This window comes from Sinorhizobium fredii USDA 205 (genome assembly GCF_001461695.1).
Lineage (GTDB): Bacteria > Pseudomonadota > Alphaproteobacteria > Rhizobiales > Rhizobiaceae > Sinorhizobium > Sinorhizobium fredii.
The window spans coordinates 1-57,671 of record NZ_AUTC01000139.1 but is presented as its reverse complement, the minus strand read 5'-3'; the positions used below and the strand labels follow the sequence as shown (position 1 = coordinate 57,671).

The window sequence follows — 57,671 nt, the reverse complement described above, 5'->3', positions numbered from 1 at the left end:
CGCGGTCTTTCCAGTCGGTTTGGCGACTTTCTTCGCCTTGACCCCGACCGTCGACGCAGCTTCAGCATTCGATGGCGTATTCGCCCCGACGCTTGCGCCATCCAGCCTGGTCGACCGAATCTCCTCGGAGGCCTGCAGCCAATGCTGGAGGCCGTTCCCCTCGGGACGCCCCGCCCGCTCCCATAACTCGTAGGCCCGCTTCCTGATCAGTTCTTCCTGGCTCGTCCTCATGGCACACGCTCCTTGTCGAATGAGGGCTGGGAGAAATGGCGCTGTCGGCTGATCTGGTGTCTGCGGGCGAGTTTAGGTTGGATGAGGCGCACCGGCAACCCACTTCAGACGGTGTGCTGGTCGGCTTCTAACGCGCTTTCGGCTCAACGCTCTCCTGACTTTACGCGCGGAACAAACCCTTTCGCATCCACGTTCCCGATCGTCGAAGGATGTTGCGCCTCTATGCCGCGCAACTTTGTGAGAGTTGAGGCCGCGTCGTGGCACCGAGAGCAAATTGGAAGGGCTATCTGAAGGTCGCAGAGGTAAGCTGCCCGGTGGCGCTTTACACTGCAGCCTCGACCTCGGAACGAATTGCCTTTCACACCATCAACCGTGCGACCGGCAATCGTGTTCACCGGCAATTCGTCGACAGCGAAACGGGAAAGCCGGTCGAAAAGGACGATCAGGTCAGGGGATATGAGGTCGGATCCGGCGATTACGTCGTGCTTGAGCCCGAAGAGATCGCCGCCGCCGTCCCGGAGAGCGACAAGACCCTGTCGGTCTCCGCCTTCATCGCCTGCGGCGATATCGATGACGTTTATTTCGACAAGCCCTACTACCTTGCTCCGACGAAGAGCCACGCCGAAGACGCGTTCGCTCTGATCCGCGAGGGCATGCGAAAGAAGAAGGTCGCCGCCATCGCCCGCGCAGTCCTATTTCGGCGCGTGCGCACGCTTCTGATCCGCGCCTACGAGGACGGACTGATCGCCACGACATTGAATTTCGACTACGAGGTTCGCTCAGCCAAGGAAGCGTTCGACGAAGTGCCGGATCTGAAGATCGAGGGCGAGATGCTCGAGCTTGCGGAGCACATCATCAAGACCAAGCGAGGCAAGTTCGATCCGGCAAACTTCGATGATCGTTACGAGGCGGCACTTGCCGAACTGGTCAAGGCGAAACTCGAGGGCAAGAAGATCGAACCACGCAAGGAGCCGAAGCGCGAAAAGGTCGTGGACCTGATGGAGGCATTGCGGCAGAGCGCTGGCGTAGCCAAGAAAGCGAAGGCGACCACCCAAACCAAGAAGAAAACGACCCGCGCGACGAAGACGAAGGAAGCGTCGCCGCGCCGCAAGGCGAGCTGAGCCATGGCTCTCGAAATCTATCGACAAAAACGCAACTTCGGATCGACTCCTGAACCGAAGGGCCGCAAGGCCCGCCGCTCCGGCAGCAGCTTCGTTGTCCAGAAGCACGACGCCACACGCCTTCACTACGACTTCCGCCTGGAGATGGATGGGGTCTTGAAGAGCTGGGCCGTCACCAAGGGTCCGAGCCTCATCCCCGGCGAGAAACGCCTTGCCGTTCACGTCGAGGATCATCCTCTCGAATATGGAGATTTCGAGGGCACGATCCCAAAGGGAGAATATGGCGGCGGAACCGTGATCCTCTGGGATCGCGGCACCTGGGCGCCGATCGGCGACGCTGATCGGGGCTACGCCAAGGGGCATCTCGACTTCGAACTTAATGGCGAAAAGCTTGGCGGGCGTTGGCATCTGGTCCGGATGGCCGGCAAGCCGCGCGAGAAACGGGAAAACTGGCTGCTGATCAAGGGTGACGACGAAGCGGCCAGATCGGAACAGGACCCCGACATTCTCGAGGAGCGGCCGGAATCGGTTCTGACCGGTCGCGAAATCAAGGATGTGGAGGGCGAAAAACCGGGCTGGTCATCGAAGACCGGCAGAATACGCAAGAAGACCCGCGCCACGACGAAAGCCACTTCGCAACAAGAAGAGCGCCAAGCTGCTACCAACGTTCCCGACGCCGCCAGAATCAAGGGCGCCAAGGCTGCCCTTTTGCCGGACTTCGTCGAGCCCGCATTGGCCACGCTTGTTTCTTCAGCCCCTGCCGGCGAACGCTGGCTCCACGAAATCAAGTTCGACGGCTACAGGCTGCAGGCGCGCATCGAAGCCGGCCGCGTCAAGCTTCTCACCCGCAGCGGTCTCGACTGGACGAAGAAATTCGGAAAGACCCTGGTCTCGGCATTACAGGCGCTGCCGGTCGGAATGGCGCTGATCGATGGTGAAATCGTCGTCGAAACCAGCTCCGGCGCGTCCGACTTCTCGGCCTTGCAAGCGGACTTGAGCGAGGGTCGCAGCGATCGCTTCCGCTTGTATGTGTTCGACCTTCTTCATTTCGATGGCTACGACCTTAGCTCTCTGCCGCTCACCAAACGGAAGGAGCTGCTCGGCCGGCTGATCGCCAAAGACGACGGCATCATCCGATTCAGCAGTCATTTTGAGGAGGAGGGCCGCCTGGTCCTCCGTCACGCCTGCAGACTGAGCCTTGAAGGTGTCGTATCGAAGCTGCGCGACGCGCCCTATCGAAGCGGCCGGAACAAAAGCTGGGTCAAATCCAAGTGCTCGGCGCGTCAGGAATTCGTGGTCGCCGGCTACGTGCCGTCGACCACGTCCAGAAAGGCGATCGGCTCGCTGGTGCTCGGCGTCTACGATGGCGACAAGCTCCATCATGTCGGGCGGGTTGGCACGGGGTTCACTGCCGTGCGCGCCGAGGACCTCTTCAAAAGGCTTGACCGCCTGAGGACCACCGAGATCCCGTTTGCGGCGCGGCTTAGCGCGGAAGACGCGCGGCAGGTCCGATACGTCAAGCCCGAGCTCGTCGCCGAGGTCGAGTTCAGGGCCTGGACCGCCGACGGACATTTGCGCCATGCATCGTTCCGGGGTTTGCGAGAAGACAAGCTTGCCCGCGACATCGTACGGGAGGTGACCAAGTCTGCGACTGCTCTGCCTAAGCCGCCGCGCCGGACCGTCAAGCTCACGCACCCGGACCGGCTCTACTGGCCGGATGAGGGGGTAACGAAAGAGGGGCTCGCCGACTACTACGCCGAAATCTGGCGCTTCATCGCGCCGCATATCGTCGGGCGCCCATTGGCGTTGGTCCGATGCCCAAACGGCATTGCCGGCGAGCAGTTTTTCCAGAAACACGCCTGGAAAGGCCTGAACCCCAATATCGTGCTCGTCAACGATCCGAAGGAACCACCTGACGAACAGCTCTTGAGCATCAGAGACCTCGATGGCCTGACGGCGCTCGTCCAGTCAGCCGTTCTCGAAATCCACCCATGGGGATCGACGGTGGCCGACTGGGAAAGGCCGGACACGATCATCATGGACCTTGATCCGGGCGAGGACGTGCCGTTCGAAGCTGTTATCGGAGCCGCTCTCGAGACGGCAGACCGGCTGAAAGGGGTCGGCCTTGAGCCCTTCGTGAAGACATCCGGCGGCAAAGGGCTTCACGTGGTGGCCCCGTTGAAGCCGAAGGCAGAATGGCCCGCCGTCAAAGCCTTCACCAAGTCGATTGCCGACGCGATGGCCTCCGACAGTCCCGACCACTTCGTGTCGACGATCACCAAATCGAAGCGCCGCGGCAAGATCCTGGTCGACTATCTCAGAAATCAGCGCGGAGCGACTGCGGTCGCAGCTTATTCGACGCGGGCGCGACCGGGAGCTGCCGTATCGATGCCGCTCTCCTGGGATGAACTGGCCCCTGGCATCGGCCCGGCCTACTTCACGGTGGAGAACACGCCGACGCGGCTTGCATCTTTGAGCACCGACCCGTGGCGGGATTTTCACGCCGCTGCCGTTCCACTGCCGGAGCCGAAGAGCAGACGAAGGAAAGTCATCTGATCGTGGAGGCAGGGGCACGAGCGGTCGCCTTGTTCAAATCGGTGAAGCCAATGCCGTCGCATCTGATAAAGAGAGCAGATTACGATGCCGAGACGCGGACGCTATCGGTCTGGCTCCTGACCAACGACAAGCGCTACGATTACGAGGATGTGCCTGTCGAGACCTATGCCGCGTTTAGAAGGGCGTTTTCGAAGGGCCGCTTTTTCAACGCGCATATCCGCGACCGTTTCAGGTATCGCGTCTCGGAGCCCGACGCATCTCCATGATCCGGCCCCTAGGTTTTCGTCTTCTTCTTTTCCGAGCTGATGCTTTTGCGAAGCGCGTCCATGATGTTGACGACGTTGCTGGGGCGCTCCTCTTCTTGTGCCATTGCTTTGGCCGGCCGTTTGCCCCCTTTCTTCTTGGCGGAAATGATATCCAAGAGACGGGCTTGCACGGGGTCGCCCACCATGTCGGGGTCCCACGGCTTGCTGCGCTCTTCGATCAGGGTCGTCACGAGCCGCATCAGTTCGGGATCGTTTTCGCCTTCGTCTATATTGCGGAAGTACTCTTCCGGTTGCCTAACCTCGTCGCCATAGCGCAGCGTCCAAAGAACGATCCCCTTGCCTCTCGGCTCGAGCATCACGGCGCGCTCACGACGATACATGACGAGGCGCGAGATCCCGACTGTACCTGTTGAGGCCATAGCATCGCGGATCACCGAGAAGGCTTCTTCACCGACCGGGTCGTCGGGCACGAGATAGTGCGGCTTGTCGTACCAGATCCAGCGAATGCTGTCGGCTTCCACGAACATGTCGATATCGATGGTACGCGTGCTCTCCAGACCGACCGCATCGAGCTCTTCGTCCTCCAAAAGCACGAAATCGTTCTCGCCGCGTTGATAGCCTTTGACTTCGTCATCTTCGTCAACAGGTTTGCCGCTCACCGCATCGACATACTGGCTGACGACGCGATTGCTGGTCTTGCGGTTGAGCGTGTGGAAGCGAACCTTTTCATTCTCGGTGGTCGCTGGCGTCATCGCCACCGGGCAGGTGACGAGCGACAGTTTCAGGTAGCCTTTCCAGAATGAGCGGGGCGCCATAGTGCGAGGCCTCGTTGAACTTGGTAGCTTCGATCAATCGAAACGGCCCTAATGCGAGTTAGTTCCTAACGCTGCAGGACGAAGTCGCGCCACAGCCGCTGCCAGAGCCAGTGGGCCGCCCGAATCCTTTTGAGAGCCCGGCCGCAATCGGAAGAACGAATACGAGGGAATCGGGCGCTGATGAGATTGGTCCGGCAGGGACTTTGCGCAACGCACTATGCTCAGTGGAGCGGCCAGAGAAGATCGACGCAACGTGGGCGTGGCCATATCGGTACGACGCGACAACAGATGGTGCGTGTATATGCAGCACGAGTACCGAATTCGAACCAGATCTCATTTGGTGCGTTATGAGAGCACCAAAATGCGGAGAGCCAAATGTGAATCACTTTCTTTTTCGAATGGCTGATTTTCTCTCTCGCCCGCCCGGCTTTTATTTCGTGATCGTGGCGATGATTGTCAGCACCGCTCTGGTGCCGTTCGGCCTCACCAACGTCGTCACCTATGCACTGTCGGTCCTAGCGATCTTGATCACCGGCGTCGTGCTGATCCAAGGCTATCGCGACACAGCGGCTATCCATGCCAAGCTCGACGAAATTATCGTGTCGATGCGCGAGACCCGCAATGAAGTGGTCGGTCTGGAGCACGAACAGCCGGAACACATCGCAGCGGCAGTCCAGCGACTTGAGGCGGAAGCTGACGAGCAGGGCAGAGCCAACAGAGAGACCGCTGTATAGCGGAGCTGTGAGTGCGGTTTCCCACCGGCACCAGCCCGGCGAAAAAATCGCATCCTGAACTACGAGAGTCGCGCCACCGCGAGATTTGAGCGGACTGGCGGCCCGAGCTTGCAATTTCCGATCATAAGGCTTCCGTTCTTCGGAGTTCGGCCGCCTCGCCGACCGGCTGCTCCCAACTTGCACCGTCCGGGAACTTTTGGGTTCCTCCTCGATTTGGCGGGTGTCGGCTCTCGGAGGAAGTCCGCCATGAACGTAGGAGATGAAAGAACTGTTTCCCTGTGGGCGTCGGTCACCGTCGCGCCAGACGCCGTTCCACTCACACGCGATGAGCAAGTTGATGTCGTTGTTGTCGGCTCCGGGATTGCCGGCCTGTCGGTGGCCTACGAACTTGCCCTCGCAGGCCAACGGGTGGCCGTTATCGATCGCGGCTCCATCGGCAGCGGTATGACTGCCCGCTCCACCGCGCACCTGACTTCGATATGCGACGATTATTTTTCCGAGCTCATTGCGCTGCGAGGGCGTCAACTGGCGCGGCTTTTTTACGAAAGCCAATCCGCAGCAATCGACCGTATCCAGTCTGTTCAGGAGACGGAAGCAATGGCCTGCGATTTCAGGCGTCTCCACGGGTTTCTGTTTCCATCGTCCGCAGGGCAGGATGGTACGCTTGAGCGCGAGCTGGACGCCGCACGGCAAATCGGCGTCGCGGTCGAAAGAACCGTCGGTCTGCCGTTTGAAGGGTTCTCCACGACACCTGCCCTTCGATATGCCGGTCAGGCGACATTTCATCCTCTCAAGTATTTGCAAGGGCTGGCGGCCGGGATCCAGAGACGCGGCGGCGCCCTTTACTCGGACACCGTCGTTGAAAAGGTCGAGGAAACGGGTGGCGGTGTCCGAATGGCAACATCCTCCGGCTTTGTCGTCACCGGAAAATGGGCGGTCGTAGCAACCAACTCGCCGATCAACGATCGCGTCGCAATTCACACCAAGCAAGCACCTTATCGAACCTATGCGATGTCGTTCGAGATCAGGGCTGGTATGATCGCAGATGGGCTCTACTGGGACACGGAAGACCCATATCACTATGTTCGCCTGCAACCCGGCGGCGGCGAAGGGCATTTTCTCGTTGTCGGCGGGAAGACCATAAGACGGGCGCGGTTGACGACGCCGAAGAGCGCTTCGCGAACCTGACGGCCTGGTCCAGGCGTCTGATCCCCGATCTGGGCGCCGAGACCCATCGATGGTCGGGGCAGGTCATGGAGACGACCGACTACGTGGGCTTTATCGGCCGTAATCCCGGCAACGAACGGGTATTCGTGGTGACAGGCGATTCCGGCGAAGGCATGACCCATGGCGTGGTAGCCGCTCTTCTGATCCGAGACGTCATTGTCAATGGCAGCAGCTCTTGGCAAGAACTTTACGAGCCGTCCCGCAAGACCACACGGGCAATCGGCGACTACCTCAGGGAGAACGCGACGGCGATCAGGAATTTCGCCGAGTACATCGCTCCTGGAGAACTCGATTCCGTTGAAAAGCTGGGACCGGGAGAAGGTGCAATCGTCCGAGAGGGCCTCACCAAAATCGCGGCGTTCCGTGACGAAGACGGCACGCTCTACAAGCGCTCGGCAAGTTGCACACACATCGGCTGTCATGTGCACTGGAATTCCCTCGAACGGTGTTGGGACTGTCCGTGCCATGGATCGCATTTTGCCGTCGATGGCACCGCACTGAACGGTCCGGCTGTGTTTCCCTTGGCTGGCCTAATTTAGTTGCCAAACCAGCGTTTAAAGTATGATGAATCAGAAACCCCTAAAAATTTGTTGTCTCCAATAGACTTTGGGATAATATCCTTTCGCTGACACACCTTTCTTGAATTGCCGTTAGAGATTTTGACATTGGCAAGGGAAGGAGTATTTCCGTGTCGAAGCTTAATATTGCAAATAGACACAGTTTAAACATGCTAAGCCCGGATCGCCTGATCCGGGCTTCCTTGGTCTAGTGAAACGTATTTTCCCTATCTTGTCTCAGCTCCGATCGGGCCTTATCGCTTCTGCAACCTACGCCCGCCGGCGCTGGTTGGAACAAAGCCTCGGTTACGTTGTGCCAGGACATAGTCCCTCGGTCGCGCTTTGTGGCAAGTCACGTGAAGACGATGTGCGAAATTTTGATGATGCATTCGGGCGATAACGCTATGCCATGTGGGCGCTGGCTTTCTGCCCAGGTTCTCGACGCGTGATCCGCGGATTGTTTCGCGACTTCGTTGCTTGCCGCGCTTTCGGAACCAACGAATTCGCTTCGGCGCCCGAACGGTCGGCTTCATGACGCGCAGTTGTTTGAGCCTCTTTGTAAGCGTGGCGTGATGGCCGCCTACCGGCGCTGCCCTGGAGTGGGATAGTGTCCACCAAGTGCTAAATGGACACTATGGCGGTAAATGTTGTCGCGGAACTAATCCCAACCAGGTCGCGAAGTGGCGGCCCGACTTGAAGTCCGTAGGTTCTCTCATCGAGGAAACCAATGCGGTGGCGGTGATGACACGAGCGAAAAGGACGCTAGCAACACTTCGTCTTGGTCAATACCGGGCGAGGCTGGACGCGGCGTGCCTGAGCAGAGCAGCGGTAGCGGAGATCGACTATCACCGGGGAACCTTTATTGAACAACGCTGCGTCTGCGGTGTCAGGCGATGGCGTTTCCCCTGAACGCGCCCGCCTTCAAGCCGCTTGCGGCGGCGCAGGGATGGGCGCGCGGCGAGGCCGTTTCCGGAGAAATGGCCAGGAACAACTGGCCGCTTGATCCGTTCACAGCAGGTTGTTCGATAGGAACACCGACCAGTGAGACGGTGAGTGCGCCACAACCTCATATATGATTGCATCGTTGTGGGTGGAGGCCCTGCGGGCCTCGCGGCAAGCGTCTATCTGGCGCGCCTCAATCGACGTGTGGTCGTCGTCGACAAGGGGAATAGCCGCGCTTCGCTGATCCCGCGCTCCTACAATCACCCAGCCTTCCCGGATGGCGTGCCCGGTCAGGTGTTGCTTGACCGTATGCATGAACAAGCCAGCAGGTTCGGGGTGGAACACATCGCAGGCCGTGCCGATCGGTTGGAGCAGATCGATGACGCCTTTCGGTGCATAGCGGCCGGCCAAAGCCTCCAGAGCCGTGCAATCATCTGCGCGACGGGCTTGGTCGATGTTCTTCCGCCCTGGCCCCATGCAACGGAACTCGTGCGAAATGGCAATCTCAGGGTATGCCCGATCTGCGACGGGTACGAGATCGGTGGCGCTCCTGTCGTCGTCATCGGCAACAGCCGGCGGGCGATGAAGGAAGCCGCGTTTCTACTGTCGTTCACCGATGACGTGACGGTGGCGACGTTGGGCGCCGAACTGGAAGGCCTAAGTCCCGCGGACCTTAAACAGCCCATTCGGCTGGTCACTGCACGGTTGACCCGCCACAGGCCGGTTCCCGAAGATCGCATCGCGTTGGAGTTCCATGATGGGACAATGATGGAGGCGGTGGCGGTCTATTCGGCGCTTGGCTGCAGGCCCCAGTCGCTTCTTGCGCGGGCCCTGGGAGTGAAGCTCGACGAAGAAGGGCGCATACCGACCGATCAACATCAGCGTACCGATATCCGCCGCTTTTACGCGATCGGCGATGTGGTGACGGGTCTGAACCAGATGGGCGTAGCCATGGCTCAGGGGGAGATCGCCGCAGTCGCCGCGCATAATGATCTGACGGAGACTTTCAGCGATCGTTGAGCGGGCTGCGTTTGACGGCGTCGCTGCATTCCAGCTGCGCTTCGATGCATGCTGCGACGAAGGCGTTTTTCGCGGATTTCCTATCGTCCGAATGGCGCAATGCAGCAAGTCTCAATTGCTCGAGCCTGCTGCACTACATAGCTCGGCCACTCGTTCTCCAGGAAATCCAAGGCATCGTCGCAGAACTGGCGCGGCATACCGTTTTGCAGCGCCACCCACGCGACCGCGCAACCAATACCTGCGCCTTGCCGAAGGCAAACCATCAGGAGCCATCGACGGCGTAACGATTTCTTCAGCGCTATCTTCCATGTCGCTGCGCTCGTCAAGGTTATGGAGGGCCAGTTGCACAATTCTCGAGCCCTCGCGAACGAACGCGCGAATGGCCTCGTCTCGCGTCACCTTCAGTTCATCACAGGCGAGAGCGAGCGCCGCCTCAATGTCCTCGTCGAAGGTCATCGGTCGATCGAGTGACGATAGCCCCGCCGCGGAACTAAACTCCGCGTCGCGGGTTTGTGAAGATCATCCCGATCTTCAAACGAGGTAACTCCATGAAAAATATGATTATTGTCGCGGCAGCGTTGATAAGCGCTGCGGCCACGGCGTCGCTCGCGCAGACGACACCTTCGCCGGAAGGAAACACGCCCGCAGTCGCGACGCCTGACTCGCAGAACCCGACGGCCCCGGTCGAAGGTGCAAATAGCTTCACCGAAGCCCAGGCGAAGGAACGGATCGAAGCAGCCGGATACACCGAGGTCAAAGGACTGAAGCTCGATGACAAGGGCGTGTGGCAGGCAACGGCGATGAAGGACGGCAAATCCGTTTCCGTCGCTCTCGACTACCAGGGCAACGTAACGGCGTTGTAGGCCGCCAACGTCCACCAACCCAAAGGGAGAATGAAGATGAGAACCGTGACAGGTCTCTTCGACGACTATGGCGATGCCCGCGACGCCGTGACCGATTTGGAAGCAGCCGGTGTGCCTTCTGACGACATCAGCATTGTCGCAAACAATAGAGGCGATTGGTATTCGACCGATAGCTCCAACGCGGCCGAAGGAGCCGGCACGGGGGCTGGCCTCGGCGCGGCTGGCGGTGGGGTGATCGGACTTCTGACGGGCCTCGGCCTTATGGCCATTCCCGGCGTTGGACCCGTCGTGGCCGCCGGATGGCTCGCCGCCACTGCCGCCGGGGCTGCAGCAGGTGCCGTCGCTGGCGGCGCGGCCGGAGGCATAATCGGCGCGCTGACAGACTCCGGGGTCAATGAAGAGGATGCCCATGTGTATGCGGAGGGAGTTCGCCGCGGAGGCACTCTAGTGACCGCAAGAGTGGACGACAGCCTTGCGCTCCAAGCAGAAGCAATATTGCAGCAACGAGACCGCGTCGATCCTGCCGCCCGCCGGAGCATCTATGCTGAAGAAGGGTGGTCGCACTTTGACGACAATGCGGATCCGTACACGCTGGAACAGGTTCAACGCGAGCGCGAGCGTTATCGCGCTATGATGCCGTAGCGGTATCAAATGATTGGTGACGGCGCCGACCTGGCGCCCTCACCAAAGCATCGCTAGACGCTCCACGGAACTAACCCCTGCGAACGTTGCCGTGGTCAGAGTCCAACCGCAAACCACACCGTCCACCGCAGTTGTGACGACGGGTTCTTTAGGAGGCCCAAAAGGATGTCACGACGCTTCTAATCATTGTCCTCTTAGGTGGCGGCTGGTACGGCCGAGGACGCTGGTACTAAGAGCTTGCCGCAGTGGGAATTTCGCCATGTCCACCTGAGTTTTCAGACGATCCGGAGCTTGCAGAAGCGTCCGCGCAAGATGCCGAGAAAAGCTCACAGGCCACTTACAGGCGGCCCGCGATTGGAGGAACGGCTCCGGGGAAGACCGCTCGGACGACGCACGCCCAGAGTTCGCCAGGGCGATGGCGATAGAGCCCGACTGTTATGAGACGAACTTGTTCTACGCGCTCTTCTGCCGAAGTGTTGGGGACTATGAGACCGCGATCCGGCACTACGTTGACGCCGCCGCCTCAGACCGGAGGACTATACGTCGCCGAACGCTCTGATCGGCCTCCTTCCCAGGAACAGCCCGGACATCAGGGCGAGCCTTTGTGTCGAACGTGCGGAGAGGGGTCGCGGCGATCGATCCCGAAGACCCGGCTCCGCTCTGCCGCGGCGCGGTGGCGATGGTCTATATGGGCAGACGTGAGGACGCCTCGAGATGGATCGGGAGGGCGCTTGCGATCGATCCGGACGATCCCGATCGTCCTGTACAACGCAGCGAGCGTCAGCGTCCTTCTCGGTAAACATTACGGGGCGATGCCATTCCTGGAGCAGGACGCGCGTGTCACCGACCGGAAGACGGCGGCCGGACTGCTGGAACACGACAGAGAATTCGAGAGCCTAAAGCATCTTCCCCGGTTCCGGGCGCTGATCTGACCGGAGCTGACGCGAAGGCGCGCTCCACCGGAAACCCCGTCCGGTCTTTCGTGAGTGCGGGAACTCCAAACCTTCATCTCATTTAGTCGGAACAGACATCCATGAGGAGAATCCATGCGAGGCGACCAGCAGAAGGACGTGGCTACCTGGTTCCGGTCGCTGGCGCTTGTGCAACCCGACGAGATGATTGGCCTGTGGCGAGGCACCGGCATCCCGTCCGGCCATCCTCTCGACGGCGTGCTCGAAAATCTAAACTGGTTCGGTAAGCGCTTCCACCCCGACATGCGGGCAGACGCCCTGCTTTTCCACGGGAGGCCGGGACGTCTCGTGCCGATGGAGCCGGGCTACCTCCCCATAGGGCTGGCGATCAAGTTCGCTCCGTTCGGGCGGACGTTCGTGGCGCGCAGCTGGTTCTCATACCTGCAGAAGGTGATTCGAGCACGCGGAACGACGGCTTCGTTGAGGCTTCACGCGCTCGGCGGCGTCGAAACGGCCGCCATGGTCTACGACGGGCAGCCGATCGTCGACTATTTCCGAAGGATCGACCGAGACGAGATTGCCGGAATGATGTGCGTGCAAGGCGACACCCGCAGGTACTTCTTCAAACTCCGAATGGTAGACGGCCCGACAGTCGGAGTGGCCACCTGACGAAGGGTAACTGATTCCGCGCACCGCCCTGGCTGGGTTTGCGCGTGGGCCTTGAGCAGGCGCAGCGATGCGCAGCACGATCCCCGTCTTGAGGGGATACGAACTGCGGACCCTCGAATGGAGCATTCACAGAGCGCGGTTCCCGTTAATGCATTATGCGATCTTCAAAGCAAAAACCAAGAACGCTCGCCGAGTTCGCGCTTCAACGGCCGCCGGATGACTTCCGCTCAGCGGCGCGCCTTCGACCCAAAGCGTCATGCCGCTACAAAAATGGCGCGAACCCGGCGCTGATAGTAATTTGACCGTGAGCGCGGTCGGCCGAAGGATTAATATGGGTCAGGAGCGACTGCCTTTTCATGAGGGATACGGCACGGGAGGTTTTCCATGTCCACGCGCTATATCGACCATCCGCTACAACCGGGCGACCGGGCCCCGAACATTGTGCTCGATGCGATCTCCCGCGGGGGGAAGATCGCCCTCGATGATTTTCGCGGCCGTAGCCCGTTGTTGATCGGTCTGTTTCGAGGCCTGCATTGCCCGTTCTGCCGGCGCCATGTTGCGGCAATGGCACAGCTCAATCCGGCCCTGCACGAGAAAGGCGTCCAATCTCTGGCGGTGGTAAACACCCCGGTTGAACGCGCCCGACTCTATTTCCGTTACCATCCGATCCCCGGTCTTCTTGCTGCATCCGACCCGGTACGCGCTTCGCACCGCGCCTTCGGCTTGCCCGAAGTCGGGGCGGATGCGGTCATGGCGATATTGATCGATCTTCCGGGCGAACTGCCCGAGCCAATGGGTGTGGTTGAAATGGACGAGTTTCTCAACAAGAAAGAAGGATATGAAATCACGGAAGCCGATCAGCAGATGATGACTTCCGACCAGGAGCAGCTTGTCGGCCAGTTCCTCATCGACCGGGAGGGCATCGTCCGCTGGACTTTCACTGAAGTTCTGGAGAGTGGGCTCCAGACGTTCAAGGCACCTAATCCTGAGGAATTGATGTCAGCAGTTTCCCAGGTTGCACATTAGCAGGCTGCCGAAGAACTCACTTGAAACCACTAACAAGGGGCGGCTCCTTCAGGCGTCTACATCTCCAACCGCCAGGAATTCCACAGACCTGCTTCGCAGACACCATTCCGCGGCGGAGCTTCGCCGCGGATTGAAGCGAGCCGCGCGGCCCTCGATATCCTCCGATATTGGCTCAGGTGGCCGGACCTATCGATGCCGGCTCGTTTGCCAGGACTGGTCGATTGAAGCCTGGCGGAAGTCCGAGGGCTGAAAATAAATCGTGATTCAGGATCGAGGAGATGCCCGCGATGGGGATCGTTGCGCCCGGGACACAGTGGCGGCAGTCATTGATAGAGCTGATGGATTCTTGCCCACTCGCTGAAGAAACTGCAATGGGCTTTTCTCCCAACTGGAGAAACCCGTCGGCATGGAAGCAGCCCACAATATAGCGATGAGACAAGTTGGGGGCGCCAGCCACACAATTCCGCATTGGCCCGGCTTTGCGCTGCGCGAGTTGCACGCCTTGAACCTATTCGGTCCGAAGACCAGCGGATCGCGCTTTATATTCGTTGATTATTCCAAGGATTTACGACGGTAAGTCCTGCCGCTTCAAAGGGGCTTACATCACGCGTCGCTATGATAAATCCCTTGGAGGCGGCAATGGCGGCAATATATCCATCGGGCGTCGGGAAGCCCTTGCCGGCCGCTCGGGCCTTCATGGCTAAGGCGGCATAATGCCGGGCAGCTCCGTTGTCGAACGGCAATACGCGATCGCCAAACAGTTCGAGCACGCCGTCAAGCGTTTCGCTCAGAGCTTTCTTGCGCCGGCCATCCGGCAATGCACCGATTCCAAACATCAGTTCGGCCAACGTCACACTGGACAGATGTAGGGTCTCGGCGACCTGCTCGTTCAGCCAGGAGTGCACGACCGGATTGGGAAACGGTTCCATCGCCTCGGAGACGACCTTCGTATCCAAGACGATCATTCAAACCTCATTGGCTCCGCCGGCGCCTTGTCACGTACCTCATCAAACACTGCGAAATCATCATTGGTCAGTCCCAGCCGCCGGCCGACCTCAGCCAAGGCATCCCCCATGCGAACGCGCTGCTCGGGCTTTACCACACTTTCCAGAATGTCACGGACTTTCGCCTCGGTGCTGCGGCCGTGCATCGCCGCCCGCACGCGTAAAGCACGATGCACCTCATCGGGCACATTCCTCACTGTCAGGATGGCCATAGTCAGATCCTCGAATTTGTCAATATGCAGTCGCATTGCAATTGCTTCAGTGGCTGCCTTTGCGATGTCCGTACAGCGGCAGCCGCTCAGAACAATGCAGCGATGTGCCAATCAGAAAGGGTCAGATCGTGCCTCTGCCACCAAGAGCATGGGAGTAGAGAGCGCCTGAGTGCGAGATTCCCGACGATACATTATGCAATCCTTTATATCCCAGGACGTGAACATCCTCGCAATTAAGCCGTGCACAGGGCTCGAGAAGAACGGCTCCTTTCGACCGCTCGCCGATGCAGCTAAGTTGTCCGTGATCGGGCGCGAAGCGGACGTTCACCTGTCTTGGCAGCGTCATCCTTGGAAAATCTGTCGGTGCCGGTGCTGTGCCAATCGCAACTGGGGAAACTGCAACCCCACATCTGATGCGACTGGCTCGTGCCAATTGTATCTATTTCCGAGACAATTCGGCTCATTTTCATAGCCTATTGTGATCATCCGTTCCCGATTAGGTTTCCACCCACACCAGTTGGCCATCAACGAAACGGTGGACGAAACTTCAACATCGGAGAACTGCCATGCTCACTCGTAGAGGACTCATCAAGAGCGCAGCGGCGCTTTTCGCAGCCGGATCGATATCGGGCGGGTTCAACCCGGTCCTTGCAAAGGCTCCTTTTCGACCTTTCCAGGCTCCCGGCTTTTACAGAATGAAGCTGGGTCGCTTCGAACTGACGGCGCTTTCGGACGGTACAATTCCTTTGCCACTTCCGGAACTTCACACAAATACCGACGCCGACGAAGCCCGGAAAGCGCTGGCCGCGGCATTTATGGGCACGCCGACAGAAACGTCGGTCAACGCCTTCCTCGTCAACACGGGGGACAGGCTGGTGTTGATCGACGCTGGTACGGGCACCTATCTCGATGGTGCGCTCGGCGAGCTCGTCGCCAATCTCGAGGCGGCCGGCTACAAGACGGACCAGGTGGACGAGATCATTCTAACCCATATCCACACCGACCATTCCGGCGGGCTGACGATCGAAGGCAAGCCGGTGTTCGCCAACGCGACTGTCTACGTCAACAAGCGCGAATACGATTTCTGGATGACAACGCCTGTGGAGAGTCGACCGGCCAATGTGCCGCCGAGCCATTTCATCGAGGCGCATGCGAGTCTGAAGCCCTATGCCGAGGCCGGCAGAGTTCGGACCTTTGCCGATAACGCAGGAATCTTGCCGGGCGTCGGCTCGATCCTGCGGGCCGGGCACACGCCGGGACACAGCTCGATCGTCGTCGAAAGCGCAGGCGACAAGATCGTTTTCTGGGGCGACATCACCCATGGAAACGTGATGCAGTTCGACGAGCCGGACGTGGCGATCCAGTTCGATACGGACCAGGCCGAGGCCGTTGGTGCGAGAGTGGCAGCCTTCGAGCATGCCGCCGATGGCAAATACCTGGTGGCCGGCGCTCACATTGCCTTTCCCGGCATCGGCCATGTTCGCCGCGATGCGACAAATTACGACTGGGTTCCTGTCAACTATGCCTCTTGACGGCGACCCATCCTGGCGCAACAGAGCGGAGTCCGTTGCGCTGGTTTCATGTCTGAGCGGCACTAATCGCCAGCATTGACATTAGAGGCCCACAAGAGGCCGCGTGCGGCCACCCGGAACGAAAAGCCCCCTTCGCCATGCCCCTCCAGCAGACGCGACTAGCGCGAAGCGCCCGCATTGTCGCCAGGGATCTCGGTAAGGTTCAGCCGCGGCACCAGAAAGTCGAGGAATGCCCTGACCTTTGGCGGCTGGATACGTCCGCCGGCCCTCATCGCGTAAAGCGTGGGGGCCGGTCCGGACCATTCGGGAAGGACGCGGACGAGACGTCCCGCGGCGACATCCGCCCTGACGCGGACATGATTGGTCATGTGAAGACCCTCGCCGGCCAACAGAAAGCCGTGCAACCCTTCAGGATCGCTGGCCACCGCAACGGGGCGGACCGGGAACTCGTTGCGCTGCCCCTCGCGCGTCAGAGGCCAGGCATGCACCGGCTTGTCGAAATAGAACTGTGTCAGCAGGCAGGCATGATTGATGAGCTCTGCCGGGTCCGAAGGGGCTGCGTGCCGGTCAAGATAGGCAGGAGCCGCATATATGCCCATTGGCAGATCACCAAGCCGGCGGGCACTGAGCGAGGAATCCGGCAAAGGCCCATCCCACAGACGAAGCGCGATATCGATCTCCTTGGTAACGACATCCAGCACCTCATGGGCCAGAAGCAACTGCGGATAGACATCGGGGTAAAACCTTCGGAATTCGCTGAGCACCGGCGCTAGAATGCGCGTCGACAACCAGTACGGAGATGTGATCCTAAGCCAGCCCTTGGGATGTTGTTGAAGCTCGGCCACGGCGCTTTCGGCATCTTCGATATCCTTGACCAGACCCTCGCAATGCTGGAAGTAGATCGTACCAGCCTCGGTGAGCTTGAGGCTGCGCGTTGTCCTGTGGAGAAGCTGGGCCCCTAACCGCGCCTCCAATTCCTGTACCTTGCGGCTGATCCGCGTCTTCGGCGTTCGCAGTGCGCGCGCCGCGCCGGTGAAACTGCCCTCCTGCACGACCTTTACGAATGCCACCGTATCGCTGAAGTCGCGCAGCAAACGCTCTCCTCCCATTGTCCTTGAATTCGGGACAATGAAGACCGATTTCGCCAGATAATCAAGCCAGTTCATTTCTTCTATCTGTCGATTGTCCCAATCGGGATAAAGACAGAAGGAGAAAGAAATGGCAAACTTGAACGGGACCAGTCCCGATTTCAATGCAAGCACTGCCGAGAACCCCTCAAGAGACGGCACCGAGCGGGTGCAGAATGTCGTCCTCGTACACGGGGCCTTCGCCGATGGTTCAGGCTGGCGTGGCGTATACGACGAGCTGACCGCCGGCGGCTACACCGTCGCCATCGTCCAGAACCCGCTGACCTCGTTCGAGGACGATGTGGCCGCCACCCGCCGCGTCATCGCGCGGCAGAATGGCCCCGTCATCCTCGTCGGACATTCCTACGGCGGCACGGTGATTACCGAGGCGGGTGACGACCCCCAGGTCGCCGGACTCGTCTATGTCGCGGCGTTCGCGCCCGAACTCGGCCAGTCCACCCTCGACCAATACGCCGAGGTGCCGCCGCCGCCCACCTTCCAGCCCGACGTCCAGCCGGACGGGTTCGCCTATCTGAAGGCGGAGACGTTTCAGGCGGGCTTTGCCGCCGACACCAGCGAAAGCGACGGCGCATTCCTTCGCGACACCCAGGTCCCGATCGCGATGAAAGCGCTCGAGGCAAAGGTCAGGAAGGTGGCGTGGAAGATCAAGCCGAGCTGGTACGTGGTAGCGACCGAGGACGGGGCAATTGCGCCCAATCTTCTTCGCAGCACGGCCCGGCGCATCGGTGCCGACACGACCGAGGTGGCAGGCAGCCATGTCGTTTTCCTCACCCAGCCCTCGGCGGTCGCCGGCGTCATCGATCGCGCGGCCCGCCGTGCAGCCAAAACCGCCTCAATCGACCCGTCCGCGAGCCCGAAAGCCGCCTGAAGTCCACAGAGCAATCATCCAAACGAAGTCGATCAACACAATTACGAATGAAGGAGCGATGACATGAATAAGGTATTTGCTACGGCGGCTCTGTCCGCATTCGCCTCCACCGCTGCGCTTGCTGCTCCGGTTCTCGAGCCGCACGCCCAGGCTTTTGCCGCTGCGGCCGCCAAGGCCGCGCCACTTTACACCTTGCCTTATGACGAGGCGCGCCAGGTGCTTTCCACCGTGCAGAGTTCGACTGTGGCGAGCCCGGCCACGGTTAGTAGGGACGATGTCTGGCCGATCGGCCCGACGGGCAAGGTGCGCGTGCGCATCGTTCGCCCGGAAAATGCGCGCGGCTCACTGCCCGCCGTCATGTACTTTCACGGGGGCGGCTGGGTCATGGGCGATCGGAACACGCATGATCATCTGATCCGCGAACTGTCGGCCCAGGCCCACGCAGCGGTCGTCTTCGTCGAATACGACAATGCCCCTGATGTTAAGTATCCCGAAAACAACGAGCAGGCCTATGCTGCGCTCGAATATATCGTCAAGCATGCTAATGCGCTCGACCTCGATGCCGACCGCATTGCCGTTGCCGGCGACAGCGCGGGCGGCAACATGGCGGCAGCCGTCACGCTGCTATCCAAGGAGCGGCAAGGCCCCAGGATCATTCATCAGGTGTTGTTCTACCCAGTCACCGACGATGTCTCCGACAACGCGTCCTACCGGGTGTTTGGAGAGGGGCCGTTCCTGACCCGCAAGGCGATGGACTATTTCCTCGAAGCGAACTTCCCCGACGAGTACCGCGACGATGTGCTGGCCTTCCCGCTGAAGGCAACGGTCAAGCAACTCGAGGGGTTGCCGAGCGCCACGGTGATCGTTGCAGAAATCGATCTGCTCCGCGACGAGGGCGAGGCTTATGCCCGCAAGCTGTTGCAGGCCGACGTCGCCGTCACATCGACGCGCTATATCGGCACCATTCATGACTTCGTGATGCTGAACGCCCTTGCCGACAGCGCGCCCGCCAAGGCCGCAATTGCCCAAGCAAGCACCGCGCTGCGTGCCGCTTTCGCGAAATAAAACGTGGGATTGGAAACCCGATCCGGCCGGACGACATCGCTGTCCTCCGGCCGATTTTTTCGCCAGAACCAAATGCTGTGGGGTTGGCAAACGGGAGGCCCTGGTTAAATCCCAGCCTTGAATCCTTCGGCGGGCCGAGCCCGGCGCGCGAACTGCAGCTTCCAGCCGCGGGAGACATCTGGTCCAGTTTCGACCCTGGCTGTGTAGAAACGCGTTTTCACACAGCCTGGACCCACTGCGGACATTGGCCGCTAGCGGCCAGAACTTCTTCAAAAGTTCGACCGGCCGCTTTTGGAGCCGGCGGCCGCATACTGCCAAGATCGATTCTCGGCTCTCGAAAGGGAAGGCATTGTAGAATTCTGCGGTCTAGTCGACCCTAGAGGTGCGGGCTCCAGCCCCGTGGCTGTGCTCCAAGGCGCCTTCAAGCAAGGCACGTGTCGAGTGATTCTTACAACCGCTTCAGAATGGCTTCTGATGCCTTCTCCGCGATCATGATCACCGGCGAGTTCGTGTTGCCGGAGACAATCGTCGGCATGATGGAGGCGTCTACGACGCGCAATCGGCCGATGCCGTGCACGCGTAGCTTCGCGTCCACCACTGCCATAGGGTCACTTCCCATCTTGCAGGTACCGACCGGGTGGAAGATGGTTGTGGCGATGTCGCCGGCGCGCCGGATCAGATCCTCATCGCTGTCGTGCTCGCGGCCGGGAAGCATTTCCTGCGGCCGGAATCGCGCTAGCCCCTTCGTTCCCATGAGGCTGCGGGCGTGGCGGATGGACCTCGCCGCAAGCAATCGATCGCCGGCGGTGGAGAGATAGTTTGGGCGGATTTCAGGTAGCTGTGCCGCATCACGCGCGGTGACATGCACCGTGCCGCGGCTTTCGGGCCGGAGATTGCAGACGGAGACGGTGACGGCCGGATAGCGGTGCAACGGCTCACCGAGCCGGTCCGTGCTAAGCGGCTGGACGTGATACTCGAGATCGGCCGTCGCGACGGCCGGGTCGCTCTTGGCGAAGATCCCGAGCTGGCTCGGCGCCATTGAGAGCGGGCCGGATCGGCTGATGGCATATTGCAGACCCATGCCGGCGCGGCTGAAGAGGTTGTGATAGAGCTGGTTCAGTGTGCGCGCGCCTTTGATCTTGAAGACGGTGCGGATCTGTAGGTGGTCCTGAAGGTTCTCGCCGACGCCCTGAAGGTCGTGGTGGACTGGAATGCCGAGGGCGGACAGCAAGTGCGGTCGACCGACGCCCGACAGCTCCAGGATTTTTGGCGAGTTGATGGCACCCGCAGACAACACCACTTCGCGTGATGCATGAGCGATGCAGAGGCGGCCGCCAAGGCGGAAACGCACGCCGGTGACCATCTTGCCGTCGAATTTCAGCCGTTCGGTCTCGGCCCCAGTCAGGACGCGCAAATTCTTGCGCTTCATTGCCGGTCGCAGGAAGGCTTTTGTTGTGTTCCAGCGCAGGCCGCCGCGCTGGTTGACCTCGAAATAGCCGGAACCCTCGTTGTCGCCACAGTTGAAGTCGTCGGTCTTCGGGATGCCGAGCTCTTCCGCCGCATCGCGGAATGCGTCAAGGATCGGCCAGGAGACGCGCTGGCGCTCGACTCGCCATTCGCCGCCGGCGCCGTGCATCGCCGACTTGCCGCGGTAATTGTCCTCCGACTTCAAGAAATAGGGCAGCACGTCGTCCCAACCCCAGCCGGCATTGCCCGCCTGCCGCCAGCCGTCATAGTCGGCTGCCTGGCCGCGCATGTAGATCATGCCGTTGATCGAGGAACAGCCGCCGAGCACCTTGCCGCGCGGATAGTTCAACGCACGGCCGTTGAGGCCGGCTTCGGGTGCCGTCTTCATCAGCCAGTCGGTGCGCGGATTACCCATGCAGTAGAGATAGCCGATCGGCACATGCACCCAGTGGTAGCGGTCCGAGCCCCCCGCTTCGAGCAGCAGAACCCGGCTCTTCGGATCAGCCGAGAGCCGGTTCGCCAGGACGCAACCTGCCGAGCCGGCGCCGACAATAATGAAATCGTAGGTGCCTTCATCTACCGCAGTTTCAATTGTGGGCATGGTCACGCCGCAACTCCCGTTCCCTTGTTTTCCGGCGCCGAAAGCCGCCGCCAGATCGGCATCATGGCGTCGGTAATGTCCTTGTAGAGGGCGTAGCGCCGGTTATAGTGGGCGGCGAGAGCGCCTTTCGGCCTGTATTCGCGGTCGACACGCACCATGGCGGCCGCGCCATGGGTGAAATCGGCGAAGAGACCGACGCCCGTTCCCGCGGCGATCGCGGCACCCAGCGCTCCCGTTTCCCGCGAGGCGGCGACGGAGACCGGAACGCCGAGCACATCGGCAAAGATCTGCGGCCAGAGGCGGCTGCGCGAGCCGCCACCGGACAGTACGGTTTCGTCGAAGCTGGCCCCCGCCTTACGGATCGTCTCGATATGCTGGCGGTGGCCGAAGGCGACGCCTTCGAGGAGAGCACGGATCAGATGCGCCTTGCTGTGCCAGCCCGCGATCCCATAGAAGCCTGCCCGCGCGTGGCCGTCCTGCTGGGCGCCGTAGAGATAGGGGTGGTAGAGCGGATCGTCCGCAGCCGGTTCGACGGTAGCCGCCAGCGCGCAGCAAGCATCGAAGGGCGAGAGGTTCCCCGCATGCTCACCATCGAAGAATTCCCGCACTAGCCATTCGAGATTAACAGCCGAGGTGGCACTGTTTTCCATCGCCATGTAGCGGGTGCGGTCGAAGGTCGAGGACATAAAGACGGGTCCATCGAGATCGGGACCGTCTATGATGACCTGGTTGATGCTCCAGGTGCCCGCGATGATCGAGGCGCTGCCGGTGCGCGACACGCCGGAACCGAGCGCAGAGGCGACGACGTCGAAGAGTCCCCCGATCACCGGTGTGCCGGAGGCAAGCCCAGTTTCCTGCGCCACCCTCTCCGTAATCGTGCCGGCGATGTCGGCGCTTTCAATGAGCGGCGGCAGCAGGTCCATGCAATCGGCGAGCCCGTAGGCGTCCATCAGCGTCCTGTCATAGCTGCGGGCGGCTAGATCGAGCAGACCGGCACCGGACATGTCCGACACCTCGCTGACGCGGCGTCCGGTCAGGCGGTTGACGACGAAATCCTTGGAGAAGAACACCGTACCGATGCGCTTGAAGACCTCCGGCCGGTGGCGCTTCAGCCAGGCAAGAAGCGTCGGCGTCTGTGAGGGCCAAGGGCGTTGGCGCGCGATTGGATAGGTCCGGTCGCCGACGCCTTCCGCCGCCCATTCATCGACGAGGCTGGTCGCCCGCGTGTCGAGTGACTGTATGCCGAGGAACGGTTCGCCGTCGCGGTCGAGTGCATAGAGCCCGTTGCCATGGCCGGCACAGCCGATCGCGGCGATGTCGCTCGCCGCGACTCCCGCCTTGTCGAGGCAGGTGCGGATGACTTGCTTGGCATTCGTCCAGAGTTCGCCGAGATCGCGCTCGACATGGCCGGGGCATGGCATGCGGCTGTGACCCTCCTCCCCGGCATACGCCAGTTCCCGGCCGGTCCGGTCGAAGATCACCGCCTTGATGACGGTGTTGCCGGCGTCGATCCCCAACAGATAGTCTCCCATTCGGAACCCCTCCCAAGGTTCGTTTACGCCTTTAACCCTGCAGATAGAAAGCGAAGGCGTCCTCGCCGCTTGCATCCTCGTGCACGATCGCCATCAGCCCACGCACCACGGCGCTAGGATTGGCATGCTGGTAGATGTTGCGCCCATAGACCATGCCCATGGCGCCCTGCCGCATCAAGGCGGCTGATTTGTCGAAGACGGCGCGAAGATCCTCCTTGCCGCCGCCGCGCACCAGAACCGGGCAGCGCGCCGCGTCGACGACGCGGTGGAAATCCTCCGCATTGGTCGTCGGGTCCGCCTTGACGATATCGGCACCCATCTCGCGGGCAAGCCGCGTCAACGTGACAATCTTTTCCGCATCGCCGTCGACCATGTAGCCGCCGCGTTCCGCCACGGGCTGCATGACGAGCGGTTCGATCATCAGCGGCATGCCGTATCGTTCGCAGTCTGCCCGCACGCGCGAAATGTTCTGGACGCATTGGCGGAAGAGATCGGGTTCATCCGGCAGCATGAAGAGATTGACCACCACGCAGGCGGCATCCATCTGCAATGCGCCGATCAGCGGCTCGGCCTCGTTCTGCAATACCGCCCACATGTCGCGATGGCGGATGTGGTTATAAGGATTGCCCATGTCGATGCGCATGACGAGCGCCGGCTTGTCCTTACCGGGCATGTCCTGCAACAGGTCGGCCTGGCCGTAGTTCATCTGGATCGCGTCAGGTCTGGCATCGACCAGCGCCCTTACGACGGCTGGCATGTTCACCAGCCCATCGAGGAAGGACGGCTCGTTGCACACGCCGTGGTCGATCGCCACGTCCAGGCAACGGCCGTTGCCGAACAGCCGGTTCATCCTGACCTTTCGGTTGTTTCGCATAATTCACTCCTTTGTTCGTTCCTTGCGGAAAGGGTTGCCTCCGCGACGCCGTGGCGCTCGCGCATGAGGGTGAGAAAATGGCTGCGCTCCTCGGCCTTGCGTGGCGCCGGCCAGCCCTTTTCGGTTGCAAGCAGATCGAGGGCGGCCTCGGCCGTGTCGAGGGAAAGCTCGCCGGTGATAGCCAGCGTCGTGCGCCGCAGCAGCAGGTCGTCCAGATGTTCGACCGCCTCCGTGCGAATGAGATAGAGGAGCTCCCGGGCGCTGTAGCCGGTATGGGGCATGAGGTAGTCCGGCCCCGCGGCGGTGAAGCGGACGACGCCCTCAGCATCTGTCCCGTAGCGCTCGAAAAGCATCGCAACGCGATCGAGCGAAACGCCTGACGATTCCGACAGATCCCGAATCCAACCGCTACGGTCTTTAGGAAACACTCGTCCGCCGCCGAAGGTGCGATCCGCCGTGTCGACACGGCGGCTCCAGTCAAGCCGTTCCAACGCCATGTCGGCGGCGAGTGCGCCGAAGGAGCGGAAGGTCGTCCACTTGCCGCCGATCATGCAGAGCACGGGCGGTCCGCCCTCGCGGTCTTCGAGCACGGTGCAGAAATGGTCGCGCGGGATGCGGCCGGTGAAGCTGTCGTTGCTGGCCGGCAGCGGGCGTACCCCGGCGAATTGGAAGACGATCTCCTCCGGTCGGATGCGCACGCCCGGCAGCACGAAGGCAAGCGATTGCAGGATATAGTCTCGCTCATCGGCCCCGCACCGCACCGTGCCGGGATCGTCGACGCGGATATCCGTCGAGCCAACCAGCACCTTGCCGAGATAGGGAAACAGGATGCAAATGCGGCCGTCCTCGTTCTCGTAGTAGATCATGTGCCCGCCGAGGATGTCGCGGAGCGCGGGATTGTCGATGATCAGATGCGAGCCCTTCGTGCCGCCCATCAGTCGCGCGGGCCGCGTGTCTGCGGGAAGCAGCGCGGCGTTCGCGATATCAATCCAGCCGCCGGTAGCATTGATGACCAGCCGCGGCTGCATCAGAACGTTTCGCCAGAAAGGCAGTCATGCAGCAGGAATTCCCTGGCGCCGGCTCTCTCGATTGTCGCGTAGTTCAGGGCCTGGGCATTCGGCCCGGCGGAGAGACCGTCGCGCAACAGCTCGATGCCGAGGCGTTCGGGATGGCTGACCCAGGCATCGTAGTAGGTCGCGGAGCTGCGGATCGCCGGGTTGAGCGCCGGCCATTTTTCCAGCGTCGCCTTGCGGCCGCGGCACTGGTGGCGAGGCATCAGCGCCCGCTTGCGCGTCAGGAAATCGTAGATGCCGAGGCCCACCTTGATAGCGACGGCACCGCGACGGCTGGGCCGGCGGGTGAGGCCGAGAAAACGCACGATCCCGTTGGCAAGACCAGAGAAGATATCGAAGATCGGCACCGTGGTCGGAAGTGGGGCGACATAGTGGGGGGCGTTGCGCAGCAGCCGGTCGCGCTCGACGAGCGACTCCTGCACCAGGCCGAACTCACCGTTCTCCAGATAGCGCAGACCACCATGAACCATGCGCGAGAGGGCAGCGCTCGCGCCGGAACAATAGTCGCCCTTCTCGACCAGCAGCACGTTTACGCCCTGCAGCGCCAGCTCGCGGAAGACGCTGAGGCCGTTGATGCCGCCGCCGAGGACGCACACGTCCACGTTCGGACTGCGGCGCAGCCCGTCCATTGTCTCTCTCCGGTTCATGATGACAGTCCGTTATCCGTCCATGTTGGCCAGCTTCGCAGAAACGGCCGTTTCGATCGTCGCAAGGTCTTCCGCGGCAAGCCGCAAGGTTCCGGCTCGCGCATTGTCGAGCGCCTGCGCCGGGTTGCGCGCTCCACACAGGGCAAAGGTCACGCCCGGCCGCTTGAGCGTCCAGGCGATTACAGTCTGCGCGATGCTGGCGCCGTGCCGCTCTGCAACGGGCCGGATCGCCTCGGCGAAATCCTTAGCCTTGCGCCGATTGGCAACGGAAAAGCGCGGGTTGTCCTTGCGCTGGTCGTCGCCGGAAAAGACGCGGTCCGGTCCGATCGCGCCGGAGAGCAGGCCGAGCGCCAGCGAGGAATAGCTGAGCGTCGACACGTCGTTGGCAACAGTGAGCGGCAGCAGGTCCGCCTCGATCCCGCGATCGATCATGCTGAACCGCTCCTGGATCGCGTCGAGCGATCCGGTGTTGATGTATTGCTCCAGCTCCGACCGGTTGACGTTGCTGGCGCCGATCGCGCGGATTTTTCCCGCCCGCTTCAGCTCTTCAAGCGCCGCGACCGTCTCCTCGATGGGCGTCGTCGCGTCTTGCCAGTGGGTGATGTAGAGGTCGATATAATCCGTGCCGAGCCGGCGCAGGCTTTGCTCAACCTCATAGATGATCGTGTCCCGGCCGAGATAACGATGGACGGGCCTGCCGTCCTGTTCGAAGAAGTGATTGCCTTTCTGCGTGTGCCAGACGAGGCCGCATTTCGTGACGATCACCGCCTGTTCGCGGCGGCCGGCGATTGCCTTGCCGACGATCTCTTCCGACCGACCGAGACCATAGGCCGGTGCCGTGTCGACGAGGGTGACGCCGGCATCGAGGGAGGCGTGAATGGCGGCAATCGATTCCGCCTCGTCCGTTCCCCCCCACATCCATCCGCCGATCGCCCAGGTGCCGAGGCCGACGGCCGATGCCTTGACGCCGGAGCGCCCGATCTCGCGGGTTAACTGCTCACCGCTCATGCGGAAAATCCTCCCTCGGACGCAATTTCAAGAATACGCGCGCCGGTCGCCTCGTCGGTGACGAGCGTGTCGAGATGGTTGCCGCGCATGACGCTGAGAATCGGGCCCGCCTTATTCGGTCCGCTGGCGACGCCGATCTTGGTCGGGATCGAGGCGAATTCCTCAAGCGTCAGCGACACCAGCGAACGGTTGAGGCTGTAGTCGCAAATCTGACCCCGGTCGTCGAGCAGGTGGGCGAGCAGTTCGCAGGTCGCGCCGGAACGTTCGATCGCCGCCCGGTCGGTGCTGGAAGACGGATGCAGGTCGTAGTAGCTCGAGTCGTCGGTAAGGATCGAGCCGATGCCGACCACCGCCACGTTCGCTTCGCGCGCCCGTTTGAAGACATCGGCGACGGAGCGGATATTGATCAGCATTTCTCGCTGCTCGGCATCGTCGGCGAAGAGGGGCGCGTGGATCTGGTAGGAGCGCCCGCCGAGCCGCTCGGCCATCAGGGTCGAGACATGGTTGACGTCGGTATAGTGCTTGCCCTGCACGCAGCCCGTTGCCGGAATAACCTCGACATCGAAACGGCGCGGCGGCTGCAGGCCGGCGACGACGGCGCTCACTCCTTTGCCGCCAGTTATACAGATTGTGTCTCGGTCGCCGATCTCATCGAGCAGCAGGCGGGCCGCCGCTTCTCCGACCGCCAGGAGCGCGGTCTGCGGATTGTCGGAAATGGTCGGCACCACGACCGCACGGCTGATGCCGCCGAGCGCGAGCAGACGCTCCTCCATGTCGACCAGCGGCTCGACCGGCGACTTGATCTTGATCTCGACGAGGCCGAGCTGGCGCCCCCGCTTGATCAGACGGTTGACGGTGGCTTGCGAAATCCCGAGCTGACCGGCGATCTGTGCCTGCGTCAAACCCTCCATATAGTGCAGGACGAGCGCCTGGTGCATCTGGCGCGCGATGACGATTTCCTCGCGTGGGGCTGTCGTTCTGGGTTTCAGTTTCGCAATTGGCATGTCAGGCAGCCTTCCGCTTATGCAGGAAATGGTCGATGGAAACCGCGGCGAGCAGAATGCACCCCTTGATCATGTCCTGCCAATAGACCGATACGTCGAGCAGGATCAGAGAGCTGGTCACGACAGAGAGAAGCGCGATGCCGAGGATGGCGCCAAGGATCGTGCCCGAGCCGCCGTTCAGCGAAGCGCCGCCGATTACCGCCGCCGCGATTATGTTGAGTTCCATACCGATGCCAAAAGTGGGGGTCGCGGCGCCGAAGCGGGACATGTAGATAACGCCTGCAACACCGGCGAGCGTGGAGCAGAGCACCGTCACCCAGAATTTCACCTGGTTGGTCTTGATGCCGGAATAGAGCGCCGCCTTCTCGTTGCTGCCGGTGTAGAAAACCTTGCGGAAGGCGGTCGCCCGGCGCAGCAGGAAATCGAACAGGATGACGACGGCGACGAAGATCAGGATGACATAGGGAACGCCGTAGAATGTACCCTGCCCCACGGCCTTGAAACCCGCCGGCAGCGTGAAGAGCGAGAGCGGCGTGCCCTTTGTGATGATGAGGCAGAGCCCGCGCACGATCACCATGCCAGCGAGCGACGTGATGAAGTGATTGAGGCCAACGACGGTCACGAAGAAGCCCATCATGGCGCCGATTGCGCTGCTGACAACGATGCCGAAGAGCGAGGCCGTCCAAGGGTCGAGCCCGGCGAGGAAAAGCGAGCCCGAGAGGACCATTGCGAAGCAGACGACCGAGCCGACCGCGAGGTCGATGCCGCCGACGATGAGCAGGATCGTCATGCCGACGACGACGATGCCCTCGACGGAAAAACTCATCAGCATGGCGCGAAAATTGCCGAGTGTCAGGAAGTGCGGCGAGGCAAAGCTCATGATCACGCAGAGCGCAAGGATGATCGCGATCAGCCCCCCCTCGCGCATGGTGCCGATGCGTTTCCAAGACGATGTCTTCGGCGCGCCTGCCACAATCGTGTCGATTGCCATTCCCGTCCCTCCCACTTTCTCATCGCGCGGCATAGTCCGCCGCCTTTGCCGTTGCCACCCCCGAGGCGAGGCGGATCACAGTCTCCTCCGACATCTCGTCGGCGCCGAGCTCACCGGCGAGGCGGCCCTCCCGGACGACGAGCACGCGGTCCGAGAGCCCCAGCAGCTCGGGCATTTCCGACGAGATGACGATGATGCCCATGCCTGAGCGCGCAAGCTCACGCAGCAGCCGATGAATCTCCGTCTTCGCGCCCACGTCGATGCCGCGTGTCGGCTCGTCCATCACGATCACCTTCGGCTTCACCGCGAGCTGCTTGGCAATCGCAACCTTCTGCTGGTTGCCGCCCGAGAGCGATTTTACGGGTGCCTCGATGCCGCCCATGCGCACCCCAAGCCGCCGCGCAAAATCCTCCGCAAGAGCGGCCTCCGCGCGGCCGTTCATGAGGCCGACGGAATTGGTCACCGACTTCAGATCCAGCACGGAGATGTTCTGCGCGATGGACATCTCCAGAAAGACGCCGGACCCCTTGCGATCCTCCGACAGATAAACGATGCCGGCTTTGACTGCATCGGAATAGGAATTGATCTTCTGTGTCTTGCCATGCAGACGTACCGTGCCCGCGACGCGTTGCCGGAGCCCGCAGATAGCCTCGGCGATTTCCGTGCGGCCGGAGCCTATCAGCCCGCCAATGCCGAGGATCTCGCCGTTGCGCAGCGCGAGGCTGACCTCATGGAAACGCTCGCCGTCACCGATGCTGTCCACCTCAAAGATCGTCTCGCCAGGCGCCTCACCCCGCCCGAGCTTTTCCGGGTAGAGCTGCGTGATCTCGCGCCCCACCATGCGGCGTACCACGTCGTCCGGCGTGACGTCGACGATGCGGTCGGTGCAGACGTATCGGCCGTCACGGAACACGGTAACCCGGTCGCACAGGCTGAAAATCTCCGCCATGCGGTGACTTATGTAGATGATCGAGATGCCGTTCGCCTTGAGGTCACGAATGATTGAAAACAGCTGCTGCGCCTCGGCTTCGGTCAGCGCCGCGGTCGGCTCGTCCAGGATCAGCACGCGGCAGTCGAGCGTCAGAGCCTTGGCGATCTCGACGAGCTGCTGGCTGGAAATTGGCAGGTCCGCAACCTTGCGGCGGACGTCGATCGCGGCAAGTCGGTTCATCACCGCCTGCGCGTCGCGTTCGAGCGCCCGGTAGTTCATGAAGGGCGCACGGCGGCGGTTGGTCGCCGCCATGAACATGTTTTCGGCCACCGTCGCATCCGGGCAGAGCGCGATCTCCTGATGCACGAGGCCAATGCCGAGCGACTGCGCGACCGCAGGCGAGGAGATTTTCACGACCTTGCCGTCCACGCGGATCTCGCCCTCGGTCGGCTGCAGCACGCCGGCGATGATGTTCATCAGCGTCGACTTTCCGGCGCCGTTCTCGCCGCAGAGCGCATGAACCTCGCCGCGTTCCAGCGTGAAGTTGACATCCGTCAGCGCCTTCACCGCCCCGAAGTGCTTTGTCACGCCATGAATGCTGAGCACAGCCTCCGCCATCGTCTTCTTCCCCTCCCCTTCTGAGGCCATCCGCGCCATGAGGCGCGGATGGCGCTGATCCGGAACCTACTCCTCGATGCCCTTCGTGCCGCGACGCTTCAGGTACTTGTCCCAATAGAAGTCGTCGGCATTTTCCGCCGTCACGATGGAGAGCCCGTTGTCGACGACCGGGATGCTCATCGGGTTGAAGCCGGAGCGTGTTGCGTCGTTCATCGGGTCGATCAGTTCCGGATGCTTTGCGAGCCAAAGCAACATGAAGCCCATATAGCCCTGCATGCCCTGGTTCGGGTTGATCGAACCGAAGACCTCGCCAGCCTTGATCATGTCGAGGATATTGGCGTTCACGTCCGCGCACATGACGAGGACCTTGCCGCCGCTTTCCTTGTTGGCCTGTGCGGCGCCGATCGCCGAATTCGCTTCCGGCATGAAGACGGCGCCGAGGTTAGGATTGGCCTGGATGATGCTGTTGAGGCCCTGATAGGCCTTGGTCGGATCCTGGTTGGAGGCCGCACGGCCGACCAGCTTCATGTCCGGCCACTTCTCCTCCATGCGCCCGATGAAGGCCGCGATGCGCTTGTCGTGGTTGTCCTGGCCCGGATTTTCCAGAACCGCATATTCCCCTTTGCCGCCCATCTTCTCGGCGATTGCGTCGGCAGCATAGATGCCTTCGCGGGTGTTGTCCGAAGTGATGAAGGACACTCGCTTGGAGAGCGGCGAGTCGGCCGCGAAGGTCACGACCGCCGTGCCCTGGCCGATCGCGCGGTTGATCGGCTCGATGAAGGGGTCGGAGTTCATTGGATGGACGAGAATGCCGGCCGGGCTCTGTGCCAGTGCCTGGTCGAAGGTGGCGATCTGTTTGTTGACATCATATTCGGGCGTGCCGGTATATTCCGTCTCGCAGCCGAACTGCTGGCCGGCCTGCTTGAACATTTCATAGACTGGGAACCAGTATTCGACGCCCGATACCATGACGTTCATGACGTATTTTTCGCCTGGCTTGCAGCGGAACGGATTCTCCGTCTCGGCGGCCGCGGAACCGGCAAAAAGCGTTGCCGCTAGGACCGCCATCGCGGTCGTGCTGAAAAAAGTGCGCAAGTGTCCTCCTCGAGGCCGAAGCCCCTCCCAAAAGCCCGAGGGCGTCGAACCGACGCCGGTGATCTCCAATGAAGACCGGATTTCCTCCTCGAAGTCCGGTATGGGCAGCTAAACGCAAAGCGCGTTGGCTGTCAATATAATTCACGGCGTGAATTATAATTCAACCCCAGAGGCAAGCGACATGACAAGCGTAGTCGGCCCAAGCATACCAGATGGGTCCGGGTCGCTACCAACGTGGGCAGGTAATCCCACGCATCGGCATGGAAGTTGCTGACGGCATTTCTCGACAGTGATCCGGACCGGCCGATCGTCGTGGGTCTCGTGCCAAATCCGAAGGCCAAGGTGCCTTACGAGCTTCCAGCTAACAAAACCAAGAGCGTGTTCCGCGCTGCTGTCGGATTGGAATATTGCCGACGATCTCAAGTCCCGTCGGTTACTGCGCGTCACCTTGGCGGACGCAGAGCCCGAGACGCTCGCGATCTCGGCCGTTTATCCGACGAGCAGGCTCGTTCCCCCGAAGGTTCGAGTTTTTATCGATGAGCTTATGAGTGCACTCTCGGGAATCAAGATTTCCGGCACTTGATCTCTTGGATAAACAACCGTTCGGCTTACTCGCGAATGCCGGTGCAGCGTCAGCTCTGCGGGGGCCGGCGACGCTCAGATGGCCGCCGGCCGCTGAATTTCTTAGGCCTTGATGAACTCGAGCAGATCCGGATTGATCACATCGGCATGGGTCGTCAGCATGCCATGCGAATAGCCCGCATAGACTTTGAGCGTCCCGTTCTTCAGGAGCTTCACGGCCAGACGCGCGGAACTGTCGATCGGCACGATCTGATCGTCGTCTCCGTGCATCACCAGCGTCGGCACCTCGACCTTCTTGAGATCCTCGGTGAAGTCGGTTTCGGAGAATGCCTTGATGCCTTCGTAATGGGCTTTGGCGCTGCCCATCATGCCCTGCCGCCACCAGTTCTGGATCGCACCGGTCGAGACCTGCGCATCGGAGCGGTTGAATCCATAGAAGGGACCGCTCGGCAGATCGAGGAAGAACTGGGCACGGTTCGCCGCGAGCTGGGCGCGTAGGCCATCGAACACTTCGATCGGCAGCCCGCCGGGGTAAGCCTCCGTCTTGAGCATGATCGGCGGCACGGCGCCGACCATCACCAGCTTGGCGACCCGACCGGCGCCATGTCGGGCGACATAGGCCAGCGCCTCGCCGCCGCCCGTCGAATGTCCGATGTGGATCGCGTCCCGCAGGTCGAGTTGCCTGGCAAGTGCCGCGACATCCGCGGCGTAGTGGGCGATATCGTGCCCGTCGCTGACCTGGGTCGAGCGACCGTGGCCGCGGCGGTCATGGGCAATGACGCGATAACCCTTGCTCAGGAAGTACAGCATCTGCGCGTCCCAGTCGTCGGAGGAGAGCGGCCAGCCGTGGTGGAACACGATCGGCTGCCCCGAGCCCCAATCCTTGTAGAAGATCTCGACGCCGTCTTCGGTCTTGATGAAGTGCTGGGTCATGGAACCTTTCCTTTGTTTCGGTTCGAGGTAGAGTTTTTCCCGCCGCGAAGGCGCCGGGCCCATCGCGATCATTGGGGGCAAATACGGAGGTTCGGCCCGCGTGGAAGCGACGCGGCCCCAAAGCCGCGGATCAGAGTGTCCCGCTATAATTCAGGGGAACCCAGTCGAACCTATCGCTGTCCGTGCCGACGTGGCCGATGCCGGGGAACCGCGTGTGGGCGCCAGCAACGAGGTATCCCTCCTTGACGGCCTCTGCGAGGGCAGCATCGCGCGCGGTTGCGGCGGCCGCCTGGTCCTCATCGAAGCCGATCGTCACGTCCGGTTCGTCGAATTGTACGACGTCACCATGGGTGATATCGCCCCAGAACACCAGCTTCTGGCCCTTGCTTTGGACGGCGACTGCGCTGTGGCCGGGGGTGTGACCGGCACGCAAGGTTGACTTGAACCCCGGCACCGGTTCAGCCCCGTCCTCAAAGGTCTTCAGCCGGCCGCATTGCGGTAGGGCACAAGTGCCTTAACGGCAGCAGAGAACAAGTCCTTTTTCGCCTCCGGCGCGGCGTCGCGGTTGGCGGCACTCAGCCAGAAATCGGCATCGCGCTTGTTGACGTGGACCGTTGCATTGGGAAAGACAATCCTATCGCCCGCAACGAGGCCGCCCAGGTGATCTACGTGGGCGTGGGTGAGGATGATGTCGTCGATCTGCTCCGGCTGATAGCCAGCGACGACGAGGTTCGGAATGAGCTTGCCGAGCGTCGGTCCCAAGAAGGTACCGGTGCCGGCATCGATCATCACCAACCGGTCATCTGTGTTGACCAGAAAGGCATTGACCGACAGCTCAACTGGCGAGTCGAGAAAAGCCTTCGTGAGCATGGCGGCGATCTGGTCTTTGGCACCAATATAGAGGGTCTCTGCGGGAAACTTCGCCGTCCCGTCGGAAAGCGCGGTGATCTCGAGGTCGCCCAGCATCATGCGGTAGTAGCCCGGGGCCTCGGTCTTGACTTGCGGCGCCTTCGCCGTCGCGCTGCGCCGCGCCAGCGTCGTTATCGCTGTCGCGGCCAGCATGAGGGACAGCGTCCCCCTGAGTACCGTTCTGCGAGTGGTCATCCTTCTCTCTCCTAAGCCGTTATTCTAAGCGACGCGGGGCAGACCACTGCCGGTAGTGGCTGCTCTGGCCCTCATCCCGTGGCACCACAAAACTTTAAGGACTGCGCCCGCATCAATCTTGTCGGTTCCGTTTGTGTTTTGAATGAAAGCGCCCGCGCCGCGTGTGAATGCTCGTGTTCAGTTACGGCCGAGATGCGGAAGATTTATCGACAACAGATGGTTCACCACCGGCGCCTCCGGACCCTTGTGGAAACCGCGGACTTCCTGCTGAACGTCGGCGTCCGCCTTCGAGACGCGCCGGTGCTGCCGGAGGTGCTCGGCCCAAGATTCGACCATGAACCACTCTACGATTCTCTCCGGATCGGCGGCGTCCTCGGTAACGCCCCAGCCATAGGCACCATCACGGCGACGCTCCCCGGAGAGCCTGGCGAGCGCCGTCAGAAACCCTGTCCGGTCGGTTTTATCGACCCGGTATTCGATCGTAATAAGCACGGGACCGCGATCATGTTCGACGGGAGCAGCCGTCAGGGGTTCCGGCCAGTGGTTGGATGCCACCAGGTCCGCCTCGCCCTTTGGCAGCTTGAGGAAATGGAAGATGAGCCCGGCCACAGCAAGTCCTACGGCGCCGAGGACAAGGGTGGTCGGCACGCCGGCGACCTCGGCGACGGCGCCCCAAGCGAGACTCCCGGCCGTCATCGCACCGTTGAACACCGTGAGATAGACGGCGAGCGAACGTCCCCGAACCCAATTCGGCAGGATCGATTGTGCGGCCCCGTTGAGTGTGGTTAGCGCAGTAATCCAGGCGGCTCCCAGCGCAAGCAGAGCCAGAATGGCGACCCATCGAGGCGGCGCGAACGACAGCCCAGCCATCACGGCAGCCGTAACGAGCACCGAACCGAGCAATAGCGCGTCCGCATCAAGCTTTGCGCGAAGTTTCGGCATCACCAATGCACCGCCGATGGCACCGGCCCCGACCGCACCAAGCAAGACGCCGTAAAAACTGGCGTCGCCGCCGAGAAGATTGCGGGCGACCAGGGGCAGCAGCGCCCAGACCGAACTCGAGAAAGCGAAGAATGCGGCCGCCCGGAGAAGCACAACATGCAGTTCGCGGCTCGCCTTTGCATAGCGCAGACCAGCGCGGAATGCTCCGAAGAAGCGTTCGGACAAGCCGTCGTCGACATCAGGCGCGCGCCTCCACCAGATGAGGGCAGCGATGACGAAAATGTAGCTGATGACGTCAACACCATAGGTAAAAGCAGCGCCGAACCAGGCAAGCAACAGGCCACCGACTGCCGGGCCGATTGCTCGGGAGATGTTGATGCCAAGCGAGTTGAGCGCTACGGCACCTTTGAGATCCTGCTTTGGGACGAGTTCGGGAACTATGGCTTGCCAGGTCGGCGCCATCAGCGCCGCTCCGATACCCCCGACGAAGGTAAGTGCAATCAGGGACGTGACAGTCTGCAACCCCGTCGCAGACAGCAACATGAGGCAAATGCTGGCTCCGGCCAGCAGAAGCTGGATGATGATCAGGAACTTGCGGCGGTCGAGAATATCCGACAGCACACCAGCAGGGATCGCGAGGAGGAAGATCGGGAGCGTCCCCGCAGCCTGCACCGCCGCGACGGCGGCAGGGGCGTTCGAGAGGTCGGTGACAAGCCATGAGCTTGCGACATCGCGGATGAAGCTGCCGGCGTTGCCGACAATGGTCGCCACCCAGAGAATGGCGAAGGTCTTCTGGCGAAGCGGCGCGAACCCGCCGCCAGCCGCCGGGGTTGCAGACATAGAACTCATGAAGTTGGTACCTTTCCGGATGCGCCATGTTCACGCAGGTCGTGCCATGCGACCAGAGTGAACGCGCCAACAAGCCCGATATGTTCGAAGAAGGCGTTCGTGGCCATTGATCGCTCCATTCCATGCGGCAGTTCCCAGAAGCGAAGCGCGATGGAGGTCGCGGCGAGCGTGAAGACGGCAAGCGCAAGCGCGGCAGCCCAGCGGTAGATGCCGGCAAGGATGAGCGCCGACATCGATAGCTCGAAGACGATTACGCCGATGGCGAAAAACGGCGCCGGCTGCAGCCCGAAATGCTCCATTTCGGCGATCGCACCCGGAAAGTCGAATATCTTCGTCAGCGGTCCCTGGATGTAGGCCAAGCAGAGCGCCAGCAGGCCGATGAACAGGATGCGTCTGTCGGCGAGGCCCGGGCGAAAGCGGGCGGTGAGATGCTTCTCGAGGGAAAACAGGCTCATCATCTTGGCTCCTTCTCAAGCGGCCTTTCAACTTTGCTTAGGGCGGTCCGGGATACCCCCTTGTAATAGGCTCCATGCTTCGGCAGTGGATGGTTCACCACGACTTTCGCCCACGGGTGCTGGGTACTACTAGCCGTTGATTGGCCCAGGTCCTGGCCGAGAGCGAAAGTCGAGTTGATTAAGCTTGTGACTACCGTTATCGCGGCTGCGACAGCGATTTTTTTCATTGCGTGATCCTTACCCGGAGCTTTGGCTGATCTTCACACGGCCCAGCACGAGCAGCCGAGCGCGCCGAAGAAGCCCTTGAGATCGGCGACCGGCAGGCGTGACGTCCAGGCTGCGGCATGGTCGTGACCATGCATGCCGCAACTGCTGGAGCAACCGCAGGACGCGATCGCGGTTCGCCGAAGCGAATGCCGGCCGGCCCCTTCCGGCTCGCCCCAGGCGGCGTATCCGCCATAGGTTCTGACCGGCGACCAGTCCGGCATTGCCGGCGGCAACGGATTTTCATCGAGACTGGCGAAATCGTTCGCCGCATAGACGATCCTGCCGCCAACCATCGTAAGGTCGGACGTCAGGAACGAGATCTCGTCCTCGGCGCAGGCGAAGTAGTCCTTGCTGGGAAGGATCAGATCGGCGAGCTGCCCCTTCTCGATGCGCCCCTTCCTGCCCTCCTCATTGGAGAACCACTGCACCTTTTCGGTCCACATGCGGAGCGCGGATTCGCGGTCGAGGCAGTTGGCGCGCGGATAGAGCTGCATGCCGCCGACGGTCTTGCCGGTCACCAGCCAGGAAAGCGACACCCAGGGGTTATAGGACGCGACGCGGGTGGCATCCGTGCCCGCGGAGACATTGACGCCCTTCTCAAGCATGCGCGCGACGGGCGGCGTCGCCTCGGCCGCACCATAACCGTAGCGCTCGACAAAATATTCACCCTGATAGGCCATGCGGTGCTGCACGGCGATACCGCCGCCGAGTGCTGCGATGCGGTCTATGGATTGGTCGGAGATCGTCTCGGCGTGGTCGAAGAACCAGTTGATGCCGGAGAGCGGGATGTCCTGGTTGACCTTTTCGAAGACGTCGAGCGCGCGGCTGATCGTTTCGTCATAGGTGGCGTGCAGGCGCCAGGGCCAGCGGTTCTCGGCAAGGATCCGCACCACTTCTTCGAGTTCGCCTTCCATTTCCGGTGGCAAATCGGGGCGCGGCTCGCGGAAGTCCTCGAAGTCCGCTGCCGAGAAGACCAGCATTTCGCCGGCACCATTGTGGCGGAAGAAATCGTCGCCCTGCTTGTATTTGACCGAGGAGGTCCATTTGAGGAAGTCCTCCTTTTCCTCCTTCGGCTTCTGCGTAAAGAGATTGTAGGCGAGCCTCACAGTCATCTGCCCTTCATCGGCGAGCTTCTGGATGACAGCGTAGTCATCCGGGTAGTTCTGAAAGCCGCCGCCCGCATCGATGACGCTGGTGACCCCGAGGCGATTGAGTTCGCGCATGAAGTGACGCGTCGAATTGACCTGGTACTCGAAGGGAAGCTTCGGCCCCTTGGCAAGCGTCGAATAGAGAATGCCCGCATTCGGCTTGGCGAGCAGGAGACCGGTTGGATTGCCCGCGGCATCGCGTGTGATCTCGCCGCCCGGAGGGTTCGGCGTCTCCTTGTTAAAGCCTACAGCGCGAAGTGCAGCGGCGTTGAGCAGGGCGCGGTCATAAAGGTGCAGGAGGAATACCGGAGTATCGGGGGCGACCGCGTTGATCTCATCGATCGTCGGAAGTCGTTTTTCGGCGAACTGGTGCTCGGTGAAGCCTCCGACGACGCGCACCCACTGCGGCGGCGGTGTGATCGCGACCTGCCGCTTCAGCATGTCCATCGCGTCGGCAAGCGAGCGCACGCCGTCCCAGCGCAGCTCCATATTGAAGTTCAGCCCGCCGCGGACGACGTGGGTGTGGTTGTCATTAAGGCCCGGCAGGACGCGCTTTCTCTTGAGGTCGACGATCCTGGTGTCAGGTCCGGCAAGCGCCATGATCTCCCGGTCCTGTCCGACGGCGAGGAACTTGCCGTCCTTGATGGCGACGGCCGTCGCGTTCGGGTTCGTACGGTCGAGCGTTGTCAGCAAACCGTTGTGCAGGATCAGATCGGCGCTCATTGACTTTTCTCCTGAGGTCGAAACGGGATCGGCGGCGCGCGCCGATGAAAACAGGTTTGGGAGCGCCAGGGCAGACGCCGCTCCCAGAAAACCGCGACGGGTTGGCATTAGATGATCTCCCGCGTCTGTGCCCGGTCGGACACACCAGTATGATTATGATCGGCCCCGGTCGGCAGCTCGCCGAAAACATGCGGGATGCAGCGACTGCTGAACCAGGATGCCGTCACCGGATTGCCTGACATCAGGCGCTTGACGAGCGGCACCGCCTGTTCGCCGACGAGGATCCCCAGGAGCCCCACCAGCGCGATCACCGGCGGAGCCGGGGAGCGAACGTTGAGCAGGCTGTAGATGACACCGACGAGCAGCCCGGCCCCGAGCGAGAGGAGATACATCTTCATCGTCAATTCCTTTGTTGCGCTTGCGGTCGCTGCTCCGACCGCAAACGCGCGGCCGGAGCGATGCCGGACGGATCACCCGGTGGATGTCAGTGGCCTTCGGACGCGCCGAACATGGTCTTGGCATAGATGATGCCGAGGCCGTAGGCGCCGCCGAACTTCTTGGCGATGCCGGTGGTCATGTCGTAGGTCTCGGTGCGTGCCCAATCCCGCTGCAGCTCGAGCATGTACTGGAGCGACGTCATCGGCCGGACGCCGGCCTGTACCATGCGGTCCATGGCTCGCTCGTGCGCCTCGTCCGACACGTCGCCACAGGCATCGGCGACCACATAGACCTCGAAGCCTTGGTCGAGGGCCGACAGGGTCGGACCGACGATGCAGACCGAGGTCCACAGGCCACAGAACACAAGCCGCTTCTTGCCGATACGGTTGACTTCTTCAATCACCGCTGCGTCTTCCCAGGTGTTCATGGAGGTGCGGTCGAGAAGTGGCTGTCCGGGGAAGGCATCGGTGATCTCGGCAAACATGGGGCCGGAGAAGCTCTTTTCCGCGACCGTCGTCAGGATCGTGGGGACCTTGAAACCGGCGGCTGCGTTGGCGACCAGAGCCGCATTGTTGCGCAGTTGCACAGCGTCGATCGACTTTGTCGCAAACGACATTTGCGATTGAAAGTCGATCATGATCAGCGCGTGGTCCTTGGGCGATACGAGAAGGTTGCCGGGGGTCGGTGTTGCGTTCAGCGTCATGGTACTGGCCTCTTTCTGTTTGGTTGCCGATGTTCGCCACTATGCCGGGGACGGAGGCGCGATTCTTGTAGCCAACGACCGACTTTTGTATTTTTTGATCGACCGCCAAGACTGAGGCCGGTGCGCGAGCACAGGCCGGCGTTGAGTAACCGAGACACGCCTCAACCGCCCGGCGGAAGAGGCGCTTTTGCCCTTCCCCGAGGCTCTCGTTTTTCGATCTGCTGTTTGTTGTCGAGCCTTGCTCAGAACTGCCGGCTGCGTCTCCAGGCGCCGGGGGTGTTGCCCATTGCCTTTACGAATGCACGTGTGAAGTGGCTCTGGTCGGAGAAGCCGCAGAGACTGGCGATCTCGCTCAACGGGGTTTGTGAGAACTGCAGCAAGTCAACGGCCTTTTCGATACGCTGCTGCTGCAACCATCGATGCGGCGTCTTCCCCATGGTTTCGCGGAAGGCCCGAAGAAATATCGCTGGCGACAGATTGCAGGCCGAAGCGAGCTGGTCGACGGTCAGGTCACCATTCAACTGGCTCTGGACGAGATCCTTGATCTTGACCTGGCAACGCGAAGAGAGCCGACGTGCGCTGGTGGCCGCACCACCGCGACCGTTCCCGTACTGTTGAACAACATGAACCCCAATCGCGACCGAGAGCTGGTCAACAAACAAGGCGCTCCTGTCTGCGCACCCATCCACCGTTGCAAACAAGGCGCCGAGCATGCCGCCAAGGACAGGATCCGGGTACGCGGCAATGGACCGCAATTCACCGACACCTTTGAAGTCCCCCGCGTCGGCGATCCGCTCTAGGGCATTGTGATTGATTTCAAGCAGCATGAAATCGAAGGAACCGCTGAGGTCAGCGCGATAATCATCGGCAAAATTCCGCAGGTAGACGGCGTTCTGCTCGAAATCATGCAGGTTTGAATGATGCTCCTTGAAGATACGACGCCTGTGCCCGCCCGCTGCGGAAAGACCCACGAGATATCCGCGCCCGGTCGCTGGTGTCGTGACCCTGCCGGGCGGCGCCGCCGCCGACCTCTTGCGATAGAACGTCAGGTCGCGGCCCTCGATCGTCCGGTCGTCCTCGAGCCTGTCCATGGAGCAACCGAGACTGTCATGTCTTTTGGTTGCCGCGATGGAAGAGACGTCCGTCATGTCTTGGGTCCCGTATTTTGAGCTTACCTGTGGCGAAAACCTCTCGACCACAAGCATCGGCATAGAACAGAGGCCCTGCGCGGATCATGGTCCAAGAGGCGGCCTCCACGCAGGTAGCGCGGAGTCCGCCCTGAATCGCCGCATCATCGCCGCGACCAGGTTAACGTTCTTGTACGAAACTTACCCGTTTTGAACAATGTGAGCCGATGGAGGCGATTAGACCCCGAGTGGATCCGAGCCTAGGCCGAATGGCCTATTCTTTCGTCGGAAGCGTGCCGGCGTCTCGCCCGTCAGACCTGTGAAGACCCTGGTCATGTGGCTCTGATCAGCGAAACCGCAATCGATCGCGACCTCCGCAATAGACAGGTCCTGCAACAACAGTTCCTTGGCCCGCGCGACCCGGTAGTCAGTGAGCCATTTTGAAGGGGTACGCCCAAAGCTCTCTTTGAAAGCCTTATTGAAATAGCTGCGCGACAATTCGCAGCGAGAAGCCAGATCTCCCGTCGAGAACGGCTTGTTGAAATGAGCAGCTAGAAATTCGGTAGCGAGTCTTTCCTGCCAAGGCGCCAACGTCCCTTTCTTATCCACCGGGAAGTGCAGACCGCCATAGGTCTGGCTGAGATGCGCCAGCATGGCGAGATTGATCTGCTCCAGGAACAGGGGATTGGCCTCTTCCGGGTTGTCGAGCGACGGCAGCAATGCCTGCGCGAGTCCGTGCATCACCGGATCGATGCGGCCTCCGAAGCAAGAAAGCGCTACGTATTCGCTACGCCCGACCTCCTCCGCGAAGGCGCGCAGGCGGGCAAATGGAATATCGAAGCGGACGTTGTCGAACGGCGAGAGTTGATGACATCGCCATTGATCGCGAAGATCGGTGATCGCCAGTGAGGCCTTGGGACGGCCGCCTTCATACACCAACTCGCCCCCGCGCCAAAGCCTCTGGGAGTCGAAGCCACGCAGTTGAACGGTGACGCCAAACGCTTCCGCGCGCGGAATGGCCGCGGCATCCAGAACAGAGCGTTCGGAATACGTCCTCGTAACGGAGATATCGCCAGAAGCAATTGACTTGACGGTCGGGTCCGTCCCATGTCTCGTGCCACTCAATCCCTCATGCAGGCCCATCGGCGTGGTCCCCCAATATCTGGCTAGGCGCGCCGTTCGACGCACTTTCGCGAATGCTACAATAGTCCAAGCTGGACCGCAGAGCGATTGCTCATTAGTCCCAGGGCTCGCATGCGGAGCGACCCTCACCGCGCCCGTCAATTCAGCCAACGCGCCCGCCAGCCTGCAGGGGTGGTACCCGTCACTCGACGGAAGCCCTTGGTAAAATCATCCTCACCGGTGAAGCCGCACCGGGTGGCGATCTCCGCGAGCGTCATGGAACGCTCGCCGAGATACTGCTTGGCACGTGCTGTTCGATAACGCAGGAGCCACTGTTGCGGCGTCTGGCCCGTCGCGCCCTTGAAGCCTTCGATAAAGCGACGGATGGAAACACCAGCCGCCGAAGCTGCTGCCGCCATCGGGAATTGATCGGCAAAATGGTCGATCATGAAGTCCTTGGCTGCCTTTTCCTGCCACACGGTGAGCTGCGTTGAACTGGAAACCCCCTGACCGCGATGATCGGCATAAGCGTGAAGCAAGTGGGCACAGATGGCGATGGCAATGTGCTGTAGGACCGGAGCGTAGGCGCTCCCACGGCTCTCGAACAACGGCAGTAGAGCCGCTCCGAGATTGCGCATGACATCATCGTCCTCACCCCGCCGGCATTTAAGCCTCGTTGCTTTTGGCGCCGCTGAAAACCCGGCAACTTCCCGAAAGAGTTCTCGCGGTAGCTGGAAGGCGAGAGAATAGAGATCGCTGAAGAGGCGGATGCTGGCGCCGTGGGCAAGATCGACGAGGCAAATGGAACCTTGCCGGAAGCGGCGAGTCTCGCTCTCGGTGCCATCGGGAGCAACGTCGCAATGATGCGCATCCTTGAGGTACAGCATCAGAAAATAGGCTTCGTCCGGCGGCAGGGACACCAGGCGGTTGGCATCCCCGTTGAGCCGGCATTCGAGACGCGTCACGGAAAATCCGGCGTCCCGAACCGGTCGAGCCGGGAGACATGGAGCATGCGGCAGCCCGAAATGTGCGCCGACGTCCTCTTCCGTTCCCGTCCTATGTTTCATCGGCATCTCCAAGTGAATTTTCTCTTCCGCTGCGAGAGGTCGCGTCGCGACCGGGCCGATTGACCGCATTCGCGATTTGGAAGAATGCGCTTTCCCAACCGAAACGATCTCGGCAACAGAAGGCCCCATATAGACCGGTCGTGTCCTATTCAAACTAAGCATGCCCGCGAGCGCGCTCAATTTCTTGTAATAATTGCTCGCCTTTTGCCTGATAGGACACCTTCGACGCGAAATACGCCTCCGCTTCAAAGCGGGCGCGTCTGGGTAACGTACCTTTCGAAGAAGTCCGAGAACCGTGCGACGCGCATCGGCAGCTTCTCGTAGGGTGGATAGTATAATGTCATCCAGAGCTCCGGCGGCTCCCACTCGGCAAGGACCTGCTCCAGAGCGCCCCGCGCCAGCGCGTCGTCGACCATGAATTGAGGCAGCAGGGCTACCCCTTCTCCGTTTTCCGCCAGTCTGGCAATCAGCTCGCCGTTGTTAGCAGCCAGCACCTTGCCGGCCAACGCCTTTCGGGTCCGCCCGCCCTTCGTCAGCTCCCAGCTTTCGGCGATTGCCTCCTCGTCGTAGGCGATGCATGCATGCCGATGCAGGTCATCGGGCGTCTCAGGTGTTCCGAAAGCAGCGAGATAGCCTGGGGAGGCGACAAGGATTCGCCGCACGCGACATACCTTGCGCCATATTGTTGACTTGTCCCGCGGCGTCTCCGAAACCCTCAGTGCGAGATCGAAACTTTCGGACACGATGTCGATGAACCGGTCGGTCAGGGACAGGGAAACACTCACCCGCGGATATTCGGCCCGAAACCCTGAGACGATGTCTGGCAGGATCTGTTGACCGATCGACAGCGGCGCGTTGATGCGGATCAGCCCCGCCACGTCCCCATGCTCTTCGCGCAGCTCCTCCCTCACCTGGTCGAACTGTCTGATTAGCGGCTCTACGCGCGCCGCGTAGACGGCTCCGGCGGACGTCAGGGAAACCTGACGTGTGGTGCGCAGCAGGAGCTGAACTCCCAGGCTCTCCTCCAGCGCACTGACGGCGCGGGTCACGGTCGGCGGTGTCATCGACAACTGTCGCGCCGCCGCAGTGAAGCTGCGCTGCTGCGCCACGGCCAGGAATACTCGGATATCGCTTAGATCGCCCATGCTTTTTATTGCAATATATGCAACAAAATTGTCAATATTATTTCTATTCCCTTTCGTAAAGATTTGACCGATTTTGTCTCAAGATCAGCCGATAAACGCTAGTCCGGAGAGAAACCTGCCATGCTCACACAGATCAAAGGCCTTCATCACGTCACCTCGATGGCCGCCGGCGCCCAGGAGAACAGCGACTTCTTCACCAAAACGCTCGGCTTGCGCCGCGTAAAGAAGACCGTGAATTTCGATGACCCGGAGGTGTATCACCTCTACTACGGTGACGAGATCGGTACGCCCGGCTCGGTGATGACCTATTTCCCGTTTCCCCATATCGCCAGGGGACGTCCCGGTGCTGGCGAAGTAGGCGAGACCTCTTTCGCCGTCGCCGAGGATACGCTCGGCTACTGGAAGGAACGACTCGCCTCGCGTGGTGTCGCCGGACTTTCTGAGCACGAACTCTGGGGCGAGAAGCGCCTTCGCTTCAAAGGCCCGGACGGCGATGGCTTCTCGCTGGTCGAAGTCGTAGACGATCCGCGCCTCGGTTGGGCCAGCGCAGAGGTCGATGCGGACAAGGCGATCAGGGGATTCCGCGGCGCAAGTCTGCGTCTTCGGGATCCGGGCGCGACGCGGGAACTTCTCAGCTTCATGGGTTACCAGGAGGTCGACCGCAAAGGCGAGTGGTCGCGCTTCGCGATCAGCGGCGGCAACGGCGCCGACGCCGTCGACCTGGAAGTCGTCCCCAGTGCCGATCTCGCCCGCCTCGGTGCCGGCTCGGTGCATCACATCGCCTTCGCGGTGGACGATCGCGCGGCCCAGCTTGAGGTCCGCCAGACACTGATCGATACCGGCTATCAGGTCACGCCAGTGATCGATCGCGACTACTTCTGGGCGATCTACTTCCGCACGCCCGGCGGCGTGCTGTTTGAGATCGCCACCAACGAGCCGGGATTTAATCGCGATGAAGACACCGCGCACCTCGGTGAAGCCCTGAAGCTTCCCACGCGCTACGAGCCCTATCGTGACGAGATCTCACGCCGCCTCGAGCCGATCAGAGACTAACCGGCTTCGGGGCCGCGGCAATTCGGATCCAGCCCGACGGAGAAGACCACCATGACGACCTCATCGTATCGGGCGCTCATAAGAGCGCCGCGACGCAACGCGCCCATCGTCTTTACGTTTCACGGCACAGGTGGAGACGAACATCAGTTCGCCGAGCTGGCCAGCCAAATCTTGCCGGATGCCGGGCTGATTTCGCCGCGTGGAGACGTGTCGGAATTTGGCGCGCTACGCTTCTTTCGCCGGACGAGCGAAGGCTCCTACGACATGCAGGACCTGGCGAGACGAACAGATAAGATGGTCGATTTCATTGCCGCCCACAAAGCGGAAAATCCCGGACGGGCAATATACGGATTCGGCTATTCAAACGGGGCAAACATCCTTGCGTCAGTTCTGTTCAGTCAGCCCACGCTTTTCGATCGAGCTGCCCTGCTCCATCCGCTCATTCCTTGGATCCCCGCGGATAATAACCAGTTGAAAGATCGACGAATCCTGATCACCGCCGGCCAACACGATCCGATTTGCCCACTGCCCCTCACAGAGCGGCTCGTCGACTACGTTGCGGCACAGAGGGCCCGCGTAGAGGCACGCTACCATTCCGGGGGACATGAGATCCGACCTGAGGAATTGCAAGCATTGCACACGTTCCTGACCTGAAGGAAACGACTGCGACCAGTCCGCCTAGGCGACAGGCGGACTGTATGGAAGCGTCTTTTACCGAGTCGCCGCAAACATCTATTCATTCATGCATGCCGGAGGGGGTGCTGATCTGACCTTCGAGAGGTCCTTTGTCGACGTCCTCTAATCAGAATCTGGACTCGGACACCCGTAGACCTGGTAATGAATCCCTGGCGGTCTCGCCCGTGCTTAGCGTGCAAGATCCTACTCCCAATAAGGAACAGCCAAAATATCTCGCAGCGCCGCGCCACACATAAGCGACGCTAGGGCTCAGAGTGCGAGCAACGCGGCGAGCGGGCTCATAAGAGCTCATTGTGAACTTCAGGGATTACCGCTCATTCGAAAGAAACTGCCTGAAGCGCTCGGATTTCGGGTTTCGAAAAACTTCGGCAGGATCCCCCTCCTCCTCGACAACGCCCTTGTGCAGAAACACAACCCTACTGGATACGTCGCGTGCAAAAGCCATCTCGTGGGTGACGACGAGCATAGTTCGGCCTTCTTCGGCGAGTGAGCGCATGACCTTCAGCACTTCGCCGACAAGCTCAGGATCGAGTGCGGATGTCGGCTCATCGAAGAGCATGACTTTCGGTCGTTGCGCTAGCGCCCGCGCGATTGCGGCCCGCTGCTGTTGCCCCCCAGACAGGTGCCCAGGGTAGAAATCGCGTTTGTCGCCGATACCGACCCGCTCGAGCAAAGCCTCCGCCTCTTCAATGCATTCGGCGCGATTGCGGTTTTGCACGTGCAAGGGTGCTTCAATGACGTTCTCAAGGATCGTCATATGTGACCACAGGTTAAAGCTCTGGAATACCATTCCAATGTGTTCCCGAAGGCGGTCAACCTGCCGGCGGTCGGCTGGCTCGGTCTTGTATCGTCCCTGTTTCAACCGAAACATTTCGCCGCCAATACGGACTTCACCGCTGTCGGGCACTTCGAGCATATTGATGCATCTCAACATCGTCGACTTTCCGGATCCGGATGAACCGAGAATCGAGATGACGTCACCTTCCTCCGCTTCGAGACAAACTCCCTTCAAGACTTCAAGCGGACCAAAGCGTTTGCGGAGGTCCTTAACCGAGACGGCGGCTGTCTTGTCCTTATTGTCAGCCGTGAGAAACGTTCCCCTGTCAGACATGCGTACTCCCGTTTATGCCAAAGTTGGTGGCCTCATGCGGAGATGGGGCGAGAGCCAGAATTCGATGATCATCATCAACCGCGTGACGAGGAAGGTAACCGCGAGATAGATCGCACCGGCGACGATGAAGACCTCAAAGGCTCGGAAACTGTCAGCGATCAGCTTCCCCGCGAGGCCGGTGACTTCCATGATGGTGATGACGGACGCCAGCGCTGTTGCCTTGAGCATCAAGATGATTTCGTTGCCATAGGCTGGAAGTGCATGCCGGATGGCAATTGGCAAAACGATCCGCCGGAACAGCAGCAGGCCCGACATGCCGCAGGCTCGCGCTGCCTCAACCTGTTGAAGTGAAACTGCCTTTAAGCCTCCGCGGAAGATCTCGCTCGTATAGGCCGCCGTGTTCAGCGTCAGTGCGATCACTGCACACCAATAGGGCTCGCGAAAGATTGCCCAAAGGCCGAGTTCCTGCAGCAACGGTCGGAATTGCCCGAGACCGTAATAAATGAGGAACATCTGCACGAGCAGCGGCGACCCTCGAAAGACAAAGACGTAGCCTCGGGTTAAACCACGGCCGATCGGCCCTCCGGCCACGGCAAAAAGCGAAAGGAAAAGCGCAAGGATGCCGCCGGCAATAATGGACGTCAGTGCAAGCTCCAATGTGAGCGGCAAGCCCGACAGGAGGATGAGAAACGTCTCCCACATAAATGCAACGTCCATTACAGAGAACTCCGGGTGCCGCGCATGGTTCTCGCTTCCAAATGGCGGAAGGCGATCGACGATGCCCAGGTGATGACGAGATAAAGGACGATGGCGGTCAGATAGAACTCGAATGGGCGCCGTGTCGAACCGGCCGCGATTTGAGATTGACGCAGAAGTTCGACCAAGCCGGTGATGGAGATCAGCGCCGACTCCTTCAGCACAAGTTGCCAGGTATTGCCCAATCCGGGGATAGCGTAGCGCAGAACCAGGGGTGCGACGATGCGGCGAAACTTTGGCCAGGGCCGCATCCCGACAGCACTCGCCGCCTCGAGTTCGCCGTTGGCGACTGACTTGAAGGCGCCACGAAACACTTCGGATTGATATGCAGCGGAAACAACGCCGAGAGCCAATGTGCCGGTGAGGAAAGCCGGCATGCCAATGAAGCCCTGATAGCCAAAGAGACCGCCGAGATACCCCAGAAATGCGCTCCCGCCAAAATAGAACAGGTAGATGACAAGGAGATCGGGCACACCGCGGAGCACGGTCGTGTAACCGTCCGCCAGCCAGCGGACCACCATGTACCGCGACAGCTTCATGAAGGTGACGACCGATCCCAGGATCGTACCCGTCAGGAAACCACAGATCGAGACCCCGAGGGTCATGGCCGATGCACTAAGAAGCAATGTGCCCCAACCGGTCTCGCCAAAGCCGACGAGCACCAAGTACCTGTCAATGAGTTCCATGCGTATCCCGGCCCCTCTGCACCCGGCGAGTTAATCCACAGCCCGTCGATGCGCCCAAATGCGCTGCAGTTTCGACATGTTCTTTAGTGAGCTCTGAACATGCGCTCGCGCGGCCGCTTCGGCCGCCTCGGGGTCGCGCGCGCAGATGGCATCAGCAATGGCCCGATGCTCATCCAAATCGGTGTGTTCAAGATCCACCCATAGAACCTCCAGCCAGAGCGCCAGCCGCAGCTGTTGATATACCTGCTCGCTTAACCGAGTGAGCGCATCATTGCGCGCCGCCTCCAGAATTACGCGGTGGATGTAAAGACCGAGATCAAGGTTTCGCGCCGCATCGGAAGGAGTGTCACTGGCGCTATCCTTGAGTTCGACCATCTGCGCGATGACGCCGCGGAGCCTATCGAGGTCTTCTTCCGTCGCCGTGACGCACGCGAGCCGGGCCGCACACACATCGAGCGCCTCCCTGACAACCAAAAGGTTGCAGAATGCGGTGATGTCCAGGTCCGAAACCGTGTAACCGAGGTTTCTTTGGCCGACGACCAAGCCTTCCTCTTCAAGCTTCATCAACGCTTCACGGAGGGGAGTGCGGCTTACTCCGAGCCTCTTTGCGAGAGCGTTTTCGGAGAGTCGCTCGGAGGGTCGCAGCTGTCCGGTGAGGATCAAATCCTTAAGTCGAGCATATGTCGTTTCACGCAGCGTGGCGCGCGGCTCGTTTTTGGTGAGTGTCAAACCAGTCCCCTTTCATAGTCCGCGGCCCCAAAAGCCGGACTACTGCGAAGAAAGATATCGTTTTTCCTCTTGCCAGATCAAGCGGCATACCGATATGTATACAACATTGCCCACAGCATTCAATCGGATTTTGCCGAAAAGCGGAATTCGGCAAGACCCAGGGGGATAGGGCGGATGGAGGACCTTGCATGCCTGAGATCTTGAGCGTTGAGGAACTCCGCGCCCGGTATGGGAACGCGTCCGGGGCTGACATTTTCGATCCGGAGTTTCGCAAGGTCGCGGACCAGGTCTTCGGCGACGGCGATAGCCGGCAGGCCCCCTATTGCGGCGCTCCGACATTGCTGAAAGCCCCTCTCCGGCAAGATGCTGCGCCCCGCTTTACAGATATCGATGTAGCGCTTCTCGGCATCCCATTGGATCTGGGCGTGACGAACCGCCCCGGTGCGCGCTTCGGTCCTCGCGCCGTTCGCAACGTCGAGAGAGTAGGGCCCTATGATCACGTATTGCGTGCGGTCCCCGCTGCGCACGTCCGTGTCGCGGATGTGGGCGACGTCCCCTTTCGCAGCCGATTCGATCTCGTTAGTTCGCACGAGGATATCGAGCGGTATGTTCGCGGCCTGGTCGACGCCGGCGTTGTGCCGCTCTCAGTTGGCGGTGATCACTCGATAGGACTGCCATTGCTTCGCGCCGTCGGTCGCGAACGTCCAGTGGGCATGATCCACATCGATGCCCATTGCGATACGAGCGGCTCGTTTGAGGGCTGCAAGTTTCATCATGGCGGACCGTTTCGGCAAGCCGTACTTGACGGCCTGCTGGATCCCCGCCGGACGATACAGATCGGTATTCGCGGCAATTCCGAATATCTGTGGGAGTTTTCCTACGTCTCTGGAATGACAGTTATTCACGCCGAGGAGGTTGAGGAACTCGGCATCAAACATGTGATCGAAATGGCTCGCGCGGTAGCGGGCGACGGGCCGACCTACGTCAGCTTTGACGTGGATGCCCTGGACCCGGCATTTGCGTCAGGCACTGGTACACCGGAAGTGGGAGGGCTCACCTCCGCGCAGGCACTCGGCATCCTTCGCGGCCTTTCCGGTCTCGACATTGTCGGCGGTGACGTCGTCGAGGTTGCGCCTCAATACGATCCGACAACGAACACAGCGCAGGTCGCTGCTCAGGTTTTATTCGAGATCCTCTGCCTGGCCGCAGAGGCGATAAGGATCCGCGCGTCAAGGCAGATCGAGCCATCACGCTGATCAACAGCAAGTGCCGCTCAATAATGAGCGCCACACCAAGAAAGGGGAATGAAAATGAGGAAAATTGAACTTGCGCTAGCCAGCATGGTTCTGGGCGCCATCGCTACGGGCAGCGCCCACGCCCAGAGCAAGCCAACCGAGATCACCATTGCCACTGAAGGCGCATATGAACCGTGGAATTTCACAGGACCCGACGGGAAGCTTGCCGGCTTTGAAATCGACCTCGCCAATGATCTTTGCGGCCGCATGAAGATCAAATGCAACATTGTCGCGCAGGACTGGGACGGGCTCATCCCGTCGCTGATCGCCAAGAAGTTCGATGTCATCATGGCGTCGATGATCGTCACGGAAAAGCGCCTTGGCGTCATCTCCTTCAGCGAGCCTTACGCTCCAACCGCCGCAGCGTTCATGGTTGAAAAGTCGGGCCCGCTTGCAAATCTCCCTGGCACCGGAGCGACTATCGACCTTGCGGGAGACAAGGCGAAGGTCGAGCAGGAATTGCAGCCACTGAGGGACGCCCTGAACGGCAAGGCCGTTGGCGCGCAGGTCTCCACGGCGAACGTCGCTTTCCTCGATACCTATTTCAAGGATGTCGTCGATCCGCGCGAATACAAGACCGTCGAGCAGCACGACCTCGATCTGCAGGCGGGTCGCATCGACGCTGTCATAGCGCAGAAGACATCGCTGACCGCGACGCTGTCGAAGGAGGACTTCAAAGACTACACCATCGCCGGCCCGACCTTCACCGGCGGGGTATTCGGCCAGGGTATCGCTGCCGGCGTTCGCAAGGACGACACCGAACTCAAGGCCATGCTTGACGAGGCGATCCGCGCGGCGAAGTCCGATGGGACAATCAACAAGCTTGCGCAAAAGTGGATGAAGATTGGCCTCGAATAGATCGACCGGTAGCACCTGACCCACACGACAGACAGCCGTCGGACGCCCGAAAGTTCGGCGGCTGCATGGAACTGTTGCGAATTTTTCAACACGCCTAGATCACCACCGGAGAGCTATCGTGACCATTCTTCTCAATTCCCTGGAAGCGCGCGATGCGGCGTTTGTCCTTCATCCCTATACGAATGCGTCCCAGCATCTGCAGGACGGCCCGCTTGTGATTTCCAGGGGAGAAGGGATCTACATCGTCGACAGCGACGGCAATAAGTATATCGAGGGGCTCGGTGGTCTGTTTTGCGCTTCGCTTGGCTTTAGCGAACAACGGCTCGTCGACGCTGCCATGCGGCAAATGCAGGAATTGCCGTTCTATCACAGCTTTGGTGGCAAGTCGCATGAGACGGCAATCGAACTTGCCGAACGGCTGATCCGCCTTGCTCCGGTCCCGATGTCGAAAGTGTTCTTTGCCAATTCGGGTTCAGAGGCCAACGACACGGCTCTGAAACTCGTCTGGTACTACCACAATGCGATCGGCAAACCGGAAAAGAAGAAAGTCATCTCCCGCTGGCGTGCCTATCATGGGGTGACAATTGCCTCCGCAAGTCTCACGGGATTGCCAAACAACCATCGCGACTTCGACCTGCCGATCGACGGGGTGCTTCATACCGATTGTCCCGAATACTATCGCTATGGCCTTTCTGGCGAGAGCGAAGAGGAATTCGCGACCCGTTGCGCTGTTTCGCTTGAAGATCTGATTCTTGCCGAAGGGCCCGACACGATCGGCGCCTTCTTCGCCGAGCCCTTGATGGCGTCGGGTGGCTGCATCGTTCCCCCGCCGACCTATTACGACAAGATCCAGGCTGTACTCCGGAAGTACGATATTTTGCTGATCGCCGATGAGGTGATCTGCGGCTTCGGCCGGCTCGGCACGATGTTCGGCTCCGAGAGCTTCGGCATGCGGCCCGACATGATTTCCATGGCCAAGCAACTGTCGGCGGCGTACCAGCCGATTTCCGCGCTGATGATCAACGAGAAAGTCCACGCCGCTATCGTCGCCGAGAGCGAAAAAATCGGTACCTTCGGGCACGGCTTTACCTATAGCGGGCATCCGGTCGCCACTGCAGTGGCACTCGAGACCCTGAAAATATACGCGGAACGGGACATTGTAGGGCACGTCCAGAATGTCACGCCGCTTTTTCAAAGAAGACTCCGCGCGCTCGCAGATCATCCGCTTGTCGGAAACGCCCGTGGACGTGGCTTGATCGGTACGCTTGAGCTTGTCCGAAACAAGGAAACCAAGGAACCTTTCAATTCGGCGAACGGCGTCGCAATACATGCCGGCAAGCGAGCACAAGCGCACGGTGTCGTCACGCGTGCCATGGGTGACAACTATTCTCTCTGCCCGCCCCTGATCATCACGGAAGCGCAGATCAACGACATGTTCGACCGCTCGGCCAAGGCGCTCGATGACACATATGCATGGGCGCGCGCCAACAATCTCTATTCGTAGGACGATAGCATGCGGAACTTCGAACATCCCGGGCGCTCGGTTGCCGTTGGCCGCAGCGGCATGGCTGCAACTTCGCATCCAATGGCAACGTTGACCGCCATCGACATCCTCAAGAGCGGTGGCAACGCCATCGATGCCGCGGTGGCGGCCTGTGCGGTCCAGTGCGTGGTCGAGGCCGGCTCCACAGGTATTGGCGGCGATTGCTTCGCGTTGCTGGCACCCAACGGAAGCGACCAGGTGATCGCCTATAACGGGTCGGGCCGCACACCCTCAGCCGCTGACTTCAAGTGGTTCAAGGACCAAGGAATCTCGGAGATCGCGCGGTCCTCGCCTCACGCGGTAACCATTCCTGGCGCCGTCGATGCCTGGACGCGGTTGGTCGCAGATCACGGGCGCATGTCCATGGTCGACATCCTAGCGCCTGCGATCGCGCTTGCGCGCGACGGCTACGCCATCACACCGCGCGTTGCCGCCGACATCTCCCATCAGCGCGCGTTGCTCGCAGTCAATTCGTCGACGCGCCGCATATTCCTCGACAACGATGAAGCTCCCGCAGTGGGGTCCATTCAGCATCAGCCGGAGCTCGCGGAGACTTTGTCGGCGATAGGCAAGCACGGGCGAGACGCCTTTTATCGGGGCGACGTTGCCGAAGACATGGTCTCCTATCTCCAGGCGCTCGGCGGTCTGCACACCATCGGGGATTTCGCCTCCGCTGAAGGAGAATACGTTACTCCGATCAGCGCAACCTATCGTGGGTGGACCGTTCATGAATGCCCTCCCAATGGACAAGGCATCATTGCTCTGATGATCCTCAAGATCCTGGAACGTTTTACGCCGTCGGGTCATCCTCTGAATGCCGACAACTTGCACATCGAAGTCGAGGCGACCCGACTCGCCTATGCTGCGCGCGAACGCTGGCTCGCGGATGCGGCAACATCAAACGTGCCGGTCGATTTTCTTTTGTCGGACGAGTTCGCCGACGAACTTGCCTCAAAGATCAAGTCGGACCAGATTTCCGACGCCAGCGGTATCATCGATGGTGTCGAGCACTCGGACACGGTCTACATCTCGGTGGTGGACAAAGATCGCAATGCCGTCAGCTTCATCAATTCCATTTTCCACCCTTACGGCAGTGGCCTCATGGCCCCGATATCGGGCGTGTTGTTCCACAACCGCGGCCAGAGTTTCGTGCTGACGGAGGGGCATCCAAACGCGATTGGCCCGCGCAAGAGGCCGATGCATACGATCATACCAGGAATGGTCACGCGAAACGGCAAGACAGCCCTCTCATTCGGCGTGATGGGCGGTCACTATCAAGCCATGGGACATGCGCACTTTCTGTCGAAGCTGTTCGACTATGCCATGGATATGCAATCGGCGATCGAGCTTCCTCGTCTGTTCCCCCTCCCCGGCACCACGACGATCGAAGCCGAGGAAGCAATTCGAAATGCGATCGGCGAAAAGCTCCAGGGCCGAGGCTTCAAGGTGATCCCACCGAAATGGGCCATCGGCGGAGCACAGGCGGTCTGGATTGATCATCAACACGGAACCCTGCTCGGCGCGTCTGATCATCGCAAGGATGGTTGCGCGCTGGGGTACTGATTTCAGAACATCGGAGAACCGTGATGTCCGACTATCCGCAGACTCAACTCTATATCGGCGGCATCTGGCGCGACGGATCGAAAGAGCGCCTTTCGATCGTCAATCCTGCCTCCGGTGAGATCATTGGAACCGTGGCAAATGCCGGGCGGGATGACCTTGACGAAGCTCTTGCAGCAGCCGCAACCGGGTTCACGGCCTGGACTCAGTTTAGCGCATTGGAGCGCGCTAAGCTGCTGCACCAGGCTGCCCAGCTACTGCGCGAACGGGTTGAGAAGATCGCGACGATCATGACTCTCGAACAGGGAAAGCCGCTCGCGGAGTCGACAGCGGAGACTTTGGCGGCGGCTGACACGATCGACTGGTTTGCCGAGGAGGCGCGGCGGGCATACGGTCGTGTTGTCCCTTCCCGCTCCGTCAATGTTCGGCAGGTCGTCGTCAAGGAGCCCGTCGGCCCGGTCGCCGCCTTCAGTCCCTGGAATTTTCCGTTGAACCAGGCCATGCGCAAGGTAGCGGCCGGTCTTGCGGCCGGTTGTTCCGTCATCCTGAAGGGGCCGGAGGAGACGCCGGCGAGTTGTGCAGAACTTGTTCGCGCATTCGCGGAAGCCGATTTGCCGGCCGGCGCACTCAATCTGGTTTTCGGAATTCCCGCCGACATCTCCAACCACCTCATTCCGCATCCGATCATCCGAAAGGTCTCCTTCACCGGATCGACCTCCGTTGGCAAGCAGCTTGCGGCTCTTGCCGGTGCCCATATGAAGCGGGTGACGATGGAACTTGGCGGTCACGCGCCGGCGATTGTGTTCGACGATGCCGACGTCGATCTCGCAATCAGGATCTTGGCCGGAGCGAAATTCCGCAATGCGGGCCAAGTCTGCGTTGCCCCGACCCGCTTCCTCATACAAGAGAACATCTACGCGAGGTTTCTCGAGTCCTTCGTCAAGGCCGCAGAGGCCGTCAAGGTGGGCAATGGACTGGATTCGGGCACGACCATGGGCCCGCTTGCAAATGGCAGACGCCTCGAAGCCATGGAATCACTGACTGCGGATGCCGTCTCACGGGGCGGAAGGATTGCGATCGGCGGCGAGCGCATCGGCAACCGCGGAAATTTTTACAAACCCACGGTTCTGACAGATGTGCCGCTGAGCGCCCGGATATTGAACGAGGAGCCTTTCGGCCCGGTCGCTGTGGTGAGCCCGTTTTCGACCTATGAAGCCGCCATTACGGAAGCGAACCGCCTCCCCTACGGCTTGGCAGCCTATGCTTATACGACATCCGGGAAAACGAGCGCCGCACTGAGCCGCGATATACAGAGCGGAATGATCTCAATCAATCACCATGGGCTGGCGCTGCCGGAGCTTCCCTTTGGCGGCATAAAGGACTCGGGCTACGGGTCCGAAGGCGGAACCGAGGCGATGGACAACTTCTTCAACATCAAGCTGGTTACAGAGGCGATTTGACTTTGGGGAGCACCTTGCGCCGCTTTTTTCCTGACACTTTCACGACCCTGCTCGTCTGTAGCGTCGCCCTTGCCTCGCTGCTTCCGGCAAGCGGCGGTTCTGCGGATTATTTCGGCGTTGCCACAAGTTTCGCCATTGCGCTTCTCTTCTTCCTGCATGGCGCGCGATTGTCCACCGATGTTGTCATTGCCGGCATGCTGCACTGGCGCCTGCACCTCGTCATTCTGCTGACGACATTCGCCGTTTTCCCACTGCTCGGGATGACGTTGGGCCTCGTTCCGGATTCGATCCTGCCACCGCCGCTTTATCTCGGCATCCTCTTCCTGTGCGTCCTGCCGTCCACCGTGCAGTCATCCATTGCTTTCACCTCAATGGCGGGAGGAAATGTTCCCGCTGCCATCTGCTCGGCTTCCGCCTCTAACATACTCGGCATGTTCCTGACGCCTCTTCTTGTCGGCCTGCTGTTTTCCGTCGGCGGCCATGGCGGGTTCTCCTGGGATGTCATGGAGAAGATACTGCTGCAGTTGCTCGCACCATTTGTCGTCGGCCAGATCCTACAGCCGTGGATTGGAAAATGGGTACGCGCGAAGAAGAAGATTCTCACTCCTGTCGATAGAGGTTCCATCCTGATGGTTGTATACCTCGCCTTCAGCAAGGCCGTCGTCGAGGGACTGTGGCAAACTTTCTCGCTGCGAGACATCGCAATCGTTATCGGGCTTGACATGCTACTGCTCGCCCTTGTGCTGACCTTCACCATGCGCGGCAGCCGCCTCATGGGCTTCAATAAGCCAGACCAGATCACCATCACCTTTTGTGGATCGAAGAAGAGCCTCGCCAGTGGTGTACCGATGGCAGGCGTCATCTTCGGCGGGCAGTCGATCGGGGCGATCGTTCTGCCTTTGATGCTTTTCCACCAGATCCAGTTGATGGTCTGCGCAATGATTGCACAGAGGTATTCTGCTGCCACTGCGACGGCATAACGGACAAAGCCTAAAGCCACGACAGGGCCCCCGCCCGCACCGTGACGGCCATGATCTGACGCGGCCAGGAAAGAGTTACTGGTACCAGAGGAGCGCTGAGGCGCAAAACCGCGTTTTTGAGCGCACGGCACGCGAGCAGGACGGCGATCTCGCCGGACCCGTCCGTATCGACGTGCCGGAACCTCTTGGGCAACAGGTTCTGCTGCCTGGCCTCGCTGACCTCCTGGAGAACCATCCGAATATCCGGATCGAGATGCACTCCAGTGTCCACCCGCGGCGACCAATCGGCGAAGAGGCGGATATCGCTCCTGCGCCTGAGCCGGACCTGAACGGGCAGCTACCGGGGTTACGCTTAAGGACCATCACTACGGCACAATCCAGCTACGCGTGTGAACCATATCGAACTGTCAGATTCTTGCGCGCATTGCGATGGATGGCCGCCGATGCGACCTCCGTCCTCGGGAGCCGACGTGCATCCGTCGCCTTGAACCGAAACGAACCGTCGACACGCAATTGACAATGGCCGAGATAGCCTCTTGCCTAGAAGAGGTTCGAGCTGAAGCTGTGATCAGCGACCGGATTAAATAAGCGATCTCGCTAATTAACGAAAATTGGATTTCGTTTATTAACCGGGCATGCTAATTAAAGGCGACAGACTTAGCGAAACTGGAAAGTGCATGAGGAACGACACCGCTGGTCGCCTTGGTCGTTTTGTGAGACCGCTGTTGGCGGCGAGCGTGTGAAGGCTTTTATACCTCCACCTCTCCCCCCCAATCCCCCAATTGAAATCACGGGCCTCCTAACGCGACTCAGCGCCGCCAAACGCGCTCTGGGACGACTTGATGGCGTTTCCATCCTGCTGCGGAACAAGGAACTGTTCCTGTACATGTATGTACGCAAGGAGGCTGTCCTTTCCTCCCAAATCGAGGGCACGCAGTCGACGCTGTCCGATCTCCTTCGCTTCGAGACAGAAGCAATCAGCGGCGAGCCTGTCGACGACATCCGCGAAGTCTCGAACTATGTTGACGCCATGATGTTCGGTCTAACGTCCGGACTCAATTAGACCCACCAAATGATTGTTGCGGCGAG

General features: G+C 60.7%; 50 protein-coding genes and 5 pseudogenes (1 of these 55 running past the window's edge). 23 read left to right on the top strand and 32 right to left on the bottom strand.

Annotated elements, in window-relative coordinates; genetic code table 11:
- Positions 1-231, bottom strand: the 5' portion of a protein-coding gene (locus N181_RS16395) for a DUF2934 domain-containing protein (protein WP_037434079.1). It extends 78 nt beyond the left edge of the window; only the first 231 of its 309 coding nucleotides appear in the window; it begins with the start codon at positions 229-231; its stop codon lies beyond the left edge, outside the window.
- Between the two features lie 257 nt (positions 232-488).
- Here N181_RS16395 and ku (N181_RS16390) point away from each other — a divergent pair, with 257 nt between their 5' ends.
- The 3 genes from ku (N181_RS16390) to N181_RS16380 are packed head-to-tail and all read left to right on the top strand — an operon-like array spanning position 489 to position 4,174.
- Positions 489-1,352 (top strand): non-homologous end joining protein Ku, encoded by an 864-nt coding sequence (ku, locus tag N181_RS16390; RefSeq protein WP_037436081.1) that lies wholly within the window; start codon positions 489-491, stop codon positions 1,350-1,352.
- 3 nt (positions 1,353-1,355) lie between these two features.
- Positions 1,356-3,908: a DNA ligase D gene (ligD, locus tag N181_RS16385; RefSeq protein ID WP_037434078.1), complete on the top strand. Its 2,553-nt coding sequence runs from the start codon at positions 1,356-1,358 to the stop codon at positions 3,906-3,908.
- A gap of 50 nt (positions 3,909-3,958) precedes the next feature.
- Positions 3,959-4,174, top strand: coding sequence for a KTSC domain-containing protein (locus N181_RS16380; protein ID WP_037395537.1), 216 nt, complete (start codon positions 3,959-3,961; stop codon positions 4,172-4,174).
- A gap of 8 nt (positions 4,175-4,182) precedes the next feature.
- Here N181_RS16380 and ku (N181_RS16375) read toward each other — a convergent pair whose 3' ends face one another.
- Positions 4,183-4,989, bottom strand: coding sequence for a non-homologous end joining protein Ku (gene ku, locus N181_RS16375; protein ID WP_037395528.1), 807 nt, complete (start codon positions 4,987-4,989; stop codon positions 4,183-4,185).
- Between the two features lie 377 nt (positions 4,990-5,366).
- Between ku (N181_RS16375) and N181_RS16370 the strand changes: the two genes are divergently transcribed.
- Together N181_RS16370 and N181_RS16365 are read left to right on the top strand one after the other, a co-directional pair.
- Positions 5,367-5,723, top strand: a complete 357-nt coding sequence (locus tag N181_RS16370) for a low affinity iron permease family protein (protein ID WP_037434076.1) — start codon at positions 5,367-5,369, stop codon at positions 5,721-5,723.
- A 246-nt stretch (positions 5,724-5,969) separates the two neighbouring features.
- Positions 5,970-7,489, top strand: a pseudogene (locus N181_RS16365) (FAD-dependent oxidoreductase).
- A 662-nt stretch (positions 7,490-8,151) separates the two neighbouring features.
- Here N181_RS16365 and N181_RS31870 read toward each other — a convergent pair.
- Positions 8,152-8,247, bottom strand: a pseudogene (locus N181_RS31870) (transposase); the annotation flags it as partial.
- A gap of 313 nt (positions 8,248-8,560) precedes the next feature.
- Between N181_RS31870 and N181_RS16360 the strand changes: the two are divergent.
- A complete protein-coding gene (locus N181_RS16360; protein ID WP_037395540.1) occupies positions 8,561-9,469 on the top strand; it encodes an NAD(P)/FAD-dependent oxidoreductase in 909 nt (302 codons plus the stop codon).
- Positions 9,470-9,580: 111 nt separating this feature from the next.
- Here N181_RS16360 and N181_RS33200 read toward each other — a convergent pair whose 3' ends face one another.
- Positions 9,581-9,925 carry a hypothetical protein gene (locus N181_RS33200; RefSeq protein ID WP_153451912.1) on the bottom strand — a complete coding sequence of 115 codons (345 nt, stop codon included), beginning with the start codon at positions 9,923-9,925 and terminating at the stop codon, positions 9,581-9,583.
- A gap of 92 nt (positions 9,926-10,017) precedes the next feature.
- Here N181_RS33200 and N181_RS16350 point away from each other — a divergent pair, with 92 nt between their 5' ends.
- The 5 genes from N181_RS16350 to N181_RS16330 all read left to right on the top strand — a co-directional run bounded on the left by N181_RS16350 (position 10,018) and on the right by N181_RS16330 (position 13,580).
- The gene (locus tag N181_RS16350; RefSeq protein ID WP_037395542.1) at positions 10,018-10,332 is read left to right on the top strand and encodes a PepSY domain-containing protein; all 315 of its coding nucleotides are present in this window, start codon (positions 10,018-10,020) and stop codon (positions 10,330-10,332) included.
- 36 nt (positions 10,333-10,368) lie between these two features.
- Entirely contained in the window at positions 10,369-10,974 is a 606-nt protein-coding gene (locus N181_RS16345) for a general stress protein (protein ID WP_037395543.1), read from the top strand.
- 731 nt (positions 10,975-11,705) lie between these two features.
- On the top strand, positions 11,706-11,906 hold the full coding sequence (locus N181_RS16340) for a hypothetical protein (protein ID WP_037395547.1): 201 nt from the start codon (positions 11,706-11,708) through the stop codon (positions 11,904-11,906).
- 114 nt (positions 11,907-12,020) lie between these two features.
- Positions 12,021-12,554 carry a GXWXG domain-containing protein gene (locus N181_RS16335; protein WP_037434071.1) on the top strand — a complete coding sequence of 178 codons (534 nt, stop codon included), beginning with the start codon at positions 12,021-12,023 and terminating at the stop codon, positions 12,552-12,554.
- A 384-nt stretch (positions 12,555-12,938) separates the two neighbouring features.
- Positions 12,939-13,580, top strand: a complete 642-nt coding sequence (locus N181_RS16330; RefSeq protein WP_037395551.1) for a peroxiredoxin-like family protein — start codon at positions 12,939-12,941, stop codon at positions 13,578-13,580.
- A 539-nt stretch (positions 13,581-14,119) separates the two neighbouring features.
- Here N181_RS16330 and N181_RS16325 read toward each other — a convergent pair.
- Together N181_RS16325 and N181_RS16320 are read right to left on the bottom strand one after the other, a co-directional pair.
- Positions 14,120-14,545 carry a type II toxin-antitoxin system VapC family toxin gene (locus N181_RS16325; RefSeq protein WP_037434069.1) on the bottom strand — a complete coding sequence of 142 codons (426 nt, stop codon included), beginning with the start codon at positions 14,543-14,545 and terminating at the stop codon, positions 14,120-14,122.
- Positions 14,542-14,796, bottom strand: a complete 255-nt coding sequence (locus N181_RS16320; protein ID WP_037395557.1) for a FitA-like ribbon-helix-helix domain-containing protein — start codon at positions 14,794-14,796, stop codon at positions 14,542-14,544. The genes N181_RS16325 and N181_RS16320 overlap by 4 nt, the downstream gene beginning before the upstream one ends.
- Before the next feature lie 566 nt (positions 14,797-15,362).
- Here N181_RS16320 and N181_RS16315 point away from each other — a divergent pair.
- Entirely contained in the window at positions 15,363-16,328 is a 966-nt protein-coding gene (locus tag N181_RS16315; RefSeq protein WP_060563587.1) for an MBL fold metallo-hydrolase, read from the top strand.
- A gap of 158 nt (positions 16,329-16,486) precedes the next feature.
- On the opposite strand, the gene N181_RS16310 is transcribed toward N181_RS16315, so the two are convergent.
- A complete protein-coding gene (locus N181_RS16310; protein ID WP_234885893.1) occupies positions 16,487-17,494 on the bottom strand; it encodes a LysR family transcriptional regulator in 1,008 nt (335 codons plus the stop codon).
- Between the two features lie 52 nt (positions 17,495-17,546).
- Here N181_RS16310 and N181_RS16305 point away from each other — a divergent pair, with 52 nt between their 5' ends.
- Entirely contained in the window at positions 17,547-18,344 is a 798-nt protein-coding gene (locus N181_RS16305; RefSeq protein ID WP_037434067.1) for an alpha/beta fold hydrolase, read from the top strand.
- A 63-nt stretch (positions 18,345-18,407) separates the two neighbouring features.
- Positions 18,408-19,409 (top strand): alpha/beta hydrolase, encoded by a 1,002-nt coding sequence (locus N181_RS16300; RefSeq protein ID WP_037434066.1) that lies wholly within the window; start codon positions 18,408-18,410, stop codon positions 19,407-19,409.
- Between the two features lie 448 nt (positions 19,410-19,857).
- Here N181_RS16300 and N181_RS16295 read toward each other — a convergent pair whose 3' ends face one another.
- The 20 genes and pseudogenes from N181_RS16295 to N181_RS16195 all read right to left on the bottom strand — a co-directional run bounded on the left by N181_RS16295 (position 19,858) and on the right by N181_RS16195 (position 43,855).
- The gene (locus N181_RS16295) at positions 19,858-21,477 is read right to left on the bottom strand and encodes a GMC family oxidoreductase (protein ID WP_037395563.1); all 1,620 of its coding nucleotides are present in this window, start codon (positions 21,475-21,477) and stop codon (positions 19,858-19,860) included.
- A 2-nt stretch (positions 21,478-21,479) separates the two neighbouring features.
- On the bottom strand, positions 21,480-23,009 hold the full coding sequence (locus tag N181_RS16290; protein WP_060563585.1) for an FGGY-family carbohydrate kinase: 1,530 nt from the start codon (positions 23,007-23,009) through the stop codon (positions 21,480-21,482).
- Between the two features lie 31 nt (positions 23,010-23,040).
- Positions 23,041-23,883, bottom strand: a complete 843-nt coding sequence (locus tag N181_RS16285) for a class I fructose-bisphosphate aldolase (protein WP_037434061.1) — start codon at positions 23,881-23,883, stop codon at positions 23,041-23,043.
- Positions 23,856-25,603, bottom strand: a pseudogene (locus N181_RS16280) (glycerol-3-phosphate dehydrogenase/oxidase). Before N181_RS16280 ends, N181_RS16285 begins: the two are co-directional and overlap by 28 nt.
- Positions 25,604-25,615: 12 nt before the next feature.
- The gene (locus N181_RS16275; protein ID WP_037434051.1) at positions 25,616-26,611 is read right to left on the bottom strand and encodes an aldo/keto reductase; all 996 of its coding nucleotides are present in this window, start codon (positions 26,609-26,611) and stop codon (positions 25,616-25,618) included.
- Positions 26,608-27,615, bottom strand: a complete 1,008-nt coding sequence (locus N181_RS16270; RefSeq protein WP_037395579.1) for a sugar-binding transcriptional regulator — start codon at positions 27,613-27,615, stop codon at positions 26,608-26,610. The genes N181_RS16275 and N181_RS16270 overlap by 4 nt, the downstream gene beginning before the upstream one ends.
- 1 nt (position 27,616) lies before the next feature.
- A complete protein-coding gene (locus tag N181_RS16265; protein ID WP_037395582.1) occupies positions 27,617-28,606 on the bottom strand; it encodes an ABC transporter permease in 990 nt (329 codons plus the stop codon).
- A 19-nt stretch (positions 28,607-28,625) separates the two neighbouring features.
- Entirely contained in the window at positions 28,626-30,155 is a 1,530-nt protein-coding gene (locus tag N181_RS16260) for a sugar ABC transporter ATP-binding protein (protein ID WP_037434050.1), read from the bottom strand.
- Between the two features lie 66 nt (positions 30,156-30,221).
- The gene (locus tag N181_RS16255; protein ID WP_037395586.1) at positions 30,222-31,250 is read right to left on the bottom strand and encodes a substrate-binding domain-containing protein; all 1,029 of its coding nucleotides are present in this window, start codon (positions 31,248-31,250) and stop codon (positions 30,222-30,224) included.
- Positions 31,251-31,934: 684 nt separating this feature from the next.
- The gene (locus N181_RS16250) at positions 31,935-32,765 is read right to left on the bottom strand and encodes an alpha/beta fold hydrolase (RefSeq protein WP_037395588.1); all 831 of its coding nucleotides are present in this window, start codon (positions 32,763-32,765) and stop codon (positions 31,935-31,937) included.
- A 130-nt stretch (positions 32,766-32,895) separates the two neighbouring features.
- Positions 32,896-33,869, bottom strand: a pseudogene (locus N181_RS16245) (MBL fold metallo-hydrolase).
- A gap of 177 nt (positions 33,870-34,046) precedes the next feature.
- On the bottom strand, positions 34,047-35,651 hold the full coding sequence (locus N181_RS16240) for an MFS transporter (protein ID WP_037395592.1): 1,605 nt from the start codon (positions 35,649-35,651) through the stop codon (positions 34,047-34,049).
- A gap of 5 nt (positions 35,652-35,656) precedes the next feature.
- Positions 35,657-36,115: a DoxX family protein gene (locus N181_RS16235; RefSeq protein ID WP_037395638.1), complete on the bottom strand. Its 459-nt coding sequence runs from the start codon at positions 36,113-36,115 to the stop codon at positions 35,657-35,659.
- A 260-nt stretch (positions 36,116-36,375) separates the two neighbouring features.
- Positions 36,376-38,361, bottom strand: coding sequence for an amidohydrolase (locus N181_RS16225; RefSeq protein WP_080577514.1), 1,986 nt, complete (start codon positions 38,359-38,361; stop codon positions 36,376-36,378).
- Entirely contained in the window at positions 38,361-38,651 is a 291-nt protein-coding gene (locus N181_RS16220) for a XapX domain-containing protein (RefSeq protein ID WP_037395598.1), read from the bottom strand. Before N181_RS16220 ends, N181_RS16225 begins: the two co-directional genes overlap by 1 nt.
- Before the next feature lie 86 nt (positions 38,652-38,737).
- Positions 38,738-39,388, bottom strand: coding sequence for a hydrolase (locus tag N181_RS16215; RefSeq protein WP_037395640.1), 651 nt, complete (start codon positions 39,386-39,388; stop codon positions 38,738-38,740).
- 248 nt (positions 39,389-39,636) lie between these two features.
- A complete protein-coding gene (locus N181_RS16210; RefSeq protein ID WP_080577517.1) occupies positions 39,637-40,542 on the bottom strand; it encodes a helix-turn-helix domain-containing protein in 906 nt (301 codons plus the stop codon).
- 216 nt (positions 40,543-40,758) lie between these two features.
- Positions 40,759-41,664, bottom strand: coding sequence for a helix-turn-helix domain-containing protein (locus tag N181_RS16205; protein ID WP_037434049.1), 906 nt, complete (start codon positions 41,662-41,664; stop codon positions 40,759-40,761).
- A gap of 137 nt (positions 41,665-41,801) precedes the next feature.
- A complete protein-coding gene (locus N181_RS16200) occupies positions 41,802-42,710 on the bottom strand; it encodes a helix-turn-helix domain-containing protein (RefSeq protein ID WP_037395644.1) in 909 nt (302 codons plus the stop codon).
- A 245-nt stretch (positions 42,711-42,955) separates the two neighbouring features.
- Entirely contained in the window at positions 42,956-43,855 is a 900-nt protein-coding gene (locus tag N181_RS16195; RefSeq protein ID WP_037434048.1) for a LysR family transcriptional regulator, read from the bottom strand.
- A gap of 120 nt (positions 43,856-43,975) precedes the next feature.
- Here N181_RS16195 and N181_RS16190 point away from each other — a divergent pair, with 120 nt between their 5' ends.
- Together N181_RS16190 and N181_RS16185 are read left to right on the top strand one after the other, a co-directional pair.
- Positions 43,976-44,908 carry a VOC family protein gene (locus N181_RS16190; RefSeq protein ID WP_037395604.1) on the top strand — a complete coding sequence of 311 codons (933 nt, stop codon included), beginning with the start codon at positions 43,976-43,978 and terminating at the stop codon, positions 44,906-44,908.
- 51 nt (positions 44,909-44,959) lie between these two features.
- Complete coding sequence (locus N181_RS16185; RefSeq protein ID WP_060563584.1) at positions 44,960-45,562, top strand: alpha/beta hydrolase; 603 nt, start codon at positions 44,960-44,962, stop codon at positions 45,560-45,562.
- Positions 45,563-45,911: 349 nt separating this feature from the next.
- Here N181_RS16185 and N181_RS16180 read toward each other — a convergent pair whose 3' ends face one another.
- From N181_RS16180 to N181_RS16165, 4 genes are read right to left on the bottom strand one after another with little or no spacing between them, the layout of a single operon-like run.
- The gene (locus N181_RS16180; protein WP_037434047.1) at positions 45,912-46,715 is read right to left on the bottom strand and encodes an ABC transporter ATP-binding protein; all 804 of its coding nucleotides are present in this window, start codon (positions 46,713-46,715) and stop codon (positions 45,912-45,914) included.
- A 12-nt stretch (positions 46,716-46,727) separates the two neighbouring features.
- Positions 46,728-47,432 (bottom strand): ABC transporter permease, encoded by a 705-nt coding sequence (locus N181_RS16175; protein WP_037395611.1) that lies wholly within the window; start codon positions 47,430-47,432, stop codon positions 46,728-46,730.
- Positions 47,432-48,157 (bottom strand): ABC transporter permease, encoded by a 726-nt coding sequence (locus N181_RS16170; protein WP_037395613.1) that lies wholly within the window; start codon positions 48,155-48,157, stop codon positions 47,432-47,434. Before N181_RS16170 ends, N181_RS16175 begins: the two co-directional genes overlap by 1 nt.
- A gap of 30 nt (positions 48,158-48,187) precedes the next feature.
- Complete coding sequence (locus tag N181_RS16165) at positions 48,188-48,886, bottom strand: GntR family transcriptional regulator (RefSeq protein WP_037395615.1); 699 nt, start codon at positions 48,884-48,886, stop codon at positions 48,188-48,190.
- Positions 48,887-49,074: 188 nt separating this feature from the next.
- Here N181_RS16165 and speB point away from each other — a divergent pair, with 188 nt between their 5' ends.
- From speB to N181_RS16135, 6 genes are all read left to right on the top strand, one after another.
- Entirely contained in the window at positions 49,075-50,142 is a 1,068-nt protein-coding gene (speB, locus tag N181_RS16160; protein ID WP_037434044.1) for an agmatinase, read from the top strand.
- Between the two features lie 54 nt (positions 50,143-50,196).
- Complete coding sequence (locus tag N181_RS16155) at positions 50,197-51,039, top strand: transporter substrate-binding domain-containing protein (protein ID WP_037395645.1); 843 nt, start codon at positions 50,197-50,199, stop codon at positions 51,037-51,039.
- 118 nt (positions 51,040-51,157) lie between these two features.
- Positions 51,158-52,543: an aspartate aminotransferase family protein gene (locus tag N181_RS16150; RefSeq protein ID WP_037434041.1), complete on the top strand. Its 1,386-nt coding sequence runs from the start codon at positions 51,158-51,160 to the stop codon at positions 52,541-52,543.
- A gap of 9 nt (positions 52,544-52,552) precedes the next feature.
- The gene (gene ggt / locus N181_RS16145) at positions 52,553-54,145 is read left to right on the top strand and encodes a gamma-glutamyltransferase (RefSeq protein WP_037395621.1); all 1,593 of its coding nucleotides are present in this window, start codon (positions 52,553-52,555) and stop codon (positions 54,143-54,145) included.
- A 23-nt stretch (positions 54,146-54,168) separates the two neighbouring features.
- Positions 54,169-55,602 (top strand): NAD-dependent succinate-semialdehyde dehydrogenase, encoded by a 1,434-nt coding sequence (locus tag N181_RS16140; RefSeq protein WP_037395623.1) that lies wholly within the window; start codon positions 54,169-54,171, stop codon positions 55,600-55,602.
- The gene (locus tag N181_RS16135) at positions 55,599-56,582 is read left to right on the top strand and encodes a bile acid:sodium symporter family protein (protein ID WP_050984054.1); all 984 of its coding nucleotides are present in this window, start codon (positions 55,599-55,601) and stop codon (positions 56,580-56,582) included. The genes N181_RS16140 and N181_RS16135 overlap by 4 nt, the downstream gene beginning before the upstream one ends.
- A 10-nt stretch (positions 56,583-56,592) precedes the next feature.
- Here the strand turns inward: N181_RS16135 and N181_RS33745 are convergent, their stop codons facing one another.
- Positions 56,593-56,841 carry a hypothetical protein gene (locus N181_RS33745; RefSeq protein ID WP_157784650.1) on the bottom strand — a complete coding sequence of 83 codons (249 nt, stop codon included), beginning with the start codon at positions 56,839-56,841 and terminating at the stop codon, positions 56,593-56,595.
- A gap of 418 nt (positions 56,842-57,259) precedes the next feature.
- Between N181_RS33745 and N181_RS31840 the strand changes: the two are divergent.
- Positions 57,260-57,627: pseudogene (locus N181_RS31840) on the top strand (Fic/DOC family N-terminal domain-containing protein); the annotation flags it as partial.
- Positions 57,628-57,671 lie beyond the last annotated feature (44 nt).

Bases quoted from the DNA above. Each gene is read 5' to 3' on its own strand.
- ligD (WP_037434078.1), top strand. From the start codon at position 1,356: ATGGCTCTCGAAATCTATCGACAAAAACGCAACTTCGGATCGACTCCT.
- N181_RS16380 (WP_037395537.1), top strand. From the start codon at position 3,959: ATGCCGTCGCATCTGATAAAGAGAGCAGATTACGATGCCGAGACGCGG.
- ku (WP_037395528.1), bottom strand. From the start codon at position 4,989: ATGGCGCCCCGCTCATTCTGGAAAGGCTACCTGAAACTGTCGCTCGTC.
- N181_RS33200 (WP_153451912.1), bottom strand. From the start codon at position 9,925: ATGACCTTCGACGAGGACATTGAGGCGGCGCTCGCTCTCGCCTGTGAT.
- N181_RS16350 (WP_037395542.1), top strand. From the start codon at position 10,018: ATGAAAAATATGATTATTGTCGCGGCAGCGTTGATAAGCGCTGCGGCC.
- N181_RS16345 (WP_037395543.1), top strand. From the start codon at position 10,369: ATGAGAACCGTGACAGGTCTCTTCGACGACTATGGCGATGCCCGCGAC.
- N181_RS16335 (WP_037434071.1), top strand. From the start codon at position 12,021: ATGCGAGGCGACCAGCAGAAGGACGTGGCTACCTGGTTCCGGTCGCTG.
- N181_RS16330 (WP_037395551.1), top strand. From the start codon at position 12,939: ATGTCCACGCGCTATATCGACCATCCGCTACAACCGGGCGACCGGGCC.
- N181_RS16325 (WP_037434069.1), bottom strand. From the start codon at position 14,545: ATGATCGTCTTGGATACGAAGGTCGTCTCCGAGGCGATGGAACCGTTT.
- N181_RS16320 (WP_037395557.1), bottom strand. From the start codon at position 14,796: ATGGCCATCCTGACAGTGAGGAATGTGCCCGATGAGGTGCATCGTGCT.
- N181_RS16315 (WP_060563587.1), top strand. From the start codon at position 15,363: ATGCTCACTCGTAGAGGACTCATCAAGAGCGCAGCGGCGCTTTTCGCA.
- N181_RS16310 (WP_234885893.1), bottom strand. From the start codon at position 17,494: ATGAACTGGCTTGATTATCTGGCGAAATCGGTCTTCATTGTCCCGAAT.
- N181_RS16305 (WP_037434067.1), top strand. From the start codon at position 17,547: ATGGCAAACTTGAACGGGACCAGTCCCGATTTCAATGCAAGCACTGCC.
- N181_RS16300 (WP_037434066.1), top strand. From the start codon at position 18,408: ATGAATAAGGTATTTGCTACGGCGGCTCTGTCCGCATTCGCCTCCACC.
- N181_RS16295 (WP_037395563.1), bottom strand. From the start codon at position 21,477: ATGCCCACAATTGAAACTGCGGTAGATGAAGGCACCTACGATTTCATT.
- N181_RS16290 (WP_060563585.1), bottom strand. From the start codon at position 23,009: ATGGGAGACTATCTGTTGGGGATCGACGCCGGCAACACCGTCATCAAG.
- N181_RS16285 (WP_037434061.1), bottom strand. From the start codon at position 23,883: ATGCGAAACAACCGAAAGGTCAGGATGAACCGGCTGTTCGGCAACGGC.
- N181_RS16275 (WP_037434051.1), bottom strand. From the start codon at position 26,611: ATGAGCGGTGAGCAGTTAACCCGCGAGATCGGGCGCTCCGGCGTCAAG.
- N181_RS16270 (WP_037395579.1), bottom strand. From the start codon at position 27,615: ATGCCAATTGCGAAACTGAAACCCAGAACGACAGCCCCACGCGAGGAA.
- N181_RS16265 (WP_037395582.1), bottom strand. From the start codon at position 28,606: ATGGCAATCGACACGATTGTGGCAGGCGCGCCGAAGACATCGTCTTGG.
- N181_RS16260 (WP_037434050.1), bottom strand. From the start codon at position 30,155: ATGGCGGAGGCTGTGCTCAGCATTCATGGCGTGACAAAGCACTTCGGG.
- N181_RS16250 (WP_037395588.1), bottom strand. From the start codon at position 32,765: ATGACCCAGCACTTCATCAAGACCGAAGACGGCGTCGAGATCTTCTAC.
- N181_RS16240 (WP_037395592.1), bottom strand. From the start codon at position 35,651: ATGTCTGCAACCCCGGCGGCTGGCGGCGGGTTCGCGCCGCTTCGCCAG.
- N181_RS16235 (WP_037395638.1), bottom strand. From the start codon at position 36,115: ATGAGCCTGTTTTCCCTCGAGAAGCATCTCACCGCCCGCTTTCGCCCG.
- N181_RS16225 (WP_080577514.1), bottom strand. From the start codon at position 38,361: ATGCCAACCCGTCGCGGTTTTCTGGGAGCGGCGTCTGCCCTGGCGCTC.
- N181_RS16220 (WP_037395598.1), bottom strand. From the start codon at position 38,651: ATGAAGATGTATCTCCTCTCGCTCGGGGCCGGGCTGCTCGTCGGTGTC.
- N181_RS16210 (WP_080577517.1), bottom strand. From the start codon at position 40,542: ATGACGGACGTCTCTTCCATCGCGGCAACCAAAAGACATGACAGTCTC.
- N181_RS16205 (WP_037434049.1), bottom strand. From the start codon at position 41,664: ATGGGCCTGCATGAGGGATTGAGTGGCACGAGACATGGGACGGACCCG.
- N181_RS16200 (WP_037395644.1), bottom strand. From the start codon at position 42,710: ATGAAACATAGGACGGGAACGGAAGAGGACGTCGGCGCACATTTCGGG.
- N181_RS16195 (WP_037434048.1), bottom strand. From the start codon at position 43,855: ATGGGCGATCTAAGCGATATCCGAGTATTCCTGGCCGTGGCGCAGCAG.
- N181_RS16190 (WP_037395604.1), top strand. From the start codon at position 43,976: ATGCTCACACAGATCAAAGGCCTTCATCACGTCACCTCGATGGCCGCC.
- N181_RS16185 (WP_060563584.1), top strand. From the start codon at position 44,960: ATGACGACCTCATCGTATCGGGCGCTCATAAGAGCGCCGCGACGCAAC.
- N181_RS16180 (WP_037434047.1), bottom strand. From the start codon at position 46,715: ATGTCTGACAGGGGAACGTTTCTCACGGCTGACAATAAGGACAAGACA.
- N181_RS16175 (WP_037395611.1), bottom strand. From the start codon at position 47,432: ATGGACGTTGCATTTATGTGGGAGACGTTTCTCATCCTCCTGTCGGGC.
- N181_RS16170 (WP_037395613.1), bottom strand. From the start codon at position 48,157: ATGGAACTCATTGACAGGTACTTGGTGCTCGTCGGCTTTGGCGAGACC.
- speB (WP_037434044.1), top strand. From the start codon at position 49,075: ATGCCTGAGATCTTGAGCGTTGAGGAACTCCGCGCCCGGTATGGGAAC.
- N181_RS16155 (WP_037395645.1), top strand. From the start codon at position 50,197: ATGAGGAAAATTGAACTTGCGCTAGCCAGCATGGTTCTGGGCGCCATC.
- ggt (WP_037395621.1), top strand. From the start codon at position 52,553: ATGCGGAACTTCGAACATCCCGGGCGCTCGGTTGCCGTTGGCCGCAGC.
- N181_RS16140 (WP_037395623.1), top strand. From the start codon at position 54,169: ATGTCCGACTATCCGCAGACTCAACTCTATATCGGCGGCATCTGGCGC.